Origin of the sequence: Paracoccus sp. MBLB3053 (genome assembly GCF_031822435.1) — a bacterium.
In the GTDB taxonomy this organism is placed as follows: Bacteria; Pseudomonadota; Alphaproteobacteria; order Rhodobacterales; family Rhodobacteraceae; genus Paracoccus; species Paracoccus aurantius.
Map to the genome: position 1 here is coordinate 283,347 of NZ_JAVQLW010000002.1, position 57,671 is coordinate 341,017.

The 57,671-nt window shown below is 61.7% G+C and carries 48 protein-coding genes and 2 pseudogenes (1 of these 50 only partly in view); 28 read left to right on the plus strand and 22 right to left on the minus strand.

Features of this window, described 5'->3' with window-relative positions; translation table 11 throughout:
* Both rhaM and RGQ15_RS15535 read left to right on the plus strand, forming a co-directional pair.
* Positions 1–71, plus strand: partial view of an L-rhamnose mutarotase gene (rhaM, locus tag RGQ15_RS15530; protein ID WP_311161460.1) — the final stretch only. It extends 244 nt beyond the left edge of the window; the window shows 71 of its 315 coding nt (coding positions 245–315); its start codon lies beyond the left edge, outside the window; it ends in the stop codon at positions 69–71.
* A complete protein-coding gene (locus RGQ15_RS15535) occupies positions 68–1,453 on the plus strand; it encodes an FGGY-family carbohydrate kinase (protein WP_311161462.1) in 1,386 nt (461 codons plus the stop codon). Before rhaM ends, RGQ15_RS15535 begins: the two co-directional genes overlap by 4 nt.
* A 31-nt stretch (positions 1,454–1,484) precedes the next feature.
* Here RGQ15_RS15535 and RGQ15_RS15540 read toward each other — a convergent pair whose 3' ends face one another.
* Positions 1,485–2,435 (minus strand): DNA-binding response regulator, encoded by a 951-nt coding sequence (locus tag RGQ15_RS15540; RefSeq protein WP_311161464.1) that lies wholly within the window; start codon positions 2,433–2,435, stop codon positions 1,485–1,487.
* Positions 2,389–5,733 carry an ATP-binding protein gene (locus RGQ15_RS15545; RefSeq protein ID WP_311161466.1) on the minus strand — a complete coding sequence of 1,115 codons (3,345 nt, stop codon included), beginning with the start codon at positions 5,731–5,733 and terminating at the stop codon, positions 2,389–2,391. The genes RGQ15_RS15540 and RGQ15_RS15545 overlap by 47 nt, the downstream gene beginning before the upstream one ends.
* Before the next feature lie 216 nt (positions 5,734–5,949).
* On the opposite strand from RGQ15_RS15545, the gene urtA reads away from it, so the two are divergent.
* From urtA to eutC, 9 genes are all read left to right on the plus strand, one after another.
* Positions 5,950–7,215: an urea ABC transporter substrate-binding protein gene (gene urtA, locus RGQ15_RS15550; protein ID WP_311161467.1), complete on the plus strand. Its 1,266-nt coding sequence runs from the start codon at positions 5,950–5,952 to the stop codon at positions 7,213–7,215.
* A 95-nt stretch (positions 7,216–7,310) separates the two neighbouring features.
* Positions 7,311–8,237, plus strand: a complete 927-nt coding sequence (urtB, locus tag RGQ15_RS15555) for an urea ABC transporter permease subunit UrtB (protein ID WP_311161468.1) — start codon at positions 7,311–7,313, stop codon at positions 8,235–8,237.
* 10 nt (positions 8,238–8,247) lie between these two features.
* Complete coding sequence (gene urtC / locus RGQ15_RS15560; RefSeq protein WP_311161469.1) at positions 8,248–9,381, plus strand: urea ABC transporter permease subunit UrtC; 1,134 nt, start codon at positions 8,248–8,250, stop codon at positions 9,379–9,381.
* 8 nt (positions 9,382–9,389) lie between these two features.
* A complete protein-coding gene (urtD, locus tag RGQ15_RS15565; protein WP_311161471.1) occupies positions 9,390–10,139 on the plus strand; it encodes an urea ABC transporter ATP-binding protein UrtD in 750 nt (249 codons plus the stop codon).
* A gap of 10 nt (positions 10,140–10,149) precedes the next feature.
* Entirely contained in the window at positions 10,150–10,839 is a 690-nt protein-coding gene (gene urtE / locus RGQ15_RS15570) for an urea ABC transporter ATP-binding subunit UrtE (protein ID WP_311161473.1), read from the plus strand.
* Between the two features lie 21 nt (positions 10,840–10,860).
* Entirely contained in the window at positions 10,861–12,090 is a 1,230-nt protein-coding gene (gene fmdA, locus RGQ15_RS15575; protein ID WP_311161475.1) for a formamidase, read from the plus strand.
* A gap of 57 nt (positions 12,091–12,147) precedes the next feature.
* Entirely contained in the window at positions 12,148–12,477 is a 330-nt protein-coding gene (locus RGQ15_RS15580; protein ID WP_311161476.1) for an FmdB family zinc ribbon protein, read from the plus strand.
* Positions 12,478–12,758: 281 nt separating this feature from the next.
* Entirely contained in the window at positions 12,759–14,150 is a 1,392-nt protein-coding gene (locus tag RGQ15_RS15585) for an ethanolamine ammonia-lyase subunit EutB (protein ID WP_311161478.1), read from the plus strand.
* Positions 14,147–14,884 carry an ethanolamine ammonia-lyase subunit EutC gene (eutC, locus tag RGQ15_RS15590; RefSeq protein ID WP_311161479.1) on the plus strand — a complete coding sequence of 246 codons (738 nt, stop codon included), beginning with the start codon at positions 14,147–14,149 and terminating at the stop codon, positions 14,882–14,884. The genes RGQ15_RS15585 and eutC overlap by 4 nt, the downstream gene beginning before the upstream one ends.
* A gap of 70 nt (positions 14,885–14,954) precedes the next feature.
* Here the strand turns inward: eutC and RGQ15_RS15595 are convergent, their stop codons facing one another.
* The 5 genes and pseudogenes from RGQ15_RS15595 to RGQ15_RS15615 form a co-directional block, all read right to left on the minus strand.
* Entirely contained in the window at positions 14,955–20,087 is a 5,133-nt protein-coding gene (locus RGQ15_RS15595; RefSeq protein ID WP_311161480.1) for a D-Ala-D-Ala carboxypeptidase family metallohydrolase, read from the minus strand.
* Between the two features lie 500 nt (positions 20,088–20,587).
* Positions 20,588–21,619 (minus strand): glycoside hydrolase family 19 protein, encoded by a 1,032-nt coding sequence (locus RGQ15_RS15600; protein WP_311161481.1) that lies wholly within the window; start codon positions 21,617–21,619, stop codon positions 20,588–20,590.
* A 256-nt stretch (positions 21,620–21,875) separates the two neighbouring features.
* Positions 21,876–22,117 (minus strand): annotated as a pseudogene (locus RGQ15_RS15605) (IS5/IS1182 family transposase); the annotation flags it as partial.
* A gap of 33 nt (positions 22,118–22,150) precedes the next feature.
* Positions 22,151–24,036 (minus strand): annotated as a pseudogene (locus RGQ15_RS15610) (heavy metal translocating P-type ATPase).
* Positions 24,037–24,209: 173 nt separating this feature from the next.
* Complete coding sequence (locus RGQ15_RS15615; protein WP_311161483.1) at positions 24,210–24,899, minus strand: GntR family transcriptional regulator; 690 nt, start codon at positions 24,897–24,899, stop codon at positions 24,210–24,212.
* A 117-nt stretch (positions 24,900–25,016) separates the two neighbouring features.
* Between RGQ15_RS15615 and dctP the strand changes: the two genes are divergently transcribed.
* The 5 genes from dctP to RGQ15_RS15640 are packed head-to-tail and all read left to right on the plus strand — an operon-like array spanning position 25,017 to position 30,731.
* Positions 25,017–26,003: a TRAP transporter substrate-binding protein DctP gene (dctP, locus tag RGQ15_RS15620; RefSeq protein WP_311161485.1), complete on the plus strand. Its 987-nt coding sequence runs from the start codon at positions 25,017–25,019 to the stop codon at positions 26,001–26,003.
* A 51-nt stretch (positions 26,004–26,054) separates the two neighbouring features.
* Complete coding sequence (locus RGQ15_RS15625; protein ID WP_311161486.1) at positions 26,055–26,603, plus strand: TRAP transporter small permease subunit; 549 nt, start codon at positions 26,055–26,057, stop codon at positions 26,601–26,603.
* Positions 26,604–27,917: a TRAP transporter large permease gene (locus tag RGQ15_RS15630; protein ID WP_311161487.1), complete on the plus strand. Its 1,314-nt coding sequence runs from the start codon at positions 26,604–26,606 to the stop codon at positions 27,915–27,917.
* A gap of 19 nt (positions 27,918–27,936) precedes the next feature.
* Positions 27,937–29,220: a malonyl-CoA decarboxylase gene (locus RGQ15_RS15635; RefSeq protein ID WP_311161737.1), complete on the plus strand. Its 1,284-nt coding sequence runs from the start codon at positions 27,937–27,939 to the stop codon at positions 29,218–29,220.
* The gene (locus RGQ15_RS15640) at positions 29,217–30,731 is read left to right on the plus strand and encodes a malonate--CoA ligase (RefSeq protein ID WP_311161488.1); all 1,515 of its coding nucleotides are present in this window, start codon (positions 29,217–29,219) and stop codon (positions 30,729–30,731) included. Before RGQ15_RS15635 ends, RGQ15_RS15640 begins: the two co-directional genes overlap by 4 nt.
* Before the next feature lie 55 nt (positions 30,732–30,786).
* Here RGQ15_RS15640 and RGQ15_RS15645 read toward each other — a convergent pair whose 3' ends face one another.
* Positions 30,787–31,209 (minus strand): Lrp/AsnC family transcriptional regulator, encoded by a 423-nt coding sequence (locus tag RGQ15_RS15645; protein ID WP_311161489.1) that lies wholly within the window; start codon positions 31,207–31,209, stop codon positions 30,787–30,789.
* Positions 31,210–31,332: 123 nt separating this feature from the next.
* Between RGQ15_RS15645 and RGQ15_RS15650 the strand changes: the two genes are divergently transcribed.
* Positions 31,333–32,400 (plus strand): ornithine cyclodeaminase, encoded by a 1,068-nt coding sequence (locus tag RGQ15_RS15650; RefSeq protein WP_311161491.1) that lies wholly within the window; start codon positions 31,333–31,335, stop codon positions 32,398–32,400.
* 24 nt (positions 32,401–32,424) lie between these two features.
* Here the strand turns inward: RGQ15_RS15650 and RGQ15_RS15655 are convergent, their stop codons facing one another.
* The 6 genes from RGQ15_RS15655 to RGQ15_RS15680 all read right to left on the minus strand — a co-directional run bounded on the left by RGQ15_RS15655 (position 32,425) and on the right by RGQ15_RS15680 (position 39,892).
* Positions 32,425–33,465, minus strand: a complete 1,041-nt coding sequence (locus RGQ15_RS15655) for a histone deacetylase family protein (protein WP_311161493.1) — start codon at positions 33,463–33,465, stop codon at positions 32,425–32,427.
* On the minus strand, positions 33,462–34,862 hold the full coding sequence (locus RGQ15_RS15660) for an FAD-binding oxidoreductase (protein ID WP_311161494.1): 1,401 nt from the start codon (positions 34,860–34,862) through the stop codon (positions 33,462–33,464). Before RGQ15_RS15660 ends, RGQ15_RS15655 begins: the two co-directional genes overlap by 4 nt.
* Positions 34,859–36,445 (minus strand): ABC transporter ATP-binding protein, encoded by a 1,587-nt coding sequence (locus tag RGQ15_RS15665; protein ID WP_311161495.1) that lies wholly within the window; start codon positions 36,443–36,445, stop codon positions 34,859–34,861. The genes RGQ15_RS15660 and RGQ15_RS15665 overlap by 4 nt, the downstream gene beginning before the upstream one ends.
* An 11-nt stretch (positions 36,446–36,456) precedes the next feature.
* A complete protein-coding gene (locus RGQ15_RS15670; protein WP_311161497.1) occupies positions 36,457–37,296 on the minus strand; it encodes an ABC transporter permease in 840 nt (279 codons plus the stop codon).
* A gap of 11 nt (positions 37,297–37,307) precedes the next feature.
* The gene (locus RGQ15_RS15675) at positions 37,308–38,282 is read right to left on the minus strand and encodes an ABC transporter permease (protein ID WP_311161499.1); all 975 of its coding nucleotides are present in this window, start codon (positions 38,280–38,282) and stop codon (positions 37,308–37,310) included.
* 62 nt (positions 38,283–38,344) lie between these two features.
* Positions 38,345–39,892, minus strand: coding sequence for an ABC transporter substrate-binding protein (locus RGQ15_RS15680; protein WP_409201345.1), 1,548 nt, complete (start codon positions 39,890–39,892; stop codon positions 38,345–38,347).
* Between the two features lie 305 nt (positions 39,893–40,197).
* Between RGQ15_RS15680 and lhpI the strand changes: the two genes are divergently transcribed.
* From lhpI to RGQ15_RS15710, 6 genes are all read left to right on the plus strand, one after another.
* Complete coding sequence (gene lhpI / locus RGQ15_RS15685) at positions 40,198–41,133, plus strand: bifunctional Delta(1)-pyrroline-2-carboxylate/Delta(1)-piperideine-2-carboxylate reductase (RefSeq protein WP_311161500.1); 936 nt, start codon at positions 40,198–40,200, stop codon at positions 41,131–41,133.
* Positions 41,134–41,336: 203 nt separating this feature from the next.
* A complete protein-coding gene (locus RGQ15_RS15690; RefSeq protein ID WP_311161502.1) occupies positions 41,337–42,329 on the plus strand; it encodes a TRAP transporter substrate-binding protein in 993 nt (330 codons plus the stop codon).
* The gene (locus RGQ15_RS15695) at positions 42,326–42,703 is read left to right on the plus strand and encodes a cupin domain-containing protein (protein WP_311161503.1); all 378 of its coding nucleotides are present in this window, start codon (positions 42,326–42,328) and stop codon (positions 42,701–42,703) included. Before RGQ15_RS15690 ends, RGQ15_RS15695 begins: the two co-directional genes overlap by 4 nt.
* On the plus strand, positions 42,700–43,155 hold the full coding sequence (locus RGQ15_RS15700; RefSeq protein ID WP_311161504.1) for a TRAP transporter small permease: 456 nt from the start codon (positions 42,700–42,702) through the stop codon (positions 43,153–43,155). The genes RGQ15_RS15695 and RGQ15_RS15700 overlap by 4 nt, the downstream gene beginning before the upstream one ends.
* Before the next feature lie 2 nt (positions 43,156–43,157).
* Entirely contained in the window at positions 43,158–44,432 is a 1,275-nt protein-coding gene (locus RGQ15_RS15705; RefSeq protein WP_311161505.1) for a TRAP transporter large permease, read from the plus strand.
* A gap of 38 nt (positions 44,433–44,470) precedes the next feature.
* Entirely contained in the window at positions 44,471–45,715 is a 1,245-nt protein-coding gene (locus RGQ15_RS15710) for a Zn-dependent hydrolase (protein ID WP_311161506.1), read from the plus strand.
* Positions 45,716–45,767: 52 nt separating this feature from the next.
* Here RGQ15_RS15710 and RGQ15_RS15715 read toward each other — a convergent pair whose 3' ends face one another.
* From RGQ15_RS15715 to RGQ15_RS15740, 6 genes are all read right to left on the minus strand, one after another.
* Complete coding sequence (locus tag RGQ15_RS15715; protein WP_311161508.1) at positions 45,768–46,703, minus strand: LysR family transcriptional regulator; 936 nt, start codon at positions 46,701–46,703, stop codon at positions 45,768–45,770.
* 123 nt (positions 46,704–46,826) lie between these two features.
* Positions 46,827–47,429 carry an RraA family protein gene (locus tag RGQ15_RS15720; RefSeq protein WP_311161509.1) on the minus strand — a complete coding sequence of 201 codons (603 nt, stop codon included), beginning with the start codon at positions 47,427–47,429 and terminating at the stop codon, positions 46,827–46,829.
* 151 nt (positions 47,430–47,580) lie between these two features.
* Complete coding sequence (locus tag RGQ15_RS15725) at positions 47,581–48,843, minus strand: NAD(P)/FAD-dependent oxidoreductase (protein ID WP_311161511.1); 1,263 nt, start codon at positions 48,841–48,843, stop codon at positions 47,581–47,583.
* Complete coding sequence (locus tag RGQ15_RS22395; protein WP_409201346.1) at positions 48,833–48,964, minus strand: DUF1127 domain-containing protein; 132 nt, start codon at positions 48,962–48,964, stop codon at positions 48,833–48,835. The genes RGQ15_RS15725 and RGQ15_RS22395 overlap by 11 nt, the downstream gene beginning before the upstream one ends.
* 428 nt (positions 48,965–49,392) lie before the next feature.
* Positions 49,393–50,832: a cryptochrome/photolyase family protein gene (locus RGQ15_RS15735; protein ID WP_311161515.1), complete on the minus strand. Its 1,440-nt coding sequence runs from the start codon at positions 50,830–50,832 to the stop codon at positions 49,393–49,395.
* Between the two features lie 83 nt (positions 50,833–50,915).
* Positions 50,916–51,233 (minus strand): ArsR/SmtB family transcription factor, encoded by a 318-nt coding sequence (locus RGQ15_RS15740; RefSeq protein ID WP_311161517.1) that lies wholly within the window; start codon positions 51,231–51,233, stop codon positions 50,916–50,918.
* Between the two features lie 87 nt (positions 51,234–51,320).
* Between RGQ15_RS15740 and RGQ15_RS15745 the strand changes: the two genes are divergently transcribed.
* The 3 genes from RGQ15_RS15745 to RGQ15_RS15755 are packed head-to-tail and all read left to right on the plus strand — an operon-like array spanning position 51,321 to position 53,130.
* A complete protein-coding gene (locus tag RGQ15_RS15745; protein WP_311161519.1) occupies positions 51,321–51,776 on the plus strand; it encodes a YeeE/YedE family protein in 456 nt (151 codons plus the stop codon).
* A complete protein-coding gene (locus RGQ15_RS15750) occupies positions 51,776–52,216 on the plus strand; it encodes a DUF6691 family protein (RefSeq protein ID WP_311161520.1) in 441 nt (146 codons plus the stop codon). The genes RGQ15_RS15745 and RGQ15_RS15750 overlap by 1 nt, the downstream gene beginning before the upstream one ends.
* Positions 52,213–53,130: an MBL fold metallo-hydrolase gene (locus RGQ15_RS15755; RefSeq protein WP_311161521.1), complete on the plus strand. Its 918-nt coding sequence runs from the start codon at positions 52,213–52,215 to the stop codon at positions 53,128–53,130. The genes RGQ15_RS15750 and RGQ15_RS15755 overlap by 4 nt, the downstream gene beginning before the upstream one ends.
* 218 nt (positions 53,131–53,348) lie before the next feature.
* On the opposite strand, the gene RGQ15_RS15760 is transcribed toward RGQ15_RS15755, so the two are convergent.
* Positions 53,349–54,599, minus strand: coding sequence for an MFS transporter (locus RGQ15_RS15760; protein ID WP_311161522.1), 1,251 nt, complete (start codon positions 54,597–54,599; stop codon positions 53,349–53,351).
* Positions 54,600–54,798: 199 nt separating this feature from the next.
* On the minus strand, positions 54,799–55,689 hold the full coding sequence (locus RGQ15_RS15765; RefSeq protein ID WP_311161523.1) for a LysR family transcriptional regulator: 891 nt from the start codon (positions 55,687–55,689) through the stop codon (positions 54,799–54,801).
* Positions 55,690–55,792: 103 nt separating this feature from the next.
* On the opposite strand from RGQ15_RS15765, the gene RGQ15_RS15770 reads away from it, so the two are divergent.
* On the plus strand, positions 55,793–56,152 hold the full coding sequence (locus tag RGQ15_RS15770) for a cupin domain-containing protein (protein ID WP_311161524.1): 360 nt from the start codon (positions 55,793–55,795) through the stop codon (positions 56,150–56,152).
* A gap of 30 nt (positions 56,153–56,182) precedes the next feature.
* A complete protein-coding gene (locus RGQ15_RS15775; RefSeq protein ID WP_311161525.1) occupies positions 56,183–57,577 on the plus strand; it encodes an NAD(P)/FAD-dependent oxidoreductase in 1,395 nt (464 codons plus the stop codon).
* Positions 57,578–57,671: the final 94 nt, after the last annotated feature.

Here is a 57,671-nt window from a genome sequence, read left to right on the forward strand (position 1 = left end):
ACATCATGCAGACCCATCCCGACAACGAACCTGTGGCGGTGCCGCTGATAAGGATGTTCCATCTGCCATGAAGCATGTCGCGGTCATCGATATCGGCAAGACCAATGCCAAGCTCGCACTTGTCGAAGCTGAAAATCTGACCGAAGTCGCGGTCGTCACCCGACCAAACCGCCCCTTGCCCGGCCCGCCCTGGCCCCACGCGGATATCCAGGGGCTGTGGCAGTTCTTCACAGCCCATCTCGCCAGTTTTCATGCGGAATTCGGCATTGACGCGATCTCGGTCACGACGCATGGCGCGGCGGCGGTACTGCTGGATGACACGGGCTCGCTTGCTGTCCCGATGCTCGACTATGAACATCCCGGCCCCGAGGATGCATACGCAGAATATGACAAGATCAGGCCAGATTTCCACGAGACGGGCTCGCCGCGTCTTCCGATGGGCCTGAACCTTGGCGCACAGCTTCACTGGATGCTGAAGACCTTCCCCGGACTTGCCGAGCGGGTCGCCCATATCGTGACCTATCCGCAATATTGGGGCTGGCGACTGACAGGCGTCCTTGCCTGCGACATGAGCTCACTGGGCTGCCATACGGATCTGTGGGATCCATGGCACGGTCGGTTTTCCCCATTGGTCGAGCGCCTTGGCCTTGCCCGGAAGATGGCGCCGCCGCGCCGCGCGACCGAGGTGCTGGGCGGGCTCTGTCCCAGCGTGTCGGCGCATACGGGCATACCAACCGGAACGCCGGTCGCCGTCGGCATCCATGACAGCAACGCTTCTCTTTTTTCCCATGTCCAGGGCCGAGAGCCCCCCTTTGCGGTCGTCTCGACGGGAACTTGGGTCGTCGCGATGGCCGTCGGCGGCGACGCGGTCGGGATGGATCCCGCGCGCGACATGCTGGTGAACGTGAACGCGCTTGGGCAGCCCGTGCCCTCGGCCCGTTTCATGGGCGGGCGGGAATACGAGTTGATCAGTTGCGGCAGCACCGCCTGCCCGACAGAGGAGGAACGCCGCAGGGTCCTGCTGGGCAAAACGATGATTCTTCCCCCTGTCGAGCCGGGCTCCGGTCCTTTCCAGAAAGGCGAGATGGCCTGGCGCGGGCGGGTCGAAAGCGAAAGAGAGAAAATCGCGGCGCTCTCCTATTATCTTGCGCTGATGACGGACACCTGTCTCACCTTGATCGGCGCCAGGGGACCGACAATCATCGAGGGGCCATTTGCCCGCAATACCGATTTCCTCGATATGCTGGCCGTGCTTCGTGGCGATGGCGTCGAGATTGCGCGAAACGCGACGGGCACGTCGGTCGGGGCGGCATTGCTTTGCATGTCTTCTGCCGAACCACCCGTTTCCCGGGGCTGGGCTTTGCCCGACCAGGCCGAAGACATGGCGAGCTATGCGTCTGCCTGGCGGCAGGAAGTGGCGATGCGGGGGCAACGAAGGGCCAGTTCGGCTTAAGGCTGCACAACGTGCCGGACGTCTAATACCGCTATTGCCCCCCCATGGCGCGATCCGCAAGAACCGCCGCCGAAGTGCGGTTGTCCACTCCCATCTTTTCAAAAACCTGCTCAAGATGCTTGCTGACAGTTCGCCCGCTCAGCCCGAGGATGCTGCCGATATCCGCGTTGCTTTTGCCCTGCGCGAGCCAGAACAGAACCTCGGCCTCGCGATCGGTCAGGCCGAAGCGGGCTGACAGGACTTCTTCTCGCGGCGCTCCGCTGCAATCCTGGATCGCGATCAGCAGATCCTGACCGCTGCCTCGCCCGAGATAGGTTAACTCGACCTGCGCCGAGACAAGCTTCTGCGCCTGCGACAGGGGGAGGCGGCGAAGGCTGGCGAGCCAGGCGAAAAGCTCGCCCGCCGCGCTCATCCCGCCCGGCGCCATCCATTTGTCGGGCATTTCGGCCAGAAGATCGCTGGCGCGCGGCGAGGCCCAAGCCAGTTCGCCGGTCACCGAGAAGGCAGCGACCGCCCGGCCATTCGCATCCAAGGCCTGTCTTGCGCTTGTCAGCTTCTGGGCATTCATGAGGTGGATGCTGATCCGCGCCATGAGCTCGTCGAGGTTCAGGGGTTTCGTCACGTAATCGACCCCGCCCGCCCGCAATCCCTCAAGGATGTGTTCTGGCGCGCCTAGGCCCGTCATGAAGATCACCGGTGCCATCGCCGCCGTCGGATGCGCCTTCAAAAGCCTGCAGGTCTGGAACCCGTCCAGCCCGGGCATCATGGCATCCAGCAAGATGACGTCCGGAACGACGCGGCCGGCAAGTCGCAGCGCGGATTCGCCGTCGCGCGCTGCCATTGCCGTGATGCCTGCCTGCTCGACCGCCTCGGCCACCATCAGCAGCGAGGCCGGATCGTCATCCACGACAAGCGCGATGCTGCGCAGGGTCTCGTCAGCCGGCATCGAGTTCTGCCGCAGAACCATATTCATCGAGGACATGAGTGATCCTTTCGAAATCGGCCTCCATCAGGGCATCGCTAAGTTCGCGCACCAGAACAGAGGGAAGGGATTGGTCTGCGATCGCCTCGCGCAATTCGCGGACCCGGCCCAGTTGGGCCATATCCCGCAATCTGGCGATGGTACCCGGCAGGACGCAGCCGGGTTGGGCCTTCGCGACCACCCCCGCTTCGCCGAATGGTCGTCGCTCCAGCTTGAGCAGGCTGTCGATGCGCGCGCGCAAGTCGTCAAGGATACAGGGCTTGGCGATGAAGGCGTCGTGAAGGGGGATTTCGGGCGCGCCGGACTGGGATTCGCGCGCATGTCCCGACAGCACGATGACAGGTGTGGCGGAATGTCCATTGCTGCGCAGCCATTGCAGGAAATCCCACCCGCTAAGACCCGGCATGTCGACGTCGATCAGAAAAAGGTCGGGGCTCACATCGTCGAGAGCCTGCATCGCCATTTCCGCATCGTTCAGAAGGACCGTGTTGAACCCTTGCGGGCGCAGGTAGCTCTCCATCAGGGCGAGATGGGTCGGATCGTCATCGACGATCATCAGCAGCCGCAGCCTGCCGTCATATTCCGCAGGCCCGGCGGTTTCGGACACATTGCTGGGCGCAGGTATGTCACGGGTTTCGGCCAGATAAAGCTTAAGGCGAAACAGGCTGCCTTTTCCCGGAGTGCTGCTGACAGCCACCTCTCCGCCCAGAATGTCGACCAGGAGCTTTGTGATGGTCAATCCCAGGCCAGACCCATGGCGCGTCATCCCGGTGCCCCGCTCGAATGGTTTCCAGATCCGGCCCATATCCTCGGGGCGGATGCCGATGCCGGTGTCTTCGACTTCGATCGTGGCGACCTGATTGCGCCAGCCGATGCGCAGTGTGACACGACCCCGGTCAGTGTAGCGAAAGGCATTGGCAAGCAGGTTGATCACGATCTGCCGCAGGCGCTTTTCATCGACCAGCACCCATTCAGGCAAGGGGCCGGTCCTTTCGATCAGGAATTCAAGGCGCTTCTCGCGCGCGGTTTCCTTGAAAATGTCGGTGATCTGGCGGAGAAGATCGGGAAGATGCACTCGTGTCCTGTTGAGATCGAGCCGCCCCGCCTCGATCTTCGAGATGTCGAGCAAACCTTCGATCAATCCTGCAAGATGTTCGCTTGACCGCCTGATCGCGCGAACTGCCTCGCGACGCCCGGATGGGATCTGCGGATCTGCATCAAGCAGTTGCGCAAAGCCGTATATTGCGTTCAGCGGGGTGCGCAACTCATGGCTCAGCCCCGCCATGTAACGGGTTTTCGCAAGGTTCGCGGCCTCGGCCTTTTCCTTTGCTTCCTGCAGCGCGCGGTCGGTTCGTTCATGCGCCCGGATCTCGCGCAAGAGACGCTCGGTCTGTCTCTCGGTATCGCGCTGTGCGGCAAGACGCGCCTCTCGGGTCAGCAGGAACAGCCATACGGCAACCCCGGAAGCGACCATGGTGGATGCCAATATGACGGCCAGAAGTGGATCCAACGCGGGCTGGTTCGCGGTTCGGCGGATCATCCACAGAAGCGTTGCCACGCCTCCGGTCAGGACCGAGGTTCCCATAAGGAACTGGGTGAGCCGCCCGCCAAGCAACCTTCCGAGAGGGCCGGGCAGGATCGCCTGCGCGCGACTTTTGGTCAACTGGCCCAGCCCGACCTCGGGCTTGCAGACATCGTTGCACGAGGCATTCAGCGAACAGCACAGCGAACAGATCGGAGCCGCATAGAACGGGCAGCTCGTCATGTCCTCTCGATCGAAACGGTAATCGCAAAGGCAGCATGAAATCAGGCCTTCGGGAAGATCAGCCGGTGGGCGGGCCAGATAGTATCGCCCGCGTGTCGCGATAGCGATCAGGGGTGCCGCCACGATCGCGCCTCCCAGCGCGACGAATGCGGAAAGCGCCCGGGCGGTCGGGCCAAAGACACCGCCATGTGCAAGAAGTGCCAGCAAGGTTCCTCCCAGCACGGCACCCAATCCGACGGGGTTGACGTCGTATAGATGGGCACGGCGGAACTCAACGCCTTTGGGCGAAAGGCCGATCGGCTTGTTGATCGTCAGATCCGCGAAGATTGCGCCGATCCAGGCAAGGGCAACATGTGCATAGACAGAAAGCGTCGCCTCAAGCGCGGCGAAAACGCCTAGCTCCATCAGCAGCAAGGCGATCGCAACATTGAAGAACAGCCAGACGACGCGGCCGGGATGGGCATGGGTTACCCGAGAGAAGAAGTTCGACCAGGCGATCGAGCCGGCATAGGCATTCGTAACGTTGATCTTGAGCTGTGACAGGATGACAAAAACGCCCGTCAGCAATAGTGCGAGCCATGGCCACGGAATGACCTGGGCGTAGGCGCCGTGATAAAGGATCGTCGGATCGATCGCGTGGCTGAAGTCGATCCCTTCCTGCTGGGCAAGCGTCACAAGCCAGGACCCGGCAAGCATCTTGATCGTCCCGATGAGCACCCATCCGGGACCGGCCGCGATCAAGGCGATCCACCATTTGCGTCGCTCGGTCGGGGTCTTGGGCTCGGGAAGAAAGCGCAGATAGTCGACCTGCTCGCCGATCTGGGCGATCAGCGCCAGTACCACGCCGGAAGCCGCGCCGAAGGCCACGATCGGATTGATCTGCGCCCCGGCGTCATTGCGCAGCGCTCGGCCTTCGTAGCTTGTCCAGCCCGACAGGTCATGCCCCGCAAAGGCCAGGAGCAGGAATGGAAGGACGTGGAGCACGATCCAAAGGGGCTGGGTCAGGGCCTGGAACGCCGAGATCTTGGAAAATCCGTTGACCACAAGGGGAATGACCGCCACCGCCGAAATGAGGTAACCGATTGAGAGCGGAATTCCGAAAAGCAGGTTCAGCGCCATCCCGAGGATCGCGGCCTCGAGCGCGAAGAAGATGAAGGTGAACGAGGCATATATCAGCGAGGTGACGGTCGATCCGAAATAGCCAAAGCCCGCGCCACGTGTAAGCAGGTCGATATCGACCCCGTATCTGGCCGCGTAATAGGAAATCGGCATCCCGGTCAGGAACAGGATGAGACCGCCCCAAAGGATGGCCTGAAAAGCGATGTCGAACCCCCAGTTCAGCGTGATGGCGGCCCCGATCGCCTCTAGCGCCAGGAATGAAATCGAGCCCAACGCGGCATTTGCCACCCGCCCGGCCGTCCAGCGACGAGCGCGCCTTGCCGTGAAGCGCAGCGCGAAATCCTCCATCGTCTCATTCGCCGCCCAACGGCTGTAAAGCCGTCGTTCGCGCGTCGCCTCAACGCCCGTGATCATCTTCGTTTCCCTGTCGTGCCCGGCTTGATGCCGGATCGCTTTCGCCCACGGTTTCTTCCGCAGTGCAGCATTCAGTTCTTGATGCGTAGGATGAGGGGGAAGAATGCGCAATTGAATACGTCAGATGACGTATGTTGCAGTGCAGCATTCCGCGCCAGTCTCGGTGCAGGACGGCGAAAAGCCCGCCACAGACCTCCCCCGAGACAGGAGCCTTTCATGACTGAAAAGACCCCCAAAGCCCCATTCACCGGGCCCTCGCGCCGCGCATTTCTGGCCGCTTCGGCCGGGCTTTCCGCATCACTTTTCCTTCCCAAGGGACTGCGGGCGCAGGATTTTCCCACTGCCGCAGTGAACACGACCGGGCTTGCCGTCACCGACAGCGACGTGACCGTCGGCATCCTTCATTCGGTCACCGGAACCATGGCGATTTCCGAGACCGGCTCGGTCCAGGCCGAGAAACTGGCCATCGAGCAGATCAACGCGCAAGGCGGTGTTCTGGGGCGCAAGATCAAGTTCGTTCAGGAAGATGGTGCCTCGGATTGGCCCACCTTTGCTGAAAAGGCGCGCAAACTGCTTGTCGACGACAAGGTCGCCTCGGTCATGGGCTGCTGGACGTCGGCCAGCCGCAAGGCCGTGCTGCCGGTCTTTGAGCAGTATAACGGGATGCTCTATTACCCGACCTTCTACGAAGGGCTCGAGGAGTCGCCGAACGTCATCTATACCGGCCAGGAAGCGACTCAGCAGATCATCGCGGGCATCGACTGGGTGACGCAGAACAAGGGTGCGAAAACCTTCTATCTTCTGGGTTCGGACTATATCTGGCCGCGCACCTCGAACAAGATCGCACGCAAGCATATCGAGAAACTGGGCCTCGAAGTGGTGGGCGAGGAGTATTACCCGCTTGGCCATACACAGTTCAACTCGGTCATCAACAAGATGAAGCTGAAGAAGCCGGACGTGATCTACGCGATCGTCGTCGGCGGTTCGAACGTGGCCTTCTACAAGCAGTTGAAGGCGGCGGGCATCGACATGACCAAGGAAAAGCCCCTGCTGCTGACCATCTCGGTCACCGAAGACGAAATCCGCGGTATCGGTGGCGAGAACATCGACGGCGCCTATGCTTGCATGAAATACTTCCAGTCGCTCGACAACCCGAACAACATCGAATTCGTCAAAGCGTTCAAGGCCGCTTACGGCGAGGACATGGTGATCGGCGACGTGACGCAGGCAGCCTACCTGGGCCCTTGGCTGTGGAAGGCCGCTGTTGAAAAGGCAGGCAGCTTCGACATCGACAAGATCAAGGAAGCCAGCCCCGGCATCGAGTTGACGACCGCCCCCGAGGGTTACGTCAAGGTCCACGAGAACCACCATCTCTGGTCCAAGACGCGCGTCGGCCATGCGCAGGCGGACGGGCAATACAAGGTCGTCTTCGAAACGGCGGATCTGGTCGAACCCGATCCCTTCCCCGAAGGGTATCAGTAATCATATCCCGGCCGCGCGGCCCCTCTCTGCGCGGCCAGATGCGCCGGGTCTGATGGCCCGGCGGTTTTCCTCACATATGCGCCCGGAGGTGTGCGATGTTCGCCGACTACAGTTGGGGCGAGCTCCTGTCGATTTTCGCGATGCAGGGCTTTGCCGGCCTTATCCTCTTTTCCGTCTTCGTCCTCATGGCGCTGGGTCTTGCGATCATTTTCGGCCAGATGGGCGTCATCAACATGGCCCATGGCGAATTCATGATCCTGGGCGCCTATGTGACCTATCTGGTCTCGCGGCTGTTCGAAAGTTACGCACCGGCCTTGTTCGGGATCTATTTCTTCATCGCCATGGCGCTGGCCTTCGTCGTCGCGGGCGCGCTTGGCATGCTCGTCGAATGGGCGTTGATCCGCAGGCTCTACAAGCGCCCGCTGGACACGCTGCTGGCGACCTGGGGGCTGTCGCTGATCCTGCAGCAACTTTTCCGCACCGTCTTCGGCGCGCGCGAGGTGGGCGTCACCATCCCGCAATGGATGATGGGCTCGCTGCCGCTGACAGACACCATCGAGGTGCCGATCAACGGGCTTTTCGTCATGGCGCTGGCCATGGGGATCTCGGCCGCGATCTATGTGCTGATGTTTCGCTCGCGCTGGGGCTTGCAAGTCCGCGCCGTGGTCGCGAACCGCACCATGGCCGATGCCGTGGGTATCAACACCGAGCGCACCGACCGCCTGACCTTCGGCATCGGCTGCGGCGTCGCGGGGGTCGCGGGCGCGGCCTTCACCATGATCGGCTCGACCGGGCCGACCTCGGGCCAGCTTTATATCGTCGACACCTTCCTGGTCGTCGTCTTCGGCGGCGCGGGCAGCCTGATCGGCACCATCGCCTCGGCCTTCTCGATCAGCCAGGCGCAGTCGATCCTCGAATTCTTCCTCTCGGGCTCGATGGCCAAGGTCCTGACCCTGCTTGCGGTGGTCGGCATCCTGATGGTCCGGCCGCAGGGCCTGTTCGCCCTGAAACTGCGCAAGTGAAAGGCAAGCCATGACCGACTTTCCCGCTATGGCGACCGGGCGCGACGGACGCTTCCTGAACCGAACCGAGATGCTTGGCGCCGTGGCACTTGCGCTTATGATCTTCGTGCTGCTGCCGCTCGCGCTTGATCCCTTCCGGCTGAACCTTTTCGGCAAATACCTGACCTATGCCTTTGTCGCGGTGGGACTTGTGCTGTGCTGGGGCGCGGGCGGGATCCTGAGCCTTGGCCAGGGCGTTTTCTTCGGCCTCGGCGGATATGCGCTGGCGATGTTCCTGAAGCTTGAAGCATCCACCCCCGAGGCCACCAAGATCCAGTCCACGCCCGGCATTCCCGATTTCATGGACTGGAACCAGATCACGGCTCTGCCCGGCTGGTGGCAGCCCTTCCACTCGCTGAGCTTCACCATCGTCGCGGTCGTCGCGGTCCCGGTGATCTTCGCCTTCATCATCGGCACGGCGATGTTCCGCCGCCGCGTGGGCGGGGTCTATTTCTCGATCATCACCCAGGCCGTTGCGGCGATCCTGACCATCCTCATCATCGGCCAGCAGGGCTATACCGGCGGCGTCAACGGCATCACCGACCTGCGCACCCTCAAGGGCTGGGACATCCGCACCGACGAGGCGAAGACGATCCTGTATTTCGTCAATGGCGCGCTGCTTTTCGCCTGCCTCGCACTCGCGCAATTCGTCCGCCGCTCGAAGCTTGGCCGCATCCTGATCGCGATGCGCGACCGCGAGGACCGGGTGCGTTTCTCGGGCTATGACGTGGCCTCGTTCAAGATCTTCGTCTTCTGCCTCGGCGCGGGTTTCGCGGCAATTGGCGGCGCGATGTTCACGCTGCAGGTGGGCTTCATGTCGCCCAGCTTCGTGGGCATCGTCCCCTCGATCGAGATGGTGATCTTCTGCGCGGTCGGCGGGCGCAACTCGATCCTTGGCGCGGTCTGGGGCACGCTTCTGGTCAACTGGGCAAAGACAAGCTTTTCCGAAAGCTTCCCTGAACTCTGGCAATTCGGAATGGGTGCGCTGTTCATCGCGGTGGTCCTTGTCTTCCCCGATGGTCTGGCAGGGCTCTGGAAGCAGCATGTCGAGCCCTGGATCGGCCGGCTCAAGCCCCGTCGCCCCGCCCCCCAACCGGCTGAATGAGGTCCGCGATGTCTCAAGCAAAAGACAGTTTCATCCTGACGGTCGAGGACCTGACCGTGTCCTTCGACGGGTTCAAGGCGGTGAACGGGTTGAACCTGTACATCGAACCGAACGAATGTCGCGTCATCATCGGCCCGAACGGCGCGGGCAAGACCACCGTGCTGGACCTGATCTGCGGACGGACCAAAGCAACCGGCGGGACGGTCCAGTTCAAGGGCCAGGAGCTTCTGAAAATGCGCGAGGACCAGATCGTCCATGCGGGCGTCGGGCGCAAGTTCCAGAACCCCTCGGTCTATGAGGACCTGACCGTCTTCGAGAATCTCGAGATCTCGTATCCGCGCGGCTATTCGGTCTTTGGTGCGCTGGCCTTTCGCCGCGATCAGGCGGTTCGCGACCGCATCACCGAAATCGCCGAGATCATCTTCCTGCAGGACCATCTGCAGGAAAAGGCGGCCTATCTGAGCCACGGCCAGAAGCAATGGCTCGAGATCGGGATGCTGCTGATCCAGGATCCCGAGCTTCTGATGCTGGACGAGCCGGTCGCCGGCATGTCGGTGGCCGAGCGCGTCAAGACCGCCGAGCTTCTGAACCGCATCATCGCCGACCGGTCCGTGATCGTGATCGAGCATGACATGAAATTCGTCGAGGACATCGCGACGCGGGTCACCGTCCTCCACCAGGGCAAGCTTCTGGCCGAGGGCTCGATGGCCCATGTCCAGGCCGATCCCAAGGTCATCGAAGTCTATCTGGGCCATTGAGGGGGCACTTATGCTTGATATCGCGGAACTCCGCTCGGCTTACGGCGAAAGCGAGATCCTGCACGGCATGTCCATGTCCGTGCCCAAGGGCCAGATCGTCGCCATCATGGGCCGCAACGGCATGGGCAAGACCACGCTGATGAAGACCCTGATGGGGATCGTGCCCACGAAATCCGGCGCGATCCGGGTCGATGACAGGGACGTCACGGCGATGAAGCCGCATGAGCGCGTCGCCTCGGGCATCGCCTATGTGCCGCAGGGCCGGATGATCTTTTCCGCCATGACGGTCCAGGAAAACGTCGAGACCGGCCTGACCGTTACCGGCGAGAAGACCGTCCCCGCCGACATCTACGAGCTGTTCCCCGTGCTGCTGGAAATGAAGAACCGCCGCGGCGGCAACCTTTCCGGCGGCCAGCAGCAGCAATTGGCGATCGCGCGGGCGCTTGCCTCGAAGCCCAAGGCGCTGCTGCTGGACGAACCGACCGAGGGCATCCAGCCCTCGATCATCCGCGAGATGGCCCGCACGCTCCGCCGCATCCGCGACGAGCGCGGGCTGACCATCATCGTGTCCGAGCAGGTGCTGAGCTTCGCGCTCGATGTCGCCGACCGCGTGATGGTCATCGAGAATGGCGAGATCGTCCATGACGCGCCCCGCGACGGCATCGACGAGGCGAAAATCGCCCGTTTCCTATCCGTTTGACAGCCAAAAGGGAGTTTTCAATTGGCCGATACCCTGATCTCCGTCGATCTTTCCGAAAGCCCGCTCACCAACGAGAAGATCCACAACCGCTGGCATCCCGACATCCCGATCGCGACCTGGGTCGAGCCCGGCGACGAGTTCAAGATCGAGTGCTATGACTGGACCGGCGGCCAGATCAAGAACAATGACGACGCCTCGGACGTGCGCGACGTGGAACTGGAACAGGTCCATTACCTGTCGGGTCCGATCGGCATCAAGGGCGCCGAGCCGGGCGACCTGCTGGTGGTCGAGATCCTCGACATCGGCGCCAAGGAAGAGATGCAATGGGGCTTCAACGGCTTCTTTTCCAAGCAGAATGGCGGCGGCTTCCTGACCGAGCATTTCCCCGAGGCGCAGAAGTCGATCTGGGACTTCCACGGCATGTTCACGCAGTCGCGCCACGTTCCGGGCGTGAAATATGCGGGCCTGATCCATCCCGGCCTGATCGGCTGCCTGCCCGATCGCAAGATGCTGGACATGTGGAACTCGCGCGAAAAGGACCTTTTCGACACCGATCCGTCGCGGGTTCCGGGCCTCGCCAACCTGCCCACCACCAAGGCCGCCCATATGGGCGCGATGAAGGGCGAGGCCCGGGACAAGGCCGCCGCCGAGGGCGCCCGCACCGTGCCGCCGCGCGAGCATGGCGGCAATTGCGACATCAAGGACCTGTCGCGCGGCTCGACGATCTATTTCCCGGTCTATGTGCCCGGCGCGGGCCTTTCTATGGGCGACCTGCATTTCAGCCAGGGCGACGGCGAGATCACCTTCTGCGGCGCCATCGAGATGGCCGGCTGGCTGCATCTGAAAGTCAGCCTGATCAAGGAAGGCATGTCGAAATACGGCATCAAGAACCCGATCTTCAAACCCTCGCCCATCGTTCCGAAATATGACGACTACCTGATCTTCGAGGGCATCTCGGTCGATGAGGGCGGCAAGCAGCATTACCTCGACGTCCATATCGCCTATCGCCAGGCCTGCCTGAACGCGATCGAATACCTGAAGAAATTCGGCTATTCCGGCGCGCAGGGCTACGCGATCCTCGGGACCGCGCCGGTGCAGGGCCATATCTCGGGCGTGGTCGACGTGCCGAATGCCTGCGCGACCTTGTGGCTGCCGACCGACATCTTCGATTTCGACCTCAAGCCCAATGTGAACGGGCCGGTGAAGATGCTGGACGGCTCGATCGACGTGCCGCTGGCGCCCGATCTGTGATGCTTGCCGGCCGGGGGCGCTGCCTCCGGCCGATACCACCCTGCCGCGGAGTTACCGATGCCCACCTATGACTATATCTGCACCGAATGCGGGCCGTTTGAGGCCCATGCCTCGATGGCCAATTTCGACAAGCCCCATGCCTGCCCTTGGTGCGCCACCCCGGCGCGCCGCGCCATGCTGACCGCGCCGCTTCTGGCAAACATGGATGCCGGCCGCCGCCGGGCACATTCGACGAATGAGCGCAGCGCAGATTCGCCGCGTCGTTCGCATGGGGCCGGATGTTCGTGTTGTTCGGGATCGGCCAAGAAAAAGCCTTCTGGCACCTTGCACCGGCCTGACGGTTCGAAAAGCTTCCCGGCAAAGCGACCCTGGATGATTTCGCACTGATGGCATGATCAAGGTATACCCTGCCCGAAATCCTGCCGCGTTGCAAAGATGCGATGCCTGTTCCTGTCTCATGACGTGAAAAGCACGTTCGCTTAGCCACAGTAGGCGATGCGGCTCTTGTCTAAGACCGGAACTTCATCAAGGCTCGGAGCGGGGCGATCGTCCCGGCGAATGGTGGAAAAGGCAATGCAGCAGACACCCGGAAGAACCCGACCTGGTCTGGCACGTCCAACCTTTCCGGCCTGCTGCTTCGCCTTGCCGGGCGGGACGGTTTCACCCTGATGGCCTATGTCGCGACGGCGCGGGGCGAGCGGTTCAGATTTGGCAGCCTTGCGGCAGTGATGGCGGCGGCATCGCCCGAACGGTCGGGCGATCAGCTTGCCGGTTTGGCTGCCGAAAGCGCACTGAAACGTGTTGCGGCGCGACGGGTTCTCATGGATTTGCCACTGCGCGAATTTCTGAACAATGTGCTCGTTCCCTATGAAACGGACGAGGTGACGCGACTTATCATCGACCGGCATGACGCGGCCGCATTCTCGCCCGTGTCCGCGATGACATTGGGAGATTTGCGGGACTGGCTGCTGTCTCCTGCTGCTGATCCTGCCGCTCTGACCGCGCTCGCCCCGGGGCTGACACCCGAGATGGTGGCGGGCGTCAGCAAGCTGATGCGCAATCAGGACCTGATCCGCGTTGCGCGCAAGGTTGAGGTGGTGACGGCATTCCGGAGCTCTATCGGAGGGCGCGGCACGCTGGCCACGAGGCTTCAACCCAACCATCCCGCCGACGATCCAAGGGGGATCGCAGTCGCGGTGCTTGACGGATTGCTGCAGGGCGCCGGAGATGCGGTGATCGGGATCAACCCCGCTTCGGACAATCTGGCAAATTGCCATGCGCTGCTTCGTGCGCTTGACGACATGCGCCTGACCTTCGACATTCCCACACAATGCTGCGTTCTCACGCATGTCACGAATTCGCTTGCCCTGCTTGAACGTGGTGCCCCCGTCGACCTGATTTTCCAGTCCGTCGCCGGGACCGAGGCCGCAAATGAAGGCTTTGGGGTCAACCTGTCCATTCTGGCCGAAGCATATTCGGCGGGACGGGCCGCTACACGCGGAACTGTCGGGCAGAATGTCATGTATTTCGAAACCGGGCAGGGATCGGCGCTTTCGGCCGAAGCGCATCATGGAGTGGATCAGCAGACGCTCGAGGCAAGGGCATATGCGGTCGCCCGCGCATTCGATCCGCTTCTCGTGAATACCGTCGTGGGTTTCATCGGCCCGGAATATCTATTCGACGGCAAGCAGATCATCCGGGCAGGGCTTGAGGATCACTTCTGCGGCAAGCTACTGGGCCTGCCAATGGGGGTCGATGTCTGCTACACCAATCATGTCGAGGCCGATCAGGATGACATGGACAACCTCGCGACGCTTCTGGTGCAGGCCGGGGTGAACTTCGTGATCTCGGTTCCTGGCGCCGATGATGTGATGCTGGGCTATCAAAGCCTGTCATTCGAGGATATCGCCTATCTTCGCGAGATTACCGGGCTTCGCCCCGCGCCCGAATTTTCCAAATGGCTTGCCGGTTTCGGTTTGGCCGGGCATGGCGGCGAGGGCGTAACGAAGGCCCTGCCGGACCCGGTTTCGCTGGCGCGGCGGATGGGGCTGGTCGAATGAGCGCGCCGGACCTCTATCAAAGACTGCGGCGCCTGACCCCTGCCAGAACGCGGCTGGACCCGACGGGGAGCCCGCTGCCGCTGTCGGACCTTCTGGCCTTTCAGGAAGATCATGCGGCCGCGCGCGACGCGATCCATGGGGCAGTCGACTGGGCCAATGTGGAAGCGGCCCTTGCACCATTGCAAACCTATCGGCAACGCAGCCGGGCAGGCAGCCGGGCCGACTACCTGCGCAGGCCCGATCTGGGACGCCAGCTGGAGAGCGGAACGGAACTTCCACGACTTGACTGCCCCTTGGCGTTCGTCATCTGCGACGGGCTGTCCGCTCCGGCCATTCAGGCGCATGCGGCCGCCATGGTCCGGGCGCTGATCGCCCGTCTTCCGGACAAAAGCGGAGCTCTGCCCATCGTGCTGGTCGAGAACGGGCGAGTTGCCATTGGTGACCCGATTGGCGCGGCCATCGGGGCAGGCATGGTGCTCGTCCTGATCGGCGAGCGGCCGGGGCTTTCGGTAGCCGACAGTCTGGGCGCTTACCTGACCTATGCGCCGCGACCCGGCCTGCGCGACAATGCCCGCAACTGCGTCTCGAACATCCATGGGCATGGCGGGCTTGGCTATGCCGCGGCGGCCGACCGCCTGATCTGGCTGATGACCGAGGCAAGGCGGATCGGAACCACAGGTGTCGCGCTAAAGGATCAGAGCGAGAACCTGGATCGCATCCATCACGAGAAATGATCGCCTTGCCGAAAATGAGTTGCGGCCGAACTGTCGCCAGCACGGCCGCATTTCCGCTCGTCGGGATGTTTCAGGCAGGCATGCTGTCAAGCTTGAAGGCCATGATCTGGCTCTGCGCATCGGTCAGGCGCTCTTCGACGACCTTGCGTGCGACGTTCTGATAGAAGTGCTGATTGAAGATGAGCCGCTCGGCCGCGATTCCCACCGAATCGACCGTTTTGCCCCAACGTGCGAACAGGATGCCCTTGCGTTCGTCCAGGCTGCGGAACTGCACCGCGCCAATGCTCATGAAGACCTCTCCGTTCTCGCCGATCTCGGTTTCTCCGATCTGGAAAGCACCGCTCGCCTTTTCGGACATATGGAAATCAAGAAGTGTCAGGCGCTTGTCGCCTTCGCCCGCGTTGCGCAGGCTATCCAGCACCGATCTGATCGCGTTCAGCTTTCCTGTCACGCTGGTCAGGGCGGCGAGAGCCTCGAGAGCCAGTTTGTCCAGGCTTGCATCCTGATCGCTGTTGCTGGCCCGCCGATAGGTGGATTGCTGCACGCTCCAGCCGACCGCGCTCAGCGCGGCGTTCAACGTTGACCACCAACTGTCATGGTCCTGCGCCGGATCTGCGGCGGCATTGGCTGCGCGCTGCGCGAACTGGGTCGAATAGAGCACCGCATTGCGCAGCTCTTCGGAAAGGGCCCGATCCAGCGACAGGATCTGCGTGCCGTTCACGGCCGCGTCGGCCGAGGCGAGATCACCCGCAGCCATGGCCATCGCGTCCCGGCTTCGAGTTGTGGGTGCTACGGCGATCCGGCTTGCCAGCATGCGCAACCGCTTGCGGGCAACTTCGGTTTCGTCGGTACCCGTGCCGCCCTCCAGACCGCGCCCGACGGACCAATCGGCATTGACCCCCCGCGTGTCGATATGGGTGAAACCTGCATAGCGGCCGATCCCACCCCGGAACATGCCCTGGCCACGCATCTGGGCAAGCGTCTCGGCGACCTTGTGAGGCGATGCTGTCGACGTGATGTCGCAGGCCCGGAACTGCATGTGCCAGGAGTTCTGCTCGCCGCCGACCGCGTGATTGTATTGTCGGTTGCGATACCCGCTGCGGATCGTGACGGGCACACCCAGACGCGCGCGCAATTCGTCGAGAATCTCGGCGGTCGGGACGATGTTTGGCCAGAGTTGTTCGGGCGGCGCCGAATTCAGCCCATGTGCAGATCCCGGTGCGAAATGGCTCGCGCCAAGGGTCAGGAACTCTTCGGCATCGAAATGCTGCAACCGGAGCGGGGCAAGGAAATCCCGGAACCTCGCCACCGTTTCGACTGGCACTCCGGTTGCGCGCGTGCGCCCCGACGCATTATCGGAAAGAATTATCGTTTCCCCGGTTTCCCGCGACGCAAAAGGATCGTCGCTCGGCTCGTCCCGGAATTCCTGTTCGGGCGCCGGGGCGGCCGTGGCCGGTTCCTCGGGACGCATCATGCCCTCTGTCTCGCGGTTGAGTTCGGCCCCGACCAGCGAGAACGGGCGCTGGCGCAAGAAGGCCGGATCGACCGGGGCAGGCACGAACAATGCGGGCTTCTGTTCAAGATGCGCCAACGCATCCACGATCCGGTCGTGGAACTGACGATAGGTGCCGCTGAATTTGCCCCGGTTCCAGACATTCAGCACGGCTGCCGTGAAGACACCATGTTCGTCACCGTCCATGGCAACCTGATCGTCCCTGCAGGCGCTGAACTGGAGCAGCGCTGCCGACAGCGTTGTCTTGGCCGGAGAGCTGAGAACCGACCGATCGACATGGCGGTAGGACCGCAGCAGGTTTGCGTAAAAGTCACGATGAATATCTTCGACCGCCTTCGCTGTGGCTGCGTTCAGGGTCCGAGGTCGAAGAACGCGCACGACCTCTCTGCCTTGGGCTGGCAGCCCGTCAAGATCAGCGAGCGAATTCAGCCTTGTCGCATCAATGACGGGCAGGGTGGCGCGCGCGATCGTTCCTGAATGGCAGCTATCCGCCATCATGACGATGCGTACCCCGCTTTGGAACTGCCCAAAGAGATGCCACAATTCGTCGTCGATGAGTTGGCCGTCAAACAGGCAAAGCGTGCTGTCGGGGTTGCGATTCCCGATTTCCTGCTCGTCACCGTTGAAGTCCCTGATCTGGCTTCCGTGGCAGGCATTGGTGAACAGGAACTGGTCACCCGCCTTCAGATCCTTTGCGGCGCGGCGCAGTTCCTCGATCACGGCCTCCCTCGTTGCCTCGCGTGAAAGCAGCATTTTCGGCGCATAGCCTTGCGCTTCGGCAATGTCGCGCATTGCCCTCGCGTCGTTTTCGCATCCCAGCAGCAGGCCACGATCGCCGGCGTAATGGCCAGGATCGATCTCGTTCAGCCCGATATGCAGCGAACGCGCCAGGTTGCGACGCCCGGCTAGGGATTGCGGAACGATCTGCGGCGAGGTGATTGTCCGCCCGCGCGGTGCGAACCGGTCAACGAGCAATTCCCGAGAACGGCTGCGCTCGGAAATCTCCTTGATCTTGGTCAGGATCCGGGATGAGACGCGTGCAAAGCCGGCATTGTCGGGATGCAACTCGTCGAACCATTGGTCATTTGCAACCGCGCCCCGGCAATCGACATAGGTGACATGGGATAGCGTGGCGGCCATGCGCCGCAACTCCCTGTTGAACTGGTCGATCATCTCGGCAGCGATGCGTTTCTGCAGGGCGCGGTCTCGTATGCCGCGCTCCTCCATCGGTTTGCCCAGCCAGCGCCCGCTTTTGGGAATAACGTAGTCATAGCCGTGGGTGATGATCGTCACGCCCGGAAAGCGGCTGTTCACGTCACGGCATATTCTTTCGTAATGCGCGATCGCATTGTCGAGCAGGTCCTGGTAGCCGCGCTTGAGATAGTCGGCAGGGCGCAACGAGGCGTCGAAGCTTTCAAGATGGTCGGCAAGTGCACCTCCGGCGCAGACATCGTTCCCACCCGCCGATAGCAGCAGGATTTCCGCGCCGCTTTGCGTCAGCGCATCAAGATATTCCCGCTTGCGCGCCATGTTTTCGAGCAGGTCCCCCGCGGCAGAGGAATCGAAGACCGCATATCTTTCAGCCACATAGTCGATGACGTCGAAAAGGCGCAGCGGGTACTGAAACCAGCTGTCGCCCTCGGCAGCGATGCGCGGCCCGTCATAACCGCTGCCGATTTTCGAGTAATACGCAGACAGCCGCGACCATCGGGCAAGAGCGTTTGCCGAGTTCAGCGCCAAAGCCGATCTCGAACCGGGCGGGGGCATTTCCACCAAATCTGGATTGGGGACGAAAACAGGGGCAAAGGGCGTGCTCGCGTTCTCATCGATGCGGAAATATTTCCGTCCTGCCTCGGCTGACAGGCTGCCGTCGGAAATCTGACGCTGCAGTTCTGAGAACGTGATCTTCGGGGCTTCATGAGTGTTCATGGCTTTGTCCTTATGTTCGGGCGCGGGCCTGACCGGGCGTCCTTCTCGACGGGTTTGAGAGCCGGGCCGAAATTGCGAAACAATCGTCGCTTCCAGTTCGGGGCTGGCATCGAGCTCGTGCTGTTCAATCCGAATGGCTGAGGCAGCAGAGAAATATTCGAAAGGAGGAGAGATATTCCCTGGATCGGCGGTTGCGGCATCAACCGTCAGGTCGGTTCCGGCCGAGATCTGGTCAGCGGCCCGGTAACTGCCCAGCATCGGCATGTAGCCGCCATTCTGGTCCCGATCCAGGAATGCGCGTGACGCAAGATATAGGATCGATTGCCCATATCCGTGAACCGTCATACGACGCTCGAGATCGGGGCTGGCAACGATGATCCTTGCCTTGGCCAAGGGCTCGCCGTCACGGCGGTCGGTCATGGCTCGTGCAAGCTGCATGATCCGCAGGTTCGCCTGATCGAGTGGAACGGCCGGAAAGGAAAGCACCATGCTCCCCAGGCCCGGAATCCAATCCAGCGGATCGGTGCTGTTCGACTTCGCCTTGAACATCTCGATCAGCCAGTCGACGACCAGCGCGCCGGCACCATTGGCGATGATGTGCAACGGCTTGCCGGTTTCCTGGCAAGTCAGCGCGAGGTTTTTGACGATCTTGCCCAACTCGCCGCGTTCCGCAGATGCCCGCGCCTTGCCGGGAGGTGGCGCGATGATCTCGGATTCCGGGCTCAGCGCGGCGTAACGCGCATGGCGTTCGACCTCATGCCAGAAGGCGCGCCCCGCGCTGCGGGCATATTGTTCGAACACAGGGTCGAATAGCTCGGTCGATCCGTTGACCTGATTGCGGCACTGCTCGGTAACATGGCTCAGCACGGCATTGAGATCAGTAGAAAAATTCGCCGACCAGAAGCAGGTCAGGAAATCGAAACCCCAAGCTTCGAGCTTGTATTTCAGCCTGACCGCGCGTTCGAAAGCCTGCTTTTCGGATTCCATCACACCAGGCAGGCTCAGCACGATACCCTTGCTTTCCCCCTGCAGCCGCTGGCGGATGCCACGTTCCGTGCCCTCGACCGCGTCGCGAGGGGTGGGATAGCTTCCGAATTCCTGCAATCGCCCGGCATCGAGATTGACGAAATTGCCCTGCAACATGCGATAGGGCGTCGATCCCGTCTCATGCGCGCCGCGATTGACCCCTTGCGGCCCGGAACTCACCGAGAAGGCGTCCTGACCCGGCACCCCAAGACGCAGCACCCAGCCATCGACGACGCATCGCGCCCAATCGGCGTAGGACCAGCGGGCGAGCCCGCGCGCGAGCACGGGGTCGGCCGTATCGTCAAGCGGCAAGCCCCCCCAGTTTTCGCCCCAGGAGTTCAGAACGATGAAGCCTTTCGTGTCATATCCGACGATCACGAAGGCGTGGCAGTTCGTGCCCGGTTCGCCTGCGGAAATCTGGCCGTCTTGGGGGGTTCTCCAGCCGTCGTGCAGCATCGCACTGACCAGAACGGTGCCCGCCTCGCGGATCGCACAGTGGTAATGGTGCAGGATCGGCTGGACCCGGCTATAGGCGCCAAGCGTTCTGTCCCGGGCGGCGCGGGCCTGCAGATCGCTGGGCCAGTGTCGCTGCATGCCGGCTTCGTCGCTGGCCCAGGCCGCCTCGTCAGGCCCGTCGAGACAGACGCCGTGGTGAAAGAACCCCTTGATGCCCGCGCGCAGGCTATAGACGCCGTCCTGCTCGGTCTCGTCACCGCGCTCATGAAATCTGGCCATGCGATAGAGCATTTCCGCGCTGACCCGACCCGGGGAGGTCAACCCACCCAGATGGAGTTGAATATCAATGAGATTGGCCAATGCCTGCCCGACGCAGCTGCTGGTGGCGCCCTGGTTCCTGATGCCAAAGGGAAGTTCTCCGGGGCGGTCAGGCGGGAACAATGACTTCCAGGGCAAATGCTCTGCCGGAAGAAGCTCAAAACGTGGTGCGAATATGTGATCCCGCAGATCGACGAAATCACGCTTGGCACCCGTACCATGTATGCCCACGTTATTTCCCATCAATACCTCAAAAATTTCCGGAGCGTCGAAACGGTCCGCTTAAGGCTGTTCTGAAATTCGAGCTCGAAGAAAACGATCTTTATTTCGGTAATGGGTTGAATATTCTTTTTATCAGCGCATGGACGCTGAATTAATGACCGCCCTTTCACAGCCTTTTCCTTTATCTGGCGACAGATGCAGAGCACCGGTCCTGCCACATGATCGACACCGCGCCGGACTCAGGCCGGCTCGGTCGTCCGTGCGCCGGAAGATCTGCCGCGTGAGGTCCTTGTGCGCTTCCGGGCCGGCAGCGATTTGGGCTTGGGTTTTTCTGGTGCGGGCGGGGCCGTGACGTCTTCTTCGTCGTCGGCTTCCTCTTCTTCCTCATCCATGGGCATGAGCATTGTGCTGAGTGCTTCATGGACGCTGGTCAGCAATGTGGGAAGCTCGGCCGGTTTCACCTCGTTCGAGGTGAAAAAGGCGGTCACGATCTCGACCGTGCGATCGACAAGATAGGTCTCTTCGGATTCCGGGCTCGGGCCCTCGTCAATGTCCGCGGCTACTGGCCCAACGCGGCCAAGGAAGACTCCGTCGTCCGCAGTCATGTCGTCGAAACCGGCTACGGATTCTGACAGTTCGGGCATTTGCATCGCCCCCGTTTCCCCGAGTTCCGGGCCGAACATGTCGCCGATGCCGGGTGCCATGAATTCGGGTTCGAACCCCATGCCGAAGGCGCGCTGGCGTGGCAGACCGACGCGCTGCGCCGCATGGATCGCCCGGAGGAAGGTGTTGTGATACTGTGCGATCACCGTTGCCAGCAACACCGTTCGCCCGTTGATTCGCTTGAATTCGCGCCCGTTGATGATCTCACGGGCGCCGATCGGGTCATCAACTGACTGGTTGAAGTAGCGCGACAGCTTTTGTCGTCCGCGACTGTCGCCGCGGAACCAGCCGTCGCGCATCCCGAAGAACATGACGGTTGCGGCGATGTCGGGCGCCATCGCCAGATCGGGACGATTGACGAGGTCGACCCCGACAAACTGGCCCGCCTTTGCATAATTCTCTGCCCAGGTGAGCTGGACGTAACCCCTTCCATAATAGGGGTAATACCGAAGGTTGTTGCGGCGCCAGTTTTCGGAAAGCCAGTAGGCTTCGCGCACCGGTTGCATGGTTCTATTGGTTTCGTGGAAGGTGGTGGCAAGCATATAGGCCAGCCATCGTGAGTCGCCGATTGGCGAGTTCTGGTCCCAGCTGCTCAGGATTGCATCCATTCCCTGAACCTGGGCCTGATTCAACCTCCCTCCAAATAGAGGGCGAACTTGATCGAAAAAGATACGACGATCCATCGGCATAGAAAAACTCCATCATGAACCAAAAAAGCCGGAGATCTTTATTTGGCGACCATAACATGTTGCAATGAAATTTTCCACTTTCTTCGGATTAATTGGTCGCACGTTCTATTATCGAAAGATCTCAAATTTCGCCGGGCAGTCTCGCGTCGATGCCGCAACAAATTCTCGTCTGAGTTCATGCCAGACGTTCGATCTCGGTTATACCGAGGGCGTTGAAGCGGTTCATGACAGCGACGCGGATGTGGATTTCGGCGGTCTGCCGGCCGGGTTCCCTTGCGGCGACGCGTCCGTCGAACGATTTGCAGCAGCGAAGGGCCATGTCTTCCGATTGGCCCGCGCGAAGCGGCTGCTCGGCCGCAGAACGGCATTGCGGGCTTTGTTGGCCGGGCAATCCTCCTTTCGTAGGCGCCCATTTCGACCAGAGTTTCGCAACAAAGCCGGTTTGACGCGTCAGAGACTTGCCTGTTTGGCGCTTTCCAGGTCGTCGCCTGGCGGAACATCGGGTGAGATCCGAAGGGCGCGAAGTGCGTTCAGGATGACCGCGACATCGATCACTTCCTGCAAGATCGCTCCCTGGACGGGGGTAAGCAAGCCGAACGCAGCCGCGAGCATGCCCAGCACGGAAAGCCCGATGCCCACCACGACACTTTCCAAGGCGATCCCACGCGCGCGCCGGGCGATCCGAAGACCTGCCCCCAACCTGTCGATGCTGTCCACCAGCAGCACCACATCCGCCGCTTCGGCCGAAGCTGCCGCTCCACGAGCCCCCATGGCCACGCCGACATCCGCGGCAGCCAGCGCGGGTGCATCGTTGACCCCCCGTCACCGACCATCATGACAGGGCCGTGTTTGCGCTGGCTGAGGACCAGAAGCACCTTCTGATCCGGGCTCAGCCCGGCGCGGATCCCGTCGAGGCCAAGACCGCTGGTGATGCGCTCTGCGACCTCGGGCCGGTCCCCAGTGGCAAGATAAATTCGCTCAATCCCTTGCCTGCGAAGGCCTTCCAAAAGCGGGGCTACCCCGTCGCGCAGCGGGTCGGCCATGATGAGCTGACCGATCAGCCTGTCTTCTTCGGCCACAAGGACCTGGATGGAGCCGGCCTCGATCGCAAATCGGTCGGGTGAACTCACTCCGATCGAAGCGGCGACAAAGGGCGCGCCCCCTACGGTAATCCTTTTTCCCTCGACATCGCCGATGACACCCTCGCCCGGGTATTCGGTAACCCGCTCAGGAAGGGGCAGGGGCAGGCCGCGCGTTCGCGCCGCGGCGACGATGCCACGGGCGATCGGGTGTTTCGAAACCTGATCCAATGCAGCCCCAAGCCGCAGGATCTCATCTTCTGCATAACCCTCCTCGGAGGAAATCGAGACGATCCGGGGTCGGCCATCGGTCAATGTGCCTGTCTTGTCGAGGATCAGGCTGCGGACACGCGCCATGCTTTCCAGCGGCCCGGCACCCTTGATCAGGACGCCGAAATGGGCCGCTCGGGAAAGACCTGCCACCAGCGCGACCGGGACTGCAAGGATCAGGGGGCAAGGGGTGGCGACGACAAGAACGGCCACGGCACGGATCGGGTCTCCTGCGATCAGCCATGCCGAGGTGGCGATCAGCACGGTCACGGCCAGAAATCCGAGCGACCAGCGATCCGCCAGACGTGACATCGGTGCCTTGGACTTCTGAGCCTGTTCGACCAGCCGGACGATCCCGGCATAGGTGCTGTCCTTCGCAGGGCGGACCGCAATCATGTCGAAAGGTTCTCCCGCATTGGTCGATCCGCTGAGCACTTCGGCGCCACGGGAATGGCGTTGCGGAATTGGCTCGCCCGTCAACGTGGACATGTCCAGAAATGCGCTGTCTGAGCTTACCGTCCCATCGACAGGAAGAATATCGCCCTGGCTGATCAGCAGCCTGTCCCCCGGCCGGATTCGGTCCAGATGAACGTCGACGAGTTCGCCATCATCGTAACGGGTCGCCGTGCGTGGAACGCGCGTCAGAAGGTCACGCATTTCCCGACGCGCGCGCCCCTCGGCAAAGCCTTCGAGAAACGTCCCCCCCGAATACATCAACCCGACCACAGCCGCGGCGAGCGTTTCGCCGAATGCAAGGGCCGCGCTCATCGAAAGGGCTGCGACGATGTCCAATCCGACTTCGCCGTGCCAAAGGCTGCGGATGATTTCGATCACGAGTGCGCCAAGTACCGGCAGCACTCCAATGGTCCAGGCAATATCGGCCACATGGTCAAGCCCTGCCAGATCGGTAGCCAATCCGGTCACCAGCCCTGCCAGCGCGATCAGGAGCAGGAAAATCTTTGCTGGCTCAGCTGTAGTCAGGATCATCTGATGTAGCCAAATCCGCCTCGGGTTTCCCGGTCCGCGAGCTGCGGACATGTGCTGCCAGCCGATCTTAGCCCGGACGCTTTGCCTGCGACCAGTCTTTGCTTCGATCCTGTCGCTTCAGCGTCCTCGCAATGGTCTCAGGTCGCATCCGGCTGAACCGAATGGCGCTGGATTCAGGCGTGAGCCGCGCGGCCCTTTCCGATCGCCGCGCGATAGCTCGCGGCAAGGTCGGCGAAACTGTCGCCCTGCACCGCGATGTGGCGCCGCAACTCCGCGGAAACGAGCGTCTCGTCCCCCGCCAGCAGGGCTTCGAAAATGCGGCGGTGCTCGGCAAGGGATTCCTGCATTCTTCCGCGCACACGCAGCTGCAAGCGCCTGAAGGGCTTCAGGCGGCGATGCAGCCGTTCAGCCTCCTGGGCGAGAAAGCGGTTTCCCGAGGCGGCGTAAAGCGCTGAATGAAAATCGTGATTGGCATGGTAATAAGCCTCGACCTCGTTTCGGCTTGCTGCTTCCTCGCAGGCGACCAATCCGGCTTCCATCGCGACCCGATCCGCCGCCGTCATGCGTCTCGCGGCATGACGTCCACAAAGTGCCTCGATCTCGGCCATGACGTCGAACATCTCGACGACGTCCTCAAGCGAGGGAAATCGGACGAATGTGCCGCGCCTCGCCCTGATTTCGACAAGTCCCGAAGTGGCAAGCGCCTGAAACGCCTCACGTAATGGGGTGCGCGAGACGCCAAAGCTTTTGGACAGGCTGACCTCGTCGAGCCTTTCGCCATCGGCGAACCGCCCCTCGACGATCATTTCTTCCAATGCCTCTCGGACCCGATCGGTGCGCCGATGATCACTTTGATCCTGCATGGTAGCCTGCATTCGTAACGTAATTTTTTGTATGCAAGAATATTGACTGGAAATGCAGAAGACTTCAAGCTGCATCCATCGTGAATAATCACGAATACCTTTGGGAGGAGGTCTTCGATGAAACTTGCCAAGATTGCGGCACTTGCCGCGATCCCGTTCAGTCTTGCGCTCACTTCGGCTCAGGCCGAGGAACTGCGCCTTTCCCACCAGTTCGCGCCGGGGGACCTGCGGCACAAGATCGCGCAGATGGTCGCCGATGACGTCGCGGCGGCGAACGTGGATCTGACAATCAAGATCTTTCCGTCCGGTTCACTGTTCAAGGCCACCGAACAGTATCTGCCGCTGAGCAGGGGGCAATTGGACATGACTGTCCTGCCCCTGTCCTACGCGGGCGGGCAGCACCCGGAATACAACCTGACACTGATGCCCGGGCTGATCAAAAGCCACGACCACGCGGCACGGATGAACGCATCGCCCTTCATGGGCGAAATCGAGCGCATCCTGAACGAAGACGACGTGCTCACGCTGGTGCATGGCTATCTGGCTGGCGGCTTCGCAAGTGTTGATGGCTGCATCACCAAGCCCGATGACGTCAAGGGCAAGACGGTCCGCGCCGCGGGCAAGGGCTTCGAAGAAATGCTTCAGGCGGCGGGCGCGTCGATCGCCTCGATGCCTTCGTCCGAGACCTACAATGCGATGCAGCAGAACGTGCTGCAGGCGATGAACACCTCGTCTTCGTCCTTCGTCTCGTTCCGGCTGCAGGAGCTTGCGAAGTGTTACACGCCCGCAGGCGACGTGGCGCTTTGGTTCATGTACCAGCCGCTTCTGGTGAACAAGACCACCTTCGACGGCCTGAAACCCGAGCAGCAGGAAGCTCTGCGCGCAGCCGCCGCCAAGGCCGAGGCTTACTATCTGGAAGAGGCCAAGAAGGAAGACGCGGCCTCGGTCGAAGTGTTCAAGGCGGCCGGCGTCGAAATCGCGCAGATGTCGCCCGAGGATTTTGACGCCTGGAAGGCGCTTGCCCAGGAATCCTCCTACAAGGAGTTCGTCAAGGACGTGCCGGACGGGCAGAAGCTGCTCGACATGGCGCTGTCGGTCGAATGAAGCAGGCGGGCGCCGCAGGGCGCCCACTGACTTCGCTACGGAGTAAGTCGAATGTCCGCATCCTACACGGCGGCGACGTCCCGAAAGGACGCGAATGCCTTTGTGCGCATTGTCGAGGCGCTGACGACCTTCTTTGGGTGGATCGCGGCAGCCTTCACCATCATCGCGCTTCTGGTCACCTGCCACATGATCTTCGTGCGTTACGTCCTTGGACGTTCGACGATCTGGCAGACCGAGGCCGTGATCTACCTGATGATCGGGGCGACCCTGCTGGGCCTTGGCTATGTGCAGCGCCTGCGTGGCCATGTGAATGTCGATCTGATTCCGATGGCGTTGAAGCCAGGGGCGCGTCGCGTGCTTTGCTATGCCGTGCTCATCGCGACAATCGCGGTCACCGCGGTCATCGTCTGGTATTCCTACGAGGTCTGGCATCAGGCTTTTGACCGGAAATGGAAATCCTCGACCGTCTGGGCGCCGCCCCTTTGGATTCCCTACCTTTCCCTGCCGCTCGGGTTCGGCTTGTTCCTGCTGCAGCTGATCGCCGATCTGGTGAAACTCGTCACCGGTGCCGAGCCCCCCTTCGGCATCAGGGAGGAATGAATGGACCCTTTGTCCCTGGGCCTTCTGGTGGCGCTGGCCACCATCGTCATCCTGTTCTCGGGCGTTTCGGTGGCCGTGGGCCTGCTGATCGTCGCGGCTGCGTTCCTGCTGATCTTCGACGGCACGCGTTCGCTTGAAATGATACCCGAGATCTTCTTTGCGGATCTGAACAGCTTCGCCATCCTTTCAATTCCCATGTTCATCATCATGGGGGCAGCCGTTGCCTCGACCCGCGCCGGGGCCGACCTGTTCGAGGCACTCGAACGCTGGCTGACCCGCGTGCCGGGTGGGCTTGTCGTGTCGAACCTGGGCGCCTGCGCGCTTTTCGCGGCCATGTCCGGATCATCGCCCGCGACCTGCGCCGCCATCGGCAAGATGGGTATCCCCGAAATGCAGAAACGCGGCTATCCCGACGGCGTTGCCGCGGGTTCGATCGCCGCCGGGGGAACGCTTGGCATCCTGATCCCGCCTTCCGTCACGATGATCGTCTATGGCATCGCGACCGAGACCTCGATCGGGCGCCTTTTCCTGGCGGGGATCATTCCGGGCTTCCTGCTGACCGGGCTTTTCATGGCATGGGCCATCTATGCGACATGGCGGTCGGGGAATGCCGCCGTCCTGTCACCCCGCAGCTATTCGATGCGCGAACGTTTCGAAATCCTGCCGCGCATCCTGCCATTCCTCGCCGTGATCGCGGGCGTGCTCTATTTCATGTATGGCGGCATCGCCACGACGTCCGAGACGGCCGCCGTCGGCGCGGTTCTCTGCCTGGTCATGGCGATCATCATCTACCGGCTTTGGAACCCGCGTGCGATCTGGGGAATCCTGCGCGACAGCACCCGAGAAAGCGTGATGATCCTGTTCATCATGGCCGCGGCAGGCGTCTTTGCCTACATGATGTCATCGCTGTTCATCACCCAGTCGATCGCGCAATGGATCGCCGGGCTCGAGGTGAACCGCTGGGTTCTCATGGCGCTGATCAACCTCTTTTTGCTGGTCGCTGGTTTCTTTCTGCCGCCGGTCGCGGTGATCCTGATGACCGCGCCGATCCTGATGCCGATCCTCGAAGCCGCGCAGTTCGACCCCTACTGGTTTGCGGTCATCCTGACGATCAACATGGAAGTGGGGCTGATCACACCGCCGGTCGGGCTGAACCTTTTCGTCATCAACTCGATCGCGCCGAATATTTCGCTGCGCGCGATCCTTCTTGGCTCAGCGCCCTTCGTCGGCTGCATGTTCGCGGCAATCATCATCCTTTGCCTGTTTCCCGGCCTCGCGACCTGGTTGCCGACGCTGGTGATGGGTCCGCTGTAGGGAGGAAAATATGGCACGGATCGCATTCTTCTCGGACCTGATGGCGACCTTGTTCGAGCGTCGCCCCGCCAGCCCGCCGGGTCCAAGCAAACGCCCGATCAGCGAGCTTTGCGAGGCGCTCTTGTCCTCGCAGGGCGAGATTTCGGGTGTGAGGCTTGCGCGAGACATCCTGTCCCATTATCGCGCCATGAGCCTGGATGAGCGCGTGTCCTTCTTCCAGCATCTTGCGCAGGATCTGGATCTTGATCCCGTGGCCGTGGCTGAAGCAGCCGCGAAATACGGCACAACCCGTTCTCCCGAGGATCTGTATCGGCTGTGCCGTGAGGCAGAGCCACGTCGCCAGGAATTGTTGCGGCGCCTGAACCAGGCACCGGGCGCGACCGAGGAACTGGTCCGGATGCGGCTGGATCTGCTGCGCCTGGTGCCGGATACACCGCGCCTTCGCGTGATCGACGCCGATTTCCAGCACCTGTTTGCCAGCTGGTTCAATCGAGGCTTTCTCGTCCTGCGCCACATCGACTGGCGCACCCCTGCCAACATCCTTGAAAAGATCATCGAATACGAGGCGGTTCACGCCATCAACGATTGGCATGATCTGCAGCGCCGGCTGCGTCCTTCGGACCGGCGTTGCTTTGCCTTCTTCCATCCCGCCATGCCTGAAGAGCCGCTCATTTTCGTCGAAGTCGCGTTGTGCAAAGGGGTACCCGGATCGGTGCAGGCATTGCTTGCCGAAGAGCGGGAAACCGAATCCGCTTTCGACACAGCCGTCTTCTATTCGATCTCGAATTGCCAGGAAGGGCTGCGCGGCATCTCATTCGGAAATTCCTTGATCAAGCAGGTGGTCGAGGAGTTGAAGCGCGACCTGCCGCAGGTCAGCCGTTTCGTGACACTTTCTCCTGTTCCTGGTCTTGCACGCTGGCTCAAGGAACTCGCGCCCCAGAGACCCGAAGCCGAGGCACTGCTCAGGGCCGAGGAACCCGCCGCGATCAAAGCCTTGGCCGATGATCTGCGGAAGCTGACCGCGGAATATCTGCTGAAGGCCAAGCGCTCGGACGGGCTACCCGTCGATCCGGTGGCGCGGTTCCATCTGGGCAATGGCGCTTTACTGCATGAGATCCATGCCCTTGCCGATATCTCGCCCAATGGTTTGCGCCAGAGCCGGACCGCAATGGTCAACTACCTTTACGACCTCGAAAAGGTCGAACAGAACAACGAGAGTTTTGTCACCGAGCGCAAGGTGGCGGCCTCGAAACAGGCTCACGCCCTGCTGATGCAGGGTCAGACGACAGGAAGAAAACAATGACGAACCCGCTTTACGACGCTCTTGTTGCGCCGCTGGCCTCGCGCGACACGGCCTCGCTGATTGACGCCACAGGCAATGAGATTTCGGGCAAGGCGCTGCATCGCATGGCGATGGAATATGCCTCGGCGCTGACGGGTCTGGGCGTAAAGCCCGGTGACCGCCTGGCTGTTCAGATCGAGAAGTCACCCCAGGCGCTGGCACTGTATCTGGGCGCGGTTGCGGCAGGCGTTGTCTTTCTGCCGCTCAACACGGCCTATACGGCAGATGAAATCGATTACTTTGTCGGAAACTCCGGCGCAGCACTGTTGGTGGGGGACCCGGCCCGCGCAGATGCGCTGCGCGAAGTTGCCGCGCGAAATGGGGCGCAGTTCCAGACGCTCGACGGCGCGGGGCAGGGCGGGCTTTCCGACCTGGCCGCAGCCGCAGAGGATTTCACTCCGGTCGAACGTCGGCCCGACGATCTTGCCGCGATCCTCTACACCTCGGGGACGACCGGGCGCTCCAAAGGGGCGATGCTCAGTCAGTCGAACCTGCTTTCGAACGCCGAGGTTCTGGTGCGGGAATGGCGCTTCACCGATGCCGACGTGCTTTTGCACGCATTGCCGATCTTTCACACGCATGGACTGTTCGTGGCTTCGAACGTGCTTTTGCTGGCGGGTGGCACGATGGTGTTCCTGCCCGGCTTCAAGCTGGATCAGGTCATCTCGTGGCTGCCCAGATCGACCAGCATGATGGGCGTGCCCACGTTCTACACTCGGCTTCTGGACGATCCGCGCTTCACGCGCGATCTCGTCGGCCATATGCGGCTTTTCACCTCGGGCTCGGCCCCGCTCCTCGCCGAGACGCATCGCCAGTTCGAAGATCGGACGGGCCACCGCATCCTCGAGCGTTACGGGATGACCGAAACCAACATGAACACGTCGAACCCCTACGAAGGCGATCGTCGGGCCGGCACGGTCGGCATGCCGCTGCCGGGGGTCGAGGTGAAGATCACCGATCCGGCAACGGGCGCAACCCTGCCCGAGGGAGAGCCGGGCATGATCGAGGTGCGTGGCCCCAACGTGTTCAAAGGTTACTGGGAAATGCCCGAGAAGACGCGCGAGGAACTGCGCGAGAACGGGTTTTTCATCACCGGCGATATCGGCGTCATCGATGCCGATGGCTACGTCAGCATCGTCGGGCGGCAGAAGGACCTAATCATCACCGGGGGATACAATGTCTATCCCAAGGAGATAGAATTGATCCTGGACGAACAGCCGGGGGTCCTGGAAAGTGCGGTGATCGGTGTGCCTCATCCCGATTTCGGCGAAGGTGTCGTCGCCATTCTTGTTCCCGAATCCAACGAAAGCCCCGATCTTGAGGCGATCCGGTCAGCGCTCGGTCAGAGCCTCGCGAAGTTCAAGCAGCCCAAGCATATCGCGCTGGTGGCGGAGCTTCCGCGCAATACGATGGGAAAGGTGCAAAAGAACCTGCTGCGCAACGAGATGTCCGAGCTTTTCGCGGGAAGCTGACGCACCTTGAAAGGGTCAGGCCCCGAAATGGGGCCGCCCTTGCCAGTGATAGGGGTCAGACCTGGCTCAGAAGGATGCTGGTTTCGCTGTTCGTGATGCCCTGGATTTCGCGCACTTCGCGCAGAACCCGATCGAAATGGGGCAGGTTATCTGCGGCAAGTTGTGCAACCAGGTCCCATTTGCCGTTTGTAGAGTGCAGCGAATGCAATTCGGGCAGGCCCCTTAGCGCACGGATGACCTGGGTCGTCGACCTGCCATTCACCTCGATCAGCATTACGGCCTGCACGGCTTCGGTGACGTTTTCGCGTGCGCGGATCGTAAACCCCAGAACTGCGCCGGTATCCATCAGACGATCAAGCCGGGTCTGGACCGTGGCGCGCGAAACACCAAGGATCGTCGCCAGTTTCGAAACTGGCGCGCGGCCATCCTCGCGTAGCGCGGCGATCAGCCGTCGGTCGAGATCGTCAAGCAGATGCATGGCAATGTGCTAAGCCGATGTTATCATATTGCTTGATGATCTACACGTTTCAGCAAATCTTTCAACTGTTGCAAGATATTTGCGACCTTTATCCTTGGCTCGTCACGAATAGCGGAGCCAATCATGAACATGCATTTCAATCCCTCGCAGAGCGTGCGTTACGTGGGCGTCCAGAACATGGTGCGCCTTGTGGCATCGCGCGGGGTGGAGAGCATGCTCGAAGGTATGGCGGATTACATCGAAGAGGATTTTCGCCGCTGGCCGCTTTTCGACAAGACGCCACGGGTCGCGAGCCATTCGGCAGATGGGGTGATCGAGCTCATGCCGACTTCGGACGGCACGCTTTACGGGTTCAAATATGTGAATGGTCATCCGAAGAACATGCGAGAGGGTCTTCAGACCGTGACGGCCTTTGGCATGCTGGCGGATGTGGCAACCGGCTATCCACAATTCATCTCGGAAATGACGATCACGACGGCCCTGCGCACGGCAGCGACTTCAGCCGTAGCGGCCAGGCATCTTGCCCGCCCCGACAGCCGCGTCATGGGGATGATCGGCCTGGGTGCACAGTCCGAGTTCCAGGCCCTGGCATTCCGGGTCATCTGCGGCATCGAAGAGCTTCGCGTCTATGATATCGACCCCGAGGCGACGGCGAAATTCCTTGGCAACATGGAAGGGCTCGGCCTGAGGATCACGCCGTGCAAAAGCGCGGCCGACGCGGTCATGGGGGTCGACATCATCACCACGGTGACCGCCGACAAGCAGAATGCCACGGTTCTTTCCGACAACATGGTCGGGGCCGGCGTGCACATCAACGCGATCGGGGGCGACTGCCCCGGCAAGACCGAGTTGCAGGCCGATATCCTGAAACGCGCTTCAGTCTTCGTCGAATACCCCGAGCAGACCCGGATCGAAGGCGAGATCCAGCAGATGGAGGCCGATTTCCCGGTGACCGAATTGTGGCGCGTGATCACGGGCGAACTGCCGGGCAGGTTGGATGCCCAGCAGATCACCCTGTTCGATTCAGTCGGTTTCGCGACCGAGGATCTGTCGGCGCTGCGCTATATCCGCGATGTCGTCGCAGAGACTCCGTTCTACGATGAAATCGACCTGATCGCCGCGCCCGCAGATCCCCGCGACCTGTTCGGACTGATCCGCTCGGCCAAGCTGTCCGCAGATGAAGGGATCTGACGCCTTGCCGCGCACGCGCCGGGCTCAGTGCGTGGCCGACTGGCGCGCGTTCTGCAACCCGGCCAGATAGCTGCCAAGATTGTCGCCGAGGCTCGGCTGCATGTAGCCTCCCTCCTGCACGTTCAGGACCGGGATATCGAGCTTGGCAATCCTGCCGGCGATCCGGGCAAAGCCCTCGGTCGTGACCTTGAGCCCTTGAAAGGGATCGTCCTCATGCGCGTCAAGACCAAGCGCGACCACGATCACCGAGGCCCCATAGGCCGAGACCTGCTCGAGTGCGCGGTCCACTGCTTCCAGATAGCCTTTGTCGCCGGTTCCACGAGCTAGCGGCAGATTCAGGTTGTAGCCAACTCCGCGACCTTCCCCGCATTCCTGCGCCCCGCCCGCGTAAAAGGGATAAAACTCGGCGGGATCGACATGGATCGAGACGGTCAGCACGTCGTCCCGATCGTAAAAGATCCCCTGCGTCCCGTTCCCATGGTGCACATCAATGTCGAGGATGGCCGGGCGATGGCCATGTGCGCGCAGGAACTCGGCCGCGATCCCCGAATTGTTCAGGAAACAGAAACCACCCGAGACCTCGCGGTAGGCGTGATGGCCCGAGGGGCGGCAGAGGGCATAGGCCGCATCCGCTCCGTCCAGGATCATGCCTGCTCCGGTCAATGCAGTCTGCGCCGACCAGTAGATCGCATCCCAGCTATGTTCCGAGATCGGACAGGACGTATCGGCGTTGTGAAATCCGATCTGGGCTTCGGCATCATACGAATAGTGCACCCGCCGATCCGGCGAAATGCGCCCCGGCACGACCTCGCCCAGATCCGCGACCTGCTCCGAGCGACGCGCATGGATCGTCTTCAGATAGGCCAGATAGCGCGGTGTATGGACTGCGGCCAGAGGTGCCATGCCATGATCCATCGGGGCATTCAGTTCAAGTCCGGCCTGCCTAAGCCCGCGCAGCAATTCGTTTACCCGCTCGGGCCGGTCGGGGTTCAGGATCACCTTTCCGTCTGCCAACCGGAATTGGGGGTCGTGCTTGCGCTGCCGTTCGTCGAATACCGCCTTCATATCTCGCCCTCCACGGCAACGGGCAGGGTCTTGCCCGGATTCAGAATTCCCTTTGGATCCAGCGCCTTTTTTATTTCGCGCATCACCTGCAACGCGACCGGATCCTTGAAGCGGGCCATGGGGGCCAGTTTCGAGATGCCGACGCCATGTTCTGCCGAGAATGTCCCGTTCATTTCAACCGCGAGAGAGTCAATTTCGGCACGCAGCGCTGCAATCAGTCCCGGTTCGTTGGCGGAAGGGTAGCAGGTGTAATGGATATTCCCGTCACCCAGATGAGCAACCGAAAGCACGTCGCAGCGCGGATCGACTGCCCGCAACCTTGGCTCGATGTCGCGCAGATAATCGGCCACGCGGTCGATCGGCACCGCGATGTCCGTATCAAGAGCCGGTTCGCGCCGGAAGGCAATCTCGGCGGCCGCCTCGCGTCGCGCCCACATCTCGCTGCGTTGGGCCTCGTTCTGAGCGATCACCGCGTCGGAAACCCCGCCGGTTTCAAACCACTCGGACAGAACTTCTTCGAGCACCGCGCCCAGTGTGCCAGGCCTTGCGGCGGCGAGTTCGACCAGCAGGTTGACCTCATGCGGCGCGTCGAAGGGTTCCCGCGCCTTCGGGTCGACTTCGAAATGTCCCTCGACAAAGGCGCGGGGCATGAACTCGAAGGCAACCACCGCGCCGCCCGTCGCGTCTTGCAGCGCGTTAAGCAGATCCGGGGCGCGGTCAAGTTGCGTCATGGCGACCATGGCCGTCACGCGCTCGGCCGGGCGCGGTTGCAGCTTCATGACTGCAGCCGTGATGATGCCAAGCTGACCTTCGGCACCGATCACAAGGTCGCGCAGGTCGAAGCCCGAATTGTTCTTGTGAAGCGCCTGCATCAGGTCGAGCACGCGACCGTCGGCCAGAACCACCTCGACACCGAGACAGAGATCGCGCGTATTGCCATATCGCAAGACATTCGCGCCGCCGGCGTTCGTCGAAAGGACCCCGCCGATCATCGCCGAGCCGCTTGCTCCGAAAGCCAGCGGAAAGATCAGTCCCTGTTCTTCGGCAGCAACGTTCAATGCATCGACGATGACGCCGGCATCGACCACCGCAACGCGGGCCTCGGGACGGATCTCGCGAATGCGGTTCATCCGCTCGACCGAGAGCATGATCGCACCGCTGCCCAGGGCGCCCCCGTTCAATCCGGTATTGCCGGATACCGGGACCACGGGCAGGTCGCGCCCATGGGCAACGCGCAACACGGCCGACACCTCGTCGCGATTTGCCGGGCGCACCACGGCAAGCGGCGCGCCCGTATAGTGACCGGTCCAATCGCGATCCCAGCGCGCCGTGTCGCGGCCGGTCAACACGTTTGCCGCACCCACGATGGCGGCGAGATCCTCGATCAGTTCGGTCATTCCTCTGCCTCCAGCTCAAGTCCGGGTGCGGCTTCAAGCAGGCTTTGGGTATAGGCTTCGCGAGGCGATAGGAAGACCTGCTTCGCGCTGCCCAGTTCGACAACCCGGCCCTTTTGCATCACTGCGATCCGGTCACAGATCTTGCCCGCGACGCGAAGATCATGGGTGACGAAGATCATGGTGAGGCCGAGCCGCTCCTTGAGGTCTTCGAGCAAGTCCAGAACCTGAGCTTGAACCGAGACGTCAAGGGCCGATACCGCCTCATCCGCCACGATGATTTCGGGTTCCAGAGCAAGTGCGCGGGCAATGCCGATCCGCTGGCGTTGTCCGCCCGAGAACTCGTGTGAAAAACGGTTCATGGCGCTCTCCCCCAGCCCGACAAGGGTCAGAAGCTCGCGCGCGCGGGCCTGCGCCTCGGCACGGCTCTTGCCATGAGAGATGGGGCCCTCGGTCAGGATGCGGCCGATCCGCGCGCGTGGGTTCAGCGAAGCATAGGGGTCCTGAAAGATCATCTGGATCCGCTTGCGATGCGCCTTGAGTGCTGCTCCGCGCAGGTTCGAGATATCCTGCCCATCCATCTCGATGCTGCCGCCGTCTGGCTCGACAAGCTGGACAATGGCGCGGCCCAGCGTCGACTTGCCCGACCCGGATTCACCAACGATGCCCAGAGTTTCGCCGCGCATGAGATCAATCGTGACATTGTCGCTGGCCTTCACCACGCGCTCGCCCGTGCGGAACTCCTTAACCAGGTTCCGCACCCGAAGCAGTGGCTCATCACGTTTCGGGGCAGGATGAAATTCGACACGCGGGATCGCGTCGATCAGGCGGCGGGTATAGGGATGGTCCGGCGCGACGAGGACCTTCGAGGCCGGTCCTTGTTCGACCAACTCGCCCAGTTCGATGACAGCGACGTCATCAGCGATCTCGGACACGACGCCGAAGTCATGGGTCACGAACATGACCGCCATGCCGTGGTGGGTCTGCAGATCCTTGATCAGCGACAGGATCTGCGCCTGGGTGGTAACGTCCAGCGCGGTCGTCGGCTCGTCCGCGATCAGAACCTTCGGCTCAAGCGCAAGGGCCATCGCGATCACGACGCGCTGACGTTGCCCGCCCGACAGCTGAAAGGGATAGGCGTTCTGGGCGCGTTCTGGATCGGGAATGCCGACTTCGCGCAAAAGTTGCAGCGCGCGCGCCGACCGCTGGGTCGGAGTCAGGAGGCCATGGGCCTCGTAAACCTCGGCGATCTGCGCACCGATCCGCATGAGAGGGTTCAGCGCGGTCATCGGTTCCTGGAAGATCATTGCAATACCCTGACCGCGCAGATCCTGGTATTGTTCTTCCGTCAGACGCGTGATGTCCCGTCCCTGGAACATGATCCGGCCTGCGCCAACCGTGACCCCCTGCGGCAGCAGCCCCATGACCGCGTTCGCGGACATGGATTTCCCCGATCCGGATTCGCCGACGATGCAAAGCGTCCGCCCCGGAAACAGCTTCAGCGTGACATCGCGGACGGCATGCGGGCGATCCGCGCCCTCGGGCAGGTCCAGCGTCAGGTTCTCGATGCTGAGTGTGGGTTCCATCTGGGCCTCCATCAGGCACGCCGCCGCGCGAGGCGGGGGTTCATCGCGTCGTTCAGGCTTTCACCGATAAGGTTGAGTGCCAGGACGGTTATGAGGATCGCCACGCCGGGAAAGAAGGACAGCCACCATGCCTGCCGGATGACCGTGCGCGCCGCGCCGATCATGTAGCCCCAGGACATGAGGTTCGGATCGCCCAGTCCCAGGAAGGACAGCGAGCTTTCCAGCAGGATGGCCGAGGCGACCATCAGCGAGGCCATCACAATGATCGGTGAGATTGCGTTGGGCAGGACCTGGCGCAGGATGATCTGACCGGCGGGCAGGCCTTGCAGGATCGCGGCCTCGATATATTCGCGCTTGCGCAGCGACATGACCTCGCCACGCACGAGCCGTGCGACCGGTGGCCAGGACACGATTGCAATGGCCAGCGTGATCGACACGACCGAGGGCTGGAAGATCGCCACGATGACGATGGCCAGTGCGAAGCTGGGCACTGTCTGGAAGAACTCGGTCACGCGCATCAGCAGGTCATCGACCCAGCCGCCGAAATACCCCGCGACCGCGCCGATCGGGATACCGATGAGCAAAGCGGCCAGGGTCGAAACCAGCCCGACCAGCAGCGAAACTCGCGCACCATGCGCGAGACCCGCAGCCACGTCGCGCCCGACGGTGTCTGTTCCCAGCGGGAAAGCCATATTGTCGAACGGTGGCAGAAACGGCCGCTGGACCATCTTCCAGGGATTGCCCGGAAAGAAAAGCGGGGCGAGCAGCGCAACGGCCACGATTAACGCAAGCAGGGTCAGCCCGATTACACCGCCCTTGTTCGAGGCGAAACGACGCCAGAAATCCTTCATCGTTTCCCCCTTCACTGGACGCGGATTCGGGGATCGACGATCCCGTAGATCAGGTCGGTGATCATGTTGAAGACGATCACCATGGCTGCCGAGACGAAGAAGACGCCCAGCAGTACGTTGTAGTCACGTTGGGCCAGTGCCTCGAACATTAGCCGCCCGATTCCCGGCCAGGCAAAGACGGTCTCGGTCAGGACGGCGCCGCCCACAAGCTGCCCGGCCTGGAGCCCCGCCAGCGTGACGATCGGCAGCAGCGCGTTTCTCAGGACGTGGCGGCGCTGGATCAGGCGCGGAGACAGTCCTTTCGCGCGCGCCGTCTTGACGAAATCCATCTGGCTCACCTCGAGCATCGAGGCGCGGGTCATGCGGGAATAGACGGCCGTGAAGAACAATCCAAGCGACACTGCCGGCAGGACGAGGTGACGGGCGATATCCATTGCGCGCGCCATGCCCGTATATCCTGCGCCGACCGTCTCGAAGCCGAAGGGCGGCAGCCAACCCAGCGTCACCGAAAACAGCAGCACCCCCATGAGCGCAGCCCAGAACAAAGGCGTCGCATAGAAGATGAGCGCAACCGTGGAAATCAGCGTGTCAGACCACCTCCCGACGCGGCTGGCCGCGAGCACGCCGGCCAGAACGCCGAGCACGAGCGACACGAGGAAGGCCGATCCGGTCAAAAGGAGCGTTGCCGGAAGACGATCCAGGATCAGGTCCAGCACCGGCATCTGCTGACGATAGGAAAAGCCAAGATCCAACCTGGCCACGTCCGAGACATATTTCCAGAGCTGAACGTAAAGGGGCTGGTCGAGGCCGAACTTGATGCGCAGCTGCTCAAGGAACAGCTCGTCGGTCGCCCCCGCTTCGCCAGCCATGACGGTGGCGGGATCGCCCGGGGCGGAGTGGATCAGGAGAAAGTTCAGGACGAGAATGGCCAGCAGCACAATCGCGGCTTTGACCAATCGCCCGGCGATGCGGGTGATGATCTTCATGTCGGGAAACCTCGGACAGGAACGGAAAGACCCCGGCGCATCGCTGCGCCGGGGTCACGCCGTCACTTCTCGATATAGGCGTTCTTGAAGCCGTCGTTGACGCCGATGCCGGTGGTAATCAGGTCCTTGACGTTGCAACGCGTGATGGTCGGGAAGCCCATGTCCAGAAGCCACCCCACCGGAACATCCTCGGCGAGCTTTCTTTGCACCTCGGTATAGGCGGCAGCACGCTCATCGGTGTTGATCGTCCCGGCACCCTTCTCGAACAATGCGTCAATATCGGGGTTGGAATAGCCTGCGACGTTGTTCCAGGGCGAGCCTTTCGCGATGTTCGAAGAAATATACGTCCGCGCCACGCCCAGTGCCGGGTCGCCGTATTGGAACAGATAGGTGGTCGAAAGGTCGAAATCCCAGTCCGAAAGGCGCTTGTTCCAGCCAGCGACGTCGGTCGAGACGATGTCGACATTCACGCCGATGTCCGACAGGTTCTGCTTGATGACCTCGGCAAGACGCATCCACGTTTCGCCATAGGGCATGGGCACGAACTCCAGGACCTCGCCGTCATAGCCCGAAGCCTTGACCAGTTCCTTCGCCTTTTCGGGATCATAGCTGAAGGGCGCGATCGAGGCGTCGTAGAAGCGGGTCGAACCGGCGAACGGGCCGGTCGAGACCTTTCCCATCCCGTTCCAAAGCGCGTCGCGCACGAAATCGCGGTCGATCGCATACATGATCGCCTGACGGAATTCCTTGCTGGCGGTGGGCCCTTGGCGGTTGTTCATCCACACCCAGCTTTGCGGCCCGAAGAATTCCCAGCCCGACTCGGTCGAGCAGGTATTTTCCAGCGCGGTAATACGCGGCACATCGAAATTCTCGATCGAGCCGCCCGGCAGGATGTCGACCTGGCCGGTTTCGAAGGCCACGGCGCGCGAGGCGGCGTCGGGGATGACATGCCAATAGATTTCGTCGAGATAGGGCTTGCCCTCATCCCAGTAGTCGGCGTTCTTCACAAGCTTGATGTAGGAGCCCTTGGACCATTCATCGAGCTTGAAGGGGCCCGTGCCGATGGGCGTGTTGTTCGCCGGGTTGGTGGCGAAGTCGGTGCCTTCGTAGACGTGCTTGGGAACGATCGGCATAGAACCGACCTCGAAGGCGTTGAGGAATGGACCGAAGGCCGATTTCAACTTGAAGACGACTGTGTTGTCGTCCGGCGCAGTGATGGATTCGACATGCGCGAGCACGGCGCGGAAGCGCGGGTGGGATTCGCGCAGGAACACATCGGCGGTAAATACCACGTCGGCAGACGAGAAAGGCGTGCCGTCGTGCCATTTCACGCCGTCTTCCAGGTGGAAGGTATAGGTCAGGCCGTCCTCGGAGATTTCCCAACTTTTCGCCAATGATGGCATCGGGTTCAGCTTGGTGTCGTAGCGCAGCAGGCCTTCGTAGATGTTACCTGCGACCATCTGGGTCGGAGCATTCTGGACCAGGCCGAGCATCAGGCTCGGGGGCTCAGGCTGGACGACGATGTTCGCGCGCCCTCCCATCACGGGATCCGCCATTGCGGAAGTGGCTGGCAGCAGACCTGCTATCGCTGCGGTCAGTAGTCGGCGCATGGAAAAACTCCCTGGTTGATGGGCATTGCCTGCCCTTATCGGCTCGTTCGGAGGTGCGGTCTTGCGGCCGCGAACCGCACTATTCGCGAGAGCGGGGGTGTCGACAAATAGGCTGGGCCTATGGTTGCAATCAGCGTGGCTCCATCGCTCTGAAAGAAGCGATCTTGATCGAGCGGACGGTCACGGCCATCCGCCCTATGGCAGTCATTGAACGGACTTATTTGTGTCATTCCCGAGCTTGTGGAACTAAGTCGTCCCAACAAGGCCGGAACGCAGTCCGGCGCATCAGAACCGGGGGAGCGACCGTGCAGCTATATGACCATCACGCCGTTGAGGACCGACTGGATTGGTCGTTGCTGATCGAGAACCTGCGCCAGGGATTTGCCCGCGCCACGGTCGAGGCGCCACCGCGTCAGGTGCTGAGCATCACCCAGCCTGACGGGACCGAGGCATCGCTTCTGATCATGCCCGCCTGGGAAGGGGGAAAGGCGATCGGGGTGAAGGTCGTGACCTTCTTCCCCGGCAATGCCGCGCAAGGGAAGGCGACGATCAACGCGGGCTTTCTGATGTTCGATGGCGCGGACGGTCGCTTCGTCTCGGCTATGGATGGCGACGCGTTGACGGCGCGTCGAACCGCAGCGGCCTCCGCGCTCGCGGCCGATTACCTTGCCCGCAAGGATGCGCGCAGGCTGCTGGTATTGGGAACCGGTCAGCTTGCTGCGGCAGTCGCCCAGGCGCATGCCAAGATGCGCAATTATTCCGAGGTCGCGATCTGGGGACGCAGCATCGAAAAGGCCGAAACGGTTGTGGAAGATCTGTGTCGGCTGGGCCTGCCCGCAATTGTCTGCACGGATCTCGAGGCGGGGTGCAGGGCCGCTGATGTCGTCAGTTCGGTCACGGCCTCGACCTCCCCCTTCATTCGCGGCGAATGGTTGTCGCCAGGCAGCCACCTTGACCTGATCGGGGCCTTCAAGGCCGATATGCGTGAATGCGACGATTTGGCCCTGACGCAGGCGGATGTCTTTGTCGACGGGCGGGCGGGCGCAGTGCTGGCGGGCGATCTCGCACAGCCGATCGCGGGCGGCTTGTTTGACGCGTCGCGCATTCTTGGCGACCTGACCGAGCTGGTGCAGGGGCGAGTGGAAGGGCGCAGGGATGCCGCATCGCGCACGCTTTTCAAATCGGTCGGGATGTCTCAGGAAGACCTGATTGCCGCGATCCAGGTATCCGGCCTCGGCTGACACCAAGGGGGCGACTTCGCGGTCCGAAAGGTCGGCCCCCTGCTTGTCTTGCCCCGAGGGCCCGGGTGGCGGGCGGTGCTTGCGCACCCCTTGCGTCCCAATCATAGGCGGAGCGCATTCCAAGCATTGGACCCCGCTATTTGCCATCGGCAAGCCCGGTGGTTCAGATTTGCGAGAACAGAAATTCCAACGGGAGCATGTCAATGAACAACGCAAAAACATTCCGCGCCGGGCTTGCCGCCGCCCTGATGTCGGTTTCGATCCTCGGGCTGGCCGGCCCGGCTTCGGCGGAAACCACCATCCGTATCGGTCACGTCCTGGCTGACGGCCATAGCTGGAACGTCGCGGCGCAGGGTTTCGCGAAGGAAGTCGGCGAAAAGACCGAAGGTCGCGTCAAGATCGAGGTGTTCCCCGGCGGCCAGCTTGGCAACGAGAAGGACATGATCGAGGGGCTTCAGTTCGGCGCCGTGCAAGGCGGCGTGATCGGGGCGGGTTCTTTCCAGACGATCGAGCCCAAGCTTGGCATCATCGAGATGCCCTATGCCTGGTCGTCGCGCGAAAAGGCATTCGCGGCGCTTGACGGCGATCTTGGCGCGGCACTTTCCGACATGCTCGAGGAAAAGAATGTCAAGGTTCTGGCCTGGTGGGAAAACGGCTACAGAAATGTGACGAACTCGAAGCTGCCGATCGAAGCCCCGGCCGATCTCGATGGCCTGAAGATCCGCGTCACACCCGACAAGGTGCGCCTTGAGACCTTCGAGATCATGGGCGCGCAGCCCGCGCCGCTGGCCTTCGGCGAGCTTTATTCCGCCCTGCAGCAGGGTGTTTTCGACGCACAGGAAAACCCACTGTCGATCATCTGGTCTTCGTCTTTCTTCGAGGTGCAGAAATACGTCTCGATGACCCAGCATGTCTGGGGTGCCGCCACGCTCGTGCTGTCCAAGCCCGTCTGGGAGAAGCTCTCGCCCGAAGACCAGCAGATCGTCGAGGCGGCGGCCCAGGAATGGGGCGAGAAACAGCGCCAGATGGTTGCCGATTCCGATGCCGAGATGATCGCCAAGCTCAAGGAAAAGGGCATGGAGTTCAACGATGTCGACAAGGCCGCATTCGAAGCCGCCGTCCAGCCGGTCTGGGATCAGAACGCGGATGTCTTCGGCCCCGATCTGATGGCGATTATGGAAAGCTATCGCAAATGAGCCCCCGCGCTCCTGAAATTCGCCAACTTGAAGAGGTCGCCCCGGTCCAGCTTTTCGATTTCAGCCAGAAAGTGCTGTTTTCGCCGAAAGAACGGGGCGAAGGATTCATCAAGATGGCTGTCACCACGGGCAAGAGGGGCGCGCGCAGCGTGCCCCACGCCCATCCAAGGGACGAAGTGACCCTGACCTTGAAAGGCCAGGCCGTGCTGCGCGCCAATGGTCGGGAATACCACATGACCGAAGGCACCGCACTGCGCTTGCCGCCTGGCGTTGTCCACGAGGTCGAGGTCCTTTCCGATGAATGGGTCGTCGTCGCGGCATATTGCGACGAATGCCAGCTTTGCGTGCCCTTGAAGGGAAGGGAGAGCGAATGAAGCGCCTGGCCCGAACACTTGATGCGCTTGCGCGCACCATCGGCGCGATCGGTATCGCTGCACTTGCAGGCATCGTCGCATGGGTGGTCTTTTCTCGCTACGTTCTGGGCGTCACGCCCCGCTGGTCCGAGGAATTGCCGCGGCTGATCCTTGTCTGGGTGACCTTTCTCGGCGTGGTGTCCGGCTTTGCGCGTGGCTCGCATTTCGAAGCCGGGATCGCAGACATGATCTTGGGGCAGGGGCCCCTGCGACGCGCCGCGCGCTGGCTTGCACTGTTCGCAAGCGCGGCCTTCCTTGTCGTTCTGTTGGTCACCGGCTGGCAGATCACCGGTTTCACCTGGCACCACGCCACGACGGCTCTCGCCTTGCCGGGTGGTCTTTTCTACCTGTGCCTTCCGATCGGAGCGGCACTTTCGCTGGTCGCGCTGGTCGCGGGAAGGTTCGGAAAATGAGCATGGAACTTGCGCTGCTTCTTGGCGCCTTCGTTTTCCTTGTCCTGATCGACGCTCCGATTGCCGTGGCACTTGGGCTCGCATCGGTTCTTTATCTGGCGGTGGCCGATCTGGCCCCCATGATGGTTGTCGCACAACGCATGATCGCGGGGATCGACAGTTTCACCCTGCTTGCCATTCCTTTGTTCCTTATGGCGGGAATGCTGATGGTGCAGGGCGGGCTTGCGCCGCGGATCGTCAACCTCTGCTCGGCGCTGGTCGGGCGCAGCACGGGCGGCCTTGCCATCGTGATGATCGCGGCCTGCATGCTGTTCGGATCGCTATCTGGCTCGGGTGTGGCCGATGTCGTGGCCATCGGCACGATGATGTTGCCCGCCATGAAGGAACGCGGCTATCACCCGGGCTTTTCTTCGGCAGCGCTTGGCTGCGCCGGCTCGCTTGGGACGGTCATTCCGCCTTCGATCGTTCTGATCGTCTATGGCACCGCAACCAACACCTCGATCGGCCAACTTTTCATCGGCGCGATCATACCCGGCCTGATGCTCGGGCTCTCGCTGATGGCGGTCGCATGGTGGATCTCGCGCAAGCATGGCTGGCGTGGTGGCGAGCCTATGACCCGAGCCGCGATCGGGCGTGCGTTTCTTGCCGCCATTCCGGCCCTCATCGCTCCGCTGATCATCGTCGGGGGCATTCGTGCGGGCATCTTCACACCGACCGAGGCCGCCGGAACGGGTGTGGTCTATGCCCTGATCGTGGGCGGGCTTTTCTATCGCAGCCTCACCTGGGATGGCATCAAGAACATCCTGCGGGATACGACCGAGATGACGGGCTCCATCCTGTTGGTGATTGCTTCGGCCTCGGTCTTCGGTTGGATCCTGGCCGCTGAACAGGTGCCCCAGCTGGCTGTGAATGGCATCCTTGCGCTGACCGACAGCGCCCTGATTGCCTTGCTGCTCATCATGCTGGTGGTTCTGTTGCTGGGTACCTTCATGGAGTCGCTGGCGATCATCCTGATCCTTGCGCCCGTGTTCCTGCCCGTCCTGAGCGCTTACCAGATCGACCCGGTTTATTTCGGCATCCTGCTCTGCATCAACCTGGCCATCGGGGCGAACACTCCTCCGCTGGGCATCGATCTGATGGCAGCCTGCCGGACTGCCGGTATCCCGATATCAGCTGCCTTCCGCCATCTTCTGCCGTTCCTCGGCGCAATGGTCGCGGTCCTGCTGCTGCTGGTTATTTTCCCGCAGATCATCACGTCCGTAACCGGCACGCGCTGACCTGTCCGAACAGAAATAGAAATGAATGAGGTGATGAGATGAGTTTCTCAGCAGAGACTCGTGCCGACCTGTCGCGCTTCTGGTCCACCATCGAAAGCTCTGCCCAGATCGGGCAGGGGCGTCCCGGCGGCCTGTCGCGCCTGACTCTGGGCGATGCAGATCGCGAGATGCGCGATCTGTTCGCAGGCTGGTGTCGCGCAGCGGGGCTTGCGGTCGAAATCGACGACATGGGCAACATCTTCGGTCGCAGGGACGGTCTGGACAACAGCCTTCCGCCCATCCTGATCGGCAGTCACCTCGACACGCAGATCAACGGTGGACGCTTTGACGGCATCGCCGGGGTCCTGGCGGGGCTGGAGGTCGTGCGCAGCCTGAACGACGCGGGGCACATCACGCGCCGCCCGATCGTGATCGTGGACTGGACGAACGAGGAGGGCGCGCGCTTCTCGCCCCCGATGGTCGCTTCGGGTGTGTTCGTTGGTCGTTACGATGTCGAATGGGCGCATGACCTGATTGCCGATGACGGCGCACGCTTCGGCAATGAGCTTGACCGGATCGGCTACAAGGGCGAACTGCCCTGCAAGGCCGGTGAGATCGACGCCTATTTCGAACTGCATATCGAACAGGGCCCGATCCTTGATGCCGAAAAGCGGCAGGTCGGCGTGGTGACCGGCGGCTACCCCAGCCACGGCATGCGGGTGATGTTCCGGGGCGAGACCGCCCATACCGGGCCGACGCCCATGGATCTGCGTCAAAACGCGCTGGTTGCGGGCGCCCGCTGGCTTACGGCCGTTGACGATATCGGCTGGGAGTTTGCGGTGCTAGATGGCAAGGCGACGGGTTCGCGGCTGGCGGCTTGGCCGAACAAGCCGGGCATCCTTTCTGAATCCGCGCAATGCGTGGCCGATGTCCGCCATCCCGACCCCATCACCGCGCGTGTGATGGCCGAAAAGATGCGCCGCGCCGCGCATGCTGCTGCCGCGATGGCGGGCTGCTCGGTCGAGGTCGAGGATGAATGGACCTGGGGCGGGGACATCTTTGATGCGGAACTTGTCGGCCTCATCCGGAATGAGGCGGTCTCTCAGGGCTGGAACTGGCGAGATATCCAGTCGCAGGCCGGGCATGACGCCTATCACATGGCGATGCACTGCCCTTCGGCGATGATCTTCACGCCATGCAAGGGCGGTATCACCCATAACAATGCCGAGAACTGCGACCCGGGAGACTTTGTCGCCGGGCTCAACATGCTTCTGCATGCGGTCGTCAAACGCGCTGATCGCTGAACATTGGGCGGAATGGTGGCGAAGCCTTCGGGCTTCGCCGCACCCTGCAAGGTCAGACCATGTCGGGATAGAGCTTGAGAAGTTCGTCGAGCAGATCGACAAATTTCTGTTCCGGAACGGTCAATTGATCCAGCGCGTGATAGACAAGGAAAACATCTGCGCCCAGCGGCTGATCGATCAGCCGCAGCGGCCAGAGCCGTCCTTCATCGACCGCCTCGACAGCGGTGATGACCGGCAGGATCCCGATGCCGAGGCCTGCGATGATCATGCGCTTGATTTCGGCAAGGTCATGACTTGAACCGCTGATCCGGCGGCCCAGGCTCAGCCCGTCACGCAGCATGACCATCGGTTCAAGCCCAAGTCCCTCGGTCGCACAGCTGAAGGTGACGAAGGGCTCTTGCGCAAGTTCGCGCAGCTCGACTTCATCGCGACCGAACAGCCGGTGCTCGGCTCCGCAGAAAACTCCGAACTCCTCTCGGAAAAGGTGACGGCATTCAAGATTGATCATCGGCTTGGTCAGCAGGCAGATCCCGATCCCGGTCTTTTCCTGCGTGATCTGGCGAACCGTTTCCAGCGAGTTCTGCACCGAAATGCGCCAACTGATAGACGGATAGCGCTGATGGAACAATCGGAGCGCCTCGTCGATCATCGGCGATTGCAACCCACTGATGATGTTAAGCCGCAACTCGCCGAACTCCTCGTCGTTCCGGTCCTCGGCCAGAACGCCGATCCGGTCGACACCACGAAAGATCTCGGCACATTCCTGATAAATCTTTTCGCCGCGCAGCGTCAGCGCGAAATGGCGGCTGCCTCGAAACAAGAGCTGGCAACCAAGCTGCTCTTCGAGCTTCTGCAATGCCAGGCTGACTGAGGGTTGGCTCATGTTGAGCCGCCGAGCCGCGCGGGTGATGCCCCCTTCTTCGGCAATCACGAAGAAGCTGCGAAGCAGGTTCCAGTTCAGATCACCAATGGCCGGCTTTGTGGGCATGAAAATTCCGTTCGCAGTCTGAGGCAGCTCAGGACAAAAAACACCGCTTTGATCCATAGGCAATGCCTATTCGCCCGCTCCCCCGTGTTTGCGCTCGTCTGCTTTCCCAAGCCAAGGTGCAGTTCAACCGCGCAAGGAAAGCGTGATCTCCCTGAGGGTTTCACCCTGCTTCAGGCGTTGCAGGATGTCGCGGTCCTGCACCTGAATGCGGAGGGCCTTTTCGACCAGCTTGTCGACTTCCGCAGGGTCGAGAACGACAACACCGCTTTCATCGGCCAGAATGATGTCGCCCTTGGCCACGGTTGCGCCGCCACAACTGATCAGCCCGCCGACCTCGCCTGACAGCCGCTTGTTCCGGGTGGTCATCGGAGAACGGCCGCGGCACCAGATCGGCAATCCAAGTTCGATCAGGGCCGATTGGTCGGCCACGAAGCCGTCGATGACGACACCGGCAATGCCTCGCTCTTGCGCGGCCTGACCGGCGATTTCCCCGAAACATGAGTGGCGCAGATCGCCGCATCGGTCGATCACCAGAACCTCGCCCGGCCGGGCAATCGAAAGGGCCTCGATCAACGCCGCATCGTCGATCCCCGGCATTCTGACGGTAAGGGCAGGGCCATGAACCCTCTGGCCCCGAACGAATGCCTGGATCGTGGGCGCCATGAACCCTGACCCAAGGAAGCGACCAAGCGTGGCCGTCGCGATCTGGTTAAGGTCAGCGGTCATTTGGCCCTTGTCCTTCGTTGATCCGGTGGGCAGCCCATCCATGGGCGCAAGGCTGCGGTATTCTGTCGGTCATCGAAATTTCTTGCGCCGTTTGCTTATGCAATCTTAGCAACCGGAATGTGGCCGCCCCACTGAAAGCGGCCCGCTTGCCTTATTCGAACGATAGGCTGGGACTATGTATCGCGTTCCGGTCTATCGCGCTTCCTTCCAGCCGCGAACGAGCTGTTGTCGCTCTGCACATGCCTGATACCGGCAGCGGTGCTGAAGAACGCGATGAACATACGGCTGCGACGCGCGAGGCAATGACCGTCGACTGTTCGGCACGAATGCAGGAATGGAGCGTCCCGTGGAGTGCCTTTAGCCCGGAGATGTTCCAATCAAAGCTCGCGATCTGCTGCGTCGTCTCAAAGACGGGAACGGCCGCGGCATGGCGGGTATCATGGTACGATCCGAGCCCTTCCTGGCCGAGACAGGTTCTGGCCAAGGCCTCCGCATCCAGAAGCGCGTCGGTGATCCCATGGGCGGTGATCGGATCCTTGTAGCAGGCCGCATCTCCGACAAGAGCCCAGCCTTTTCCTGCTCGCCTGCGCATCAGACCCGGAGCCCCGTTGAACCGTCGAAGCCGCTCGGCCGGTCCGGCAAGAAGCTGTTCGGCCCAAACCGGACGGAAACCGCCAAAGGTTGCGGTCAGGCCATCAAGAGGTTCCGCGCCGAACTTCTCGCGATAGTCGGACGGCCGGCAGGACGCATAGACGCAATACAACCCGTCATTGGTGGGGATAACCCCCGCCGCCACTCCCTTGCCGAAGCACCAATGATGTCCATCCGTGGGAAGATTCTGGAAATATCCGTAGATCGTCGCCGAGCGCGAAGCCGAACGTGCCAGGACTTCTGCGCCAAGCATCTCTGCCAGCCCGGAATCGCGACCGTCGGCACCAATCACAAGGCCAGCCGTAACAGCCCGTTCCCTGCCAGTAGCATCGCCGAGGACCAGCCCGGCAATTCGGTCGTTCCGCCAGACGCAGGCCTCTGCCGTCGTGCCGGTTGCCAGATCGGCCCCCGCCGCGACGGCCGCATCAAGAAGCGTCCAATTCAGCGACCGACGGCGTGGGGCGATCAGTCCTTCTACCATCGCAGTGGGTCTGACCGGGATCGGGATTGTCTCGGATGCGTATTGGAAGCGGATCTGGCTGATCAAAGGCGCACCCTGGTCCAGCAACGTGTCCATGAGACCCCAGCGCGCCAGAAGTTCGACCGCAGGTCGGGTAAGCGCGTGGGTCGAAAGTTGCTCGCCCATCAAGGCCTGCCGTTCGGCGATCAGGACACGCGCGCCGGCCCTGGCCAGCAGCAAGGCAGACGCTGCGCCCGCCACCCCGCCGCCGATGACTACGGCGTCATAGACACTACGCGCCATCACGCTTTCCCCTGATCGATGCATCCAGCGTGAGGCCGAGCCGACCGCGATCAAGCCCGATATCCTTTAGCAGACGCTTATCCATCTGCGACAACAGGATCACGTCCTGACGCCTCCGCATGGAACTGCGGACCCCTTCCAGCAGGAAAAAACGCGGCATTTCTTGCCGGGGGAAGGAGGATTCTGGACGCATTTCTAGTGTCGCAGACATCGTCGTATATCCTTATGGCACGGCGGGTCATTTCCGTCAGACGCAGAATAGCGCCTTGCACGTGCGAAGACTTTCGGATGGGCTGCGGGGCGGCTGAGGAATATATGAAGAAAGCCTGAAGATTTCCGCCCTACACCTGCGAAACAGGGTTCGGCACGAGCGGGCCGCGCGTCGCCTGTCCATGCGATTCGGAAGCGAAAGAGCATCATCTTCCTGTCCGAGGACGAGCGCGACAGGGGCCACCACCGTTCGCTCGTCGCCTTGTCGCCTTGCAGGGTAACTGACTGGCGTGCGCGGATCGTGTCGGATGTGCCCTATGCCAAGGGACGGCTTCCGAATCAACGCCTTGGCGCGCCCTCCTTGAACTCTTCGAATGCAGCAAGAGCTTGTTTTCTGGCCTCGTCCAGTCCGCCGCGCTCGCGCCAATCTCGCGAAACCTGCCAGGATGACGGCAGGCTGTCGAAATAGGCCATTGCCTCGTCGGTCGGCTTTCCCATCCACCCCGCCAACCAGCGACGGCGATAGCTGCCCTGGGGGTCGTATTGCGTGGCCTGTTTCTCAGGGTTGAATATCCGGAAGAACGGCGAGGCATCTGGCCCGCAGCCCGCGACCCATTGCCAGTTCATCGCATTCGAGGCCGGGTCCCAATCGGTGAGGCTTTCGGCGAAATGGCTCATGCCAAGTCGCCAATCGGTCAAAAGATGCTTTGTCAGATAACTTGCGACCACCATCCGCACACGATTGTGCATACGCCCCGTCACGCGCATTTCGCGCATGCCCGCATCGACGAGGGCGATCCCGGTTTCAGCACGCGTCCACCGCTCGAGGCTGGTATTGGATCTGCGCCAGGGAAACGCGCTCCACTCGGACCGCCAGGGCGATCTGTCCATTTGCGGAAAGTCGATGAAGAGATGCCAAGCGAACTCACGCCAGATCAACTCGGACAGAAACTTGCCGATGCCGTCTGCCTTCGAGGCTTCACGCTCCATCCGGTCGCGCGCCATGGCCCAGACGGTTCGCGGGCTGATCTCGCCCAGTGCGAGATGTTCGGACAGGCCCGAGGTTGCATCCAGATCAGGCCGGTCCCGATCTGCATCATAGGAGGTGGCATGATCCAGAAACTCATCCAACCGCGCAAAGGCGGCGGCCTCTCCCGCTGGCAGGGCAAACCTCTCGAGCACTTCGGCACCGCCATGCATGTCCGGGGCAAGCTGCAATTCAGCAAGGGCCAGGCCCGAGGGCGGCTTACTGAATGCGACAATCGCTTCGGGCGCAGCGGCCGCAGGGCGGTCGACGCCGACAGCGCGAAGGGCGCGCGCAAAGGGCGTGTAGACGCGGTAGACACCGCCTTGCGCTGTGCGAACGTTCCCGGGATGGGTCAGCAGGAAGCCCGGATGCAGGATCAACCGGGCGCCGAGCGGTGTCAGCGCGTTTCGGACCCGGTCCTGTGCATCCCGCATCCCGGGCGCGGGCCAGTCGCTCTGGTGAACCGACTTGGCCCCCGTCAGGCGGACCAGATCGGGAAGCACCTGCTCGGCCTCGCCCCGCAGGACCAGAAGCCCAGAACCTCGGGTCCGGCGCCGCAGCTCTGCATCCAGCGAACACAGCCCCCGCTGAAGCCGCCAGCGGCTTGCCGCCCCCTGCCTTTCGACCTGCCCGTCTATGACGAAGACAGCAAGCAGCGGCCCGTCGTCAATGGCTGCGCGCAAGGCGGGATTGTCGGAAAGGCGCAGGTCGCGCGCGAGCCACAGAATGCCGGCCTTGCCTTTTGAAGTCACCTTTCCGTCCGTCCTTTCAAACGTCTTTGGACCTTTGTCCGGCCATCAACGCGCAAGCCGGGCCGAGGTTCACTTCGCAAGCTTCAGACCGTCTTGCAAAATGCATCGTAAAGCGCGGTCATCAACACCTCGAGATCGGGGTCGCTGATCCGGTAATGGATCGTCTGTCCTTCACGCCGGGTATCGACCATTCCCGCCTCGCGCAGCTTGGCCAGATGTTGGCTAAGTGCGGACTGGCTCAGACCCACAGCCTCCTGAAGCGCGCTCACAGATCTCTCACCCTTTGCCAGTTCGCACAGGATAAGCAACCGCTTGGCATTCGCGACAAGAGCGAGGCGAGATGCGACGTAATCGGCGCGGACCTGAAGGGCGGCGGAGGCGGTGTCGGGATTCATTGCCATCACATTAGCATTGACTAATTTATTAATATCTAATATATCAAGCTTCGGCCGACCATACAAGCTCGGCGCGTTAACAGAGGTTGCAGCATGAATGAAACCCTGACCGAATTCACGCCCTGGGCCTCTCTCGCCGGAGGTGTCTTGATCGGGCTGAGCGCTGTGATGGTGATGGCCGTGTTCGGCCGCATCGCCGGTATATCCGGGATCACGAACGGGGTCATCGGATCGGTACTGCCGATGGGTCCGGTCCCGAAGGATCGCGACTGGCGGATCTTTTTCCTGCTTGGACTGATCGCCGCCCCGATCGTGATCCTCGTCGCCGGGGGGACGGTTTCGCAAACCGCGCCGGACAATCCGGTCCGCATGCTGCTTGCCGGTCTGCTTGTCGGCTTCGGAACCGCCATCGGCTCGGGCTGCACTTCGGGTCACGGGGTCTGCGGACTTGCAAGGCTGTCGCCGCGTTCATTGCTGGCCGTCCTGACCTTCATGGCCACGGGCTTCGCAACCGTATTCATCATGCGTCACGTTCTGGGGGTAGGCTGATGCGTTCTTTCATGGGCTTCCTGAGCGGGTTGCTTTTTGGCCTTGGACTGGTCGTCTCTGGCATGTCCAATCCCGCAAAGGTTCTGAACTTCCTGGACCTGGCCGGTAGCTGGGACCCAAGTCTCGCCTTCGTCATGGGGGGCGCAATGGTGACGACCTTCATCGGCTATCGGCTGAGTTGGCGGCGCAGCGCCCCAGCCCTTGCGACAAGTTTCGACATTCCGAATTCGAGGCTGATCGACCGTCCACTGATTGCCGGTGCGGCATTGTTCGGCATCGGCTGGGGGATTGGCGGTTTCTGCCCTGGCCCGGCATGGACCGCGCTGCCTCTGATGGCGACCGGGACGCTCATCTTCGTTCCCGCAATGCTGATCGGCCTGTGGCTTGGTGTCCGGGCCAAGGCACAAGGCCTCTTTGCCTCGGAAGGAGCCATGCGATGACCAATTTGAAACTCGAGCAACCCGTCGTTCGTCATTCGCCCTCGACCGGAAACGGCAGCCCGGATGTCTGGGGCATTTATGAGCCGGATACCGGCTCGATCCAGTATATCTGCGCCGATCCGACCACAAAAAAGGCCGCGCTGATTGACGTCGTGTGGAATTTCGACCCCAGGAATTACCGCTTTACCACCGACAGCATGGACCAGGTGCTTGATCTGGTGAAGGCCGAGGGTTTGACGGTCGAATGGGTGCTCGACACCCACCCTCATGCCGATCACGTCATGGCCTCGGCCAAGCTGAAAGAGCGCACGGGCGCACCCAATGCCATTGGCGAAAAGATTGCGGAAATCTCCGGCATCTGGGCCGATATCTACAATCTGCCTGACGCCTTCGACCCCAAGCGCGATTTTGACAGGCTCTTTGCCGAAGGCGAAGTCTTTCAGCTCGGCGATCTGGACGTTCGCGTCATGCTTTCTCCCGGACATACGCTGGGTTCGGTAACCTATGTCTGCGGCGACGCGGCCTTTACGCATGACACGTTGATGCAACCTGACGTCGGCACCTCGCGCGCCGATTTTCCGGGGGGCAATTCGGCCGAGCTTTGGCAATCGATCCAAACGATCCTGGCACTTCCCCCCAGCACCCGCCTTTTCGTCGGTCATGATTACGGAACGAAGGATCGGGATCAGCCGATGTGGGAGGCGACCGTGGCCGAACACCGGGCCAACAACCGCCATGTCAAGGACGGCACCGAGCGAGACGAATGGATCAGGATCCGAGACGAACGCGACGCCACGCTGCCTCTTCCTGACCGCATTCTGGCAGCCTTGCAGATCAACCTGCGCGGCGGTCGTCTTCCGCAAGCCGAGGATGATGGGCATTCCTATCTGAAACTGCCCGCAAACCGGTTCTAAGCCAGCCGGGCATTCTCGTGCAGCAGGTGCCTAGCCCGGAATTGAGCGATGGAACCGTCTGCTGATCCGGGAATGAGGCGGCGCTATGACCTTAAGACGCCGCTGGTCGCGTCCACAAGAGACGCGACCAGTTTACGCAATGCAGCCTCACCGTGCTGGTGGCGCATCAAATGCGCCACGAGGCAGGCGAAAACATGCGATGGATCACGCGCTGGCATTCAACTCGCGACAGCTGCACGCCGATTGATCAGGGGAATCATGATCATTGGCGCCAGGGCCAGCACGGTCATGACTGCCGAAATCCAGATTGCTCCGGTGAAGTCTCCGTGGCTGCCGACATAAGCTGCGGCAAGGGCAGGACCGGCAGCCGTGCCAATCAGGTTGGTGAACTGTCCAAAGGCAACCACGGTGCCGGAATGGTCAAGCTCCGACTGGATGGTCAGGAAATAGGGGAAGACGATCGCCCATGCGACCGTGAAGATCAGCGTACCGACGATGTAGCCGACCTCACTCGGGAAGGCCATGAAGATGTACATGGACAAGAGCTGGCCCAGAATGCCGCCGATCAGCGGGACAAAATGGCCCAGGCGGTTGCCAAGCCAGATCACACCCAATGCGGCGATACCCGCGATGATATTGGCATAGGCGATGATGTCCCCGATCGCCAGCACGTCCAGACCTGCCAGATGGCCGATGCCTTCCGAATAGGCCCAGACCGCACCGTTCGAAGCGCCATAGATCATCATGCCGATGATCGACAGGGCGGCGGGACCACGCAGAAGAAGCATCCATTCGGTCTGCTCGGGCTTCGTGCCATCCGCCTTGCAAAGATCGTCCTGCAAGCGGAATGCACCCACGGCCGGCGCAAGGATCAGCGCCAGCGCGATCAGGGCTACCTGGCCGATCTGCATGGCGTTGAAGCCCAGCGGCGAGGCATCGAGAATGCGTGGAAAGAAATAGGCCCCAAGGCCCGGGTAGATGAACTGGAAGCAGGTGAAGATCGCAAAGGCGCGCTCGGAATGGTGGGTCCGGGCCAGCGCGGCAGCAACGGCCGCCTGGGTCAACCCGCCGCCGAAGCCTGCGATCAGCGTGAGCGCGAAGAAGGTTGTCGAATCGTGGAAAAACATCGTCAGCGCGGTAAAGATCAGCATGATCGCCATGCCGAAAACCGAAACTCGGGCCATCGACCAGTGCTTCGTACGAAGCGAAACCAAGATCGTCGCCATCGCGAGCCCCATGAGGGCAGCTGATGAGATGCGCCCCGCAGTGTCGGGGCCAAAGCCCAGATGTGCGTCATAGGCGTAGACAAGGACCGGAAGCAGCATTAGCGGCGAAAGTGCGATCGAACCCACGAAGCCGGTCAGGATCTGGGACGCCCAGCCATCGGGATTCAGGCCTGACAGTCCGCGTTGCGTCTGGGCGCCAGCGCCTGCACCGTGGGAAAGAATCTTGTCGAGGCGCCCGATCATCGTTGCCCCTGTCGCGAAACAGGTTGCGTCCGGTCTGCGTGCAATCTCAGCGCGCGGCGACATGCGACTTTCGATCCAAGCTCATTGCGAGCGTTTGTCATTGTTTCCCCCTTGTTCTCTGTTGGTCGGGGAAAACTATCTTGCGACATAACGCCGTCATATAAGGCGGCAGGAACGCAAAGATTGATTGGTTCAAATGTTAAAGATGGGCTTCCGCCAGCACGTCGCGGACATAGGCAATGCTCTTGGAAAGCTTGCCTCCCCGGTTCGCCATCTCGATCCGCGCAACGAAATCGTCATCGGTGATCGGCAAATGGCGCAGCCGCCCCTCTGTCACAAGACGTTCCGCCAGATGCGCCGGCAGCAGGCCCAGATAGGCCCCCGAAAGGATCATGAGCAATTGCGCCTCGATGTCGAAAACGATCCGGTCCGACTCGACGCGCTGAAAGCTCAGCTGCCTTCTGCCGCTCCAGTATCCGCGATGCACCCAGGCCTGAGCGTAGCAAAGATCGCGGTCGATCTGATCGGCCGGCAGGTCGAAAAGGGGGCTTCCCACGCCGCAATAGAGCTGGTTGGGCTCGCGGTAGAGATCGGCATAATCGAGGATCCCAAGACGTGAGTCGAACCCACCAATTCCTATATCCAGCGTATTTCTGGATAGCGCCGCGGTCATGTCGCCCGGCCTCATGATGCCCAGTTCTATCTCAACCATGGGGGCTTCGCGGGCGACGCGGGCCAGAACCTGGGGTAGGCGGCAAGTGGGATCGGTTGCGACACAATCGACGATCCCGATCCTGACCGTGCCGCTGAGTGCGCCGCGCAACTGGCTAAGCCGCCGCGATTGGGCTTCGAGCCCGCCCAGCACTTCAAGCCCTATTTCATGGACGATGCGCCCCTTTTCCGTCAGGGCAAATCCACGCCTGCCGCGTTCGCAAAGCTTGACGCCAAGCCGCTGCTCAAGCGCGGTCAGGTGATTTGAAATCGTTGGCTGGCTCAAGGACAATTCGACCTGAGCAGCGGACAGCCCATTATTACGGACGACGCTATCGAAAACGCGGAAAAGGTGCAGGTCTGAACCAGAAATCTTCATCCCGCATTCATTTCACCAAATCTATCGATTGGCAATTGCGCATTTACCCTTGCAGCCCCCATTTCCTAACTGCGGGCAAGGTTTAAGACGAACAGAGGTCATCATGTCGAACATCATCCGCATCACCGCTCAGGGTATCTCGACCGAAGAGCTGAGCCACTGCGCAGCAGTTCCGCCCGAGGCCGTCATCCTGGGCGAGGCGCGTGAGACGGGCGCCGTCCATTTCGGCTCGGACAAAGTGACGATCGGCACCTGGGAATGCACGCCCTATGCCGAAATCCTCGCCTATCCAAACGCGACCGAATACACGACCGTGCTGTCGGGTCGCGTCGCGATCACAGATGCGGACGGCTCGGTTCAGGAATTCGGCCCCGGCGAAAGCTATGTGCTGAAAAGCGGTTTCGAGGGGCGGTTCGAGGTTCTGGAAACCCTTCGCAAGATCTATGTCCTGATCGAGGACTGATCGCGACGAGACCGAAGAGACGAGGCCAAGATGCAGACCCGCTCAGACAAGGCGCTTGCCGACACGACCTTTTTTCCGTTCTGGCTGGATCGTCCCGACGCCCCGGCGGCCAGCGCTCCTCTGGTCGGCGCCACCACGGCCGATCTGGTTGTCGTGGGCGGCGGTTTTACCGGGCTTTGGGCCGCCATCCAAGCCAAGGAGGCCGATCCTTCGCGCGATGTCGTTCTGATCGAAGCGGACCGCATCGCGCATGGCGCCTCGGGGCGGCCGGGCGGCATTGTCTCGACCTCGGTCATGCACGGGCTGGGGAATGCGCAACGCATTTTCCCCAAAGATCTGAACGCACTCGAGGCACTTGGCCATGACAACATGGCCGGGTTCCAGGACACGATCGAGCGGCACGCAATTGATGCCGATCTCGAATGGACCGGCGAGATGACGGTTGCCGTGTCAAAGGATGCACTCCCTGCCGTGCGCGAGGAATATGACCTGCATCGCGAACATGGCCATGACGTCGAAATGCTGGACGCGGCTCAAACCCGCGAACAGTTGAACTCACCCCTTTTCGAAGGGGCGTTGTGGTCACGCAAGGCCAGCGGGATTGTCCACCCCGCGCGCCTTGCCTGGGGCCTCCGCCGGGCGGCGATCGCCCTTGGAGTGCGAGTCCACGAACTGACCCCGATGAGCAGCATCGACGATCAGGGCATGACCTTGCTGATCAGGACCGGGAATGGTGAAATACGTGCGCCGCGCGTGATGCTGTGCACCAACGCCTTCGCCGCTGGGCATCGGCGCATCCGCACGCGCGTCGCGATGGTCCGCGACCGGATCCTGACGACCGAACCCCTGAACGCCGAGCAGAAGGCAGCAATCGGCTGGGCGAACCGCCAGGGCGTCTATGACACGCGCACCCAGTTGAACTACATGCGCCTGACGCCAGATGATCGTATCCTTTTCGGAGGGCGCCTGGGTTATTTCGCACATAGCCCCCGCGACCCCGCCGAGGATCTTACGCCCGCGCCCTATGGTCGCTTGGCCGAAGCCTTTTTCCAGACCTTCCCACAGCTTGAGGGGATCGGCTTTTCGCATGCCTGGAGCGGCCCGATCGCGCTGACAACGCGCATGGCCGTGCATTTCCAGACCTATTATGGCGGAAAGGCGGTCTATGCTGGCGGCTATTCGGGCTTTGGCGTCTCGGCCAGCCGCTTTGGCGCACGCGTGGGATTGGCCAAGCTGATGGGACAGGACCTGCCGGAAACGCGGATGGAATTCGCCGCGACCGAACCCAACTGGATCCCGCCCGAGCCGTTCCGCGCCATCGGCGCAAAGATCACCATGGCGGCGCTTGATGGCGCCGATGCCAAGGGTGGCTGGCGACGGCCCTGGCTTTCGATGGTGGGCAAGCTGGGCTTCCCGCTGTCCTGATCGGTCAGATTGGCAGTTCCGTGAGGCCAGCCCAGCCAATGCCGACGGGACTGGCCTTTCCTTTGTTTCGACAGAGACAAAACGAAAGGCGCGG

Excerpts from the sequence above, each read along its gene's own strand:
- RGQ15_RS15535 (WP_311161462.1), top strand. The coding sequence starts at position 68 with ATGAAGCATGTCGCGGTCATCGATATCGGCAAGACCAATGCCAAGCTC.
- RGQ15_RS15540 (WP_311161464.1), bottom strand. The coding sequence starts at position 2,435 with ATGTCCTCGATGAATATGGTTCTGCGGCAGAACTCGATGCCGGCTGAC.
- RGQ15_RS15545 (WP_311161466.1), bottom strand. The coding sequence starts at position 5,733 with ATGATCACGGGCGTTGAGGCGACGCGCGAACGACGGCTTTACAGCCGT.
- urtA (WP_311161467.1), top strand. The coding sequence starts at position 5,950 with ATGACTGAAAAGACCCCCAAAGCCCCATTCACCGGGCCCTCGCGCCGC.
- urtB (WP_311161468.1), top strand. The coding sequence starts at position 7,311 with ATGTTCGCCGACTACAGTTGGGGCGAGCTCCTGTCGATTTTCGCGATG.
- urtC (WP_311161469.1), top strand. The coding sequence starts at position 8,248 with ATGACCGACTTTCCCGCTATGGCGACCGGGCGCGACGGACGCTTCCTG.
- urtD (WP_311161471.1), top strand. The coding sequence starts at position 9,390 with ATGTCTCAAGCAAAAGACAGTTTCATCCTGACGGTCGAGGACCTGACC.
- urtE (WP_311161473.1), top strand. The coding sequence starts at position 10,150 with ATGCTTGATATCGCGGAACTCCGCTCGGCTTACGGCGAAAGCGAGATC.
- RGQ15_RS15580 (WP_311161476.1), top strand. The coding sequence starts at position 12,148 with ATGCCCACCTATGACTATATCTGCACCGAATGCGGGCCGTTTGAGGCC.
- RGQ15_RS15585 (WP_311161478.1), top strand. The coding sequence starts at position 12,759 with ATGGCCTATGTCGCGACGGCGCGGGGCGAGCGGTTCAGATTTGGCAGC.
- eutC (WP_311161479.1), top strand. The coding sequence starts at position 14,147 with ATGAGCGCGCCGGACCTCTATCAAAGACTGCGGCGCCTGACCCCTGCC.
- RGQ15_RS15595 (WP_311161480.1), bottom strand. The coding sequence starts at position 20,087 with ATGGCCAGATTTCATGAGCGCGGTGACGAGACCGAGCAGGACGGCGTC.
- RGQ15_RS15600 (WP_311161481.1), bottom strand. The coding sequence starts at position 21,619 with ATGGATGCAATCCTGAGCAGCTGGGACCAGAACTCGCCAATCGGCGAC.
- RGQ15_RS15615 (WP_311161483.1), bottom strand. The coding sequence starts at position 24,899 with ATGCAGGATCAAAGTGATCATCGGCGCACCGATCGGGTCCGAGAGGCA.
- dctP (WP_311161485.1), top strand. The coding sequence starts at position 25,017 with ATGAAACTTGCCAAGATTGCGGCACTTGCCGCGATCCCGTTCAGTCTT.
- RGQ15_RS15625 (WP_311161486.1), top strand. The coding sequence starts at position 26,055 with ATGTCCGCATCCTACACGGCGGCGACGTCCCGAAAGGACGCGAATGCC.
- RGQ15_RS15630 (WP_311161487.1), top strand. The coding sequence starts at position 26,604 with ATGGACCCTTTGTCCCTGGGCCTTCTGGTGGCGCTGGCCACCATCGTC.
- RGQ15_RS15640 (WP_311161488.1), top strand. The coding sequence starts at position 29,217 with ATGACGAACCCGCTTTACGACGCTCTTGTTGCGCCGCTGGCCTCGCGC.
- RGQ15_RS15645 (WP_311161489.1), bottom strand. The coding sequence starts at position 31,209 with ATGCATCTGCTTGACGATCTCGACCGACGGCTGATCGCCGCGCTACGC.
- RGQ15_RS15650 (WP_311161491.1), top strand. The coding sequence starts at position 31,333 with ATGAACATGCATTTCAATCCCTCGCAGAGCGTGCGTTACGTGGGCGTC.
- RGQ15_RS15655 (WP_311161493.1), bottom strand. The coding sequence starts at position 33,465 with ATGAAGGCGGTATTCGACGAACGGCAGCGCAAGCACGACCCCCAATTC.
- RGQ15_RS15660 (WP_311161494.1), bottom strand. The coding sequence starts at position 34,862 with ATGACCGAACTGATCGAGGATCTCGCCGCCATCGTGGGTGCGGCAAAC.
- RGQ15_RS15665 (WP_311161495.1), bottom strand. The coding sequence starts at position 36,445 with ATGGAACCCACACTCAGCATCGAGAACCTGACGCTGGACCTGCCCGAG.
- RGQ15_RS15670 (WP_311161497.1), bottom strand. The coding sequence starts at position 37,296 with ATGAAGGATTTCTGGCGTCGTTTCGCCTCGAACAAGGGCGGTGTAATC.
- RGQ15_RS15675 (WP_311161499.1), bottom strand. The coding sequence starts at position 38,282 with ATGAAGATCATCACCCGCATCGCCGGGCGATTGGTCAAAGCCGCGATT.
- RGQ15_RS15680 (WP_409201345.1), bottom strand. The coding sequence starts at position 39,892 with ATGCGCCGACTACTGACCGCAGCGATAGCAGGTCTGCTGCCAGCCACT.
- RGQ15_RS15690 (WP_311161502.1), top strand. The coding sequence starts at position 41,337 with ATGAACAACGCAAAAACATTCCGCGCCGGGCTTGCCGCCGCCCTGATG.
- RGQ15_RS15695 (WP_311161503.1), top strand. The coding sequence starts at position 42,326 with ATGAGCCCCCGCGCTCCTGAAATTCGCCAACTTGAAGAGGTCGCCCCG.
- RGQ15_RS15700 (WP_311161504.1), top strand. The coding sequence starts at position 42,700 with ATGAAGCGCCTGGCCCGAACACTTGATGCGCTTGCGCGCACCATCGGC.
- RGQ15_RS15705 (WP_311161505.1), top strand. The coding sequence starts at position 43,158 with ATGGAACTTGCGCTGCTTCTTGGCGCCTTCGTTTTCCTTGTCCTGATC.
- RGQ15_RS15710 (WP_311161506.1), top strand. The coding sequence starts at position 44,471 with ATGAGTTTCTCAGCAGAGACTCGTGCCGACCTGTCGCGCTTCTGGTCC.
- RGQ15_RS15715 (WP_311161508.1), bottom strand. The coding sequence starts at position 46,703 with ATGCCCACAAAGCCGGCCATTGGTGATCTGAACTGGAACCTGCTTCGC.
- RGQ15_RS15720 (WP_311161509.1), bottom strand. The coding sequence starts at position 47,429 with ATGACCGCTGACCTTAACCAGATCGCGACGGCCACGCTTGGTCGCTTC.
- RGQ15_RS15725 (WP_311161511.1), bottom strand. The coding sequence starts at position 48,843 with ATGGCGCGTAGTGTCTATGACGCCGTAGTCATCGGCGGCGGGGTGGCG.
- RGQ15_RS22395 (WP_409201346.1), bottom strand. The coding sequence starts at position 48,964 with ATGCGGAGGCGTCAGGACGTGATCCTGTTGTCGCAGATGGATAAGCGT.
- RGQ15_RS15740 (WP_311161517.1), bottom strand. The coding sequence starts at position 51,233 with ATGGCAATGAATCCCGACACCGCCTCCGCCGCCCTTCAGGTCCGCGCC.
- RGQ15_RS15745 (WP_311161519.1), top strand. The coding sequence starts at position 51,321 with ATGAATGAAACCCTGACCGAATTCACGCCCTGGGCCTCTCTCGCCGGA.
- RGQ15_RS15750 (WP_311161520.1), top strand. The coding sequence starts at position 51,776 with ATGCGTTCTTTCATGGGCTTCCTGAGCGGGTTGCTTTTTGGCCTTGGA.
- RGQ15_RS15755 (WP_311161521.1), top strand. The coding sequence starts at position 52,213 with ATGACCAATTTGAAACTCGAGCAACCCGTCGTTCGTCATTCGCCCTCG.
- RGQ15_RS15760 (WP_311161522.1), bottom strand. The coding sequence starts at position 54,599 with ATGATCGGGCGCCTCGACAAGATTCTTTCCCACGGTGCAGGCGCTGGC.
- RGQ15_RS15765 (WP_311161523.1), bottom strand. The coding sequence starts at position 55,689 with ATGAAGATTTCTGGTTCAGACCTGCACCTTTTCCGCGTTTTCGATAGC.
- RGQ15_RS15770 (WP_311161524.1), top strand. The coding sequence starts at position 55,793 with ATGTCGAACATCATCCGCATCACCGCTCAGGGTATCTCGACCGAAGAG.
- RGQ15_RS15775 (WP_311161525.1), top strand. The coding sequence starts at position 56,183 with ATGCAGACCCGCTCAGACAAGGCGCTTGCCGACACGACCTTTTTTCCG.